The sequence below is a fragment of the Pseudomonas sp. WS 5411 genome (assembly GCF_012985595.1).
Lineage (GTDB): Bacteria > Pseudomonadota > Gammaproteobacteria > Pseudomonadales > Pseudomonadaceae > Aquipseudomonas > Aquipseudomonas shahriarae.
On record NZ_JAARMC010000003.1, the window covers coordinates 56,513 to 112,632 of the forward strand.

The window sequence follows — 56,120 nt, forward strand, 5'->3', positions numbered from 1 at the left end:
AGGGCTTCGGTGAGGTCACGGGCCAGGCGCGCCGGCTCGACGTTGAACTGGCGGATGATGCGATGCAGGTCCGAGTCCTGCAGTTGCAGCAACTGGTGAAACCAGTGGGCCAGCTCCACGTAGGGGTTACCGCGCAATTTGCAGAACACCGTGGCGGCTTCGATGGCCTTGTAGGCCACGCTGTTGAGTTTGCCGAACAGTGCGGCGCGACTGATTTCACCCATGCTCTGAATTCCTTGAGGTGGTGGCCTGATCGGCGTAATGCCGGGCCAGGATTAGGTCGTTGGCGTCGTGCCCGGGTTGGCCGAGCCACGTGTTGAAGCCCAGGCGGAACTGGCCGTTGAGTTGCAGTGCCGGGACTTCGGGTTGTTGCAGAACCAGGTTCAAGTCCCAGTCCAGTTCATGGCCCAGGTACTCGGCAACCCAGGCCACAAGTTCGTTGAACGGCTGGCTGCCGGGCAACATGCCCATGTAGTCGTCCAGCATGAGCGGGCCCAGGCGGATGCGAAATTTATGCTGGCGGTCCCACACATGGCTGCCCAGGCAGAAGTCCACGCCCAACTGATTGGCGCTGACGCTGACCCGGCTGCGCTCGGGCAGCTCCAGCCATTGGCCGACGTACTCTTCAATCTCCACCGGCAGGCCGAAATACTCGCCGAGAATCGCCTTCAGGCCGTCCGGGTAGCGGGTTTGTGCCGAGAGGTGGCCGCTGTAATGCAGCTTTGCGGTGTCGGGGATCAGGCCCTGGTCGAGCAGGCTGGGCATGCCCCGGCCACTCAGGGCGGCGAGGCGTGCGGACCAGTAATCATCGTCGGGCCGATCATGGCTGACGGTCGGCCGCGCTTCGGCCCAGGCGCGGTAGAACAGGGTCAGCAGGCGGTGGTGGAACACATCCAGGAAGCGCTTGCTGGTGCTGTCGGCGTTGTTGCGCTGGCGTTCGCGCACGTATTCGGTGATGTGCAGCGGCAGCGGACCATTGGGGCCGCCGAGGCCAAAAAAGAACTGCTCCAGGCGCGCAGGCGTGCCGTCGGCGCCGGGCGCCACCGACGCCAGGGTGGCCGGGGCGAAGGTGCAATCGGCCTGTTGTCCGAGGCGCAACGGGTCATCGGCCAGGCGCAGGGAATGGCCCAGGCGCGGCAAGTCTGGCGATTCGCACTCGATACGGCGCAGCGCCTGGAAGAAGTCATATTCCCAGGGCTCCTGGTGCATCGCCTCCAGGGTACTCACAGGGTCGGACGACGTCCGGGCTTGGCTTTCCATCGCATGATCTCGCCGCGTTCGGTGGTACGGATCACCGTCTCGGTAAAACTGTTGATCGACACATAACGCGCCAGGAACCGTTCCAGTACCGCACCGAGCAGGAACACGCCGGTGCCGCGAAACGCGTTTTCATCAAATTCCAGGGTGATCTCCAGGCCACGACCAAACACGATCGGGCCGGGCATCGGCAGGCGGCGGGTCACCGCTTTGCTGCTGACCTCGCGCAGGCCTTCGATCTGCAGTTGCAGGGCGGCGTCGTTGCTGTCGCCATACAGGCGCAGCAGTTCACGCAACGCGGCGGCGCCCTGGCCCTCGCTGAGGGACAGGTAGTTGAGCGACAACTGGCTGATCAGCCGCCAGGCCTTGGCATCATGGGCGTGGCTGGCGCGCGGACGGCTGGGTCCGGCGACGCAGCGCACGGCCAGCACCGGGGCGCTGTCGGACAGGGTGAAGTCAGTCTTGCCGTTGCCCACGCTCATGAACAGCGGCAGGTCGCGGTTGGTGCACAGCGCGGTCACGCCCAGTTGGCGCAGGTCGTGGCGGTAGGGCGCCTGCTGACTGTCGACCAGGCTGACAAAGGTCTCGCTGCCCACATACGTGGAGCGCGGGCCATTGCGCCGCTGGTCGCTGGATAGCACGCGCGGCTCGCGGCGCACGCTGTAATAACTCTGGTCGCGGCCGTAGCGCGACGGATCGCGCACGGCGTAGAACGGCAAAAAGGCTTGTTCCGGTCCGGTGCCATGGCCGGTGATGCCGCTCAGGGAGTGAATCTCGAAGTCCATGGGCCGAGTGCGGTCGGCAATCACATGGTGCTCGTTGACCCGTTCGGACAGGTGAATCCGGTCCACGCGCTTGGGGAACAGGTTGATCGCCGGGGTGCAGAACGGCACGAATTGCGCGGCGCCCACACTGCCTTCCAGGCTCGGGTCGTGGCGGTCGAACAGCACGATCAACTCCAACTCCTGGCCATCGCAGCGTCGTACCGCGCGGCTCAGTTCAGCGAACTCGACGAACAGGTAGCGATGGGGCAGGGCGAAGTATTCCTGCAACAGGCGATAACCCTGGAACGCCCGCGATACCACTGGCATCGCCGCCTCGGCGTCGTCGAACCCGCGCGGACGCAGTGCGTCCTGTGGCAGACGCTCCACCCAGTCACCGCCGGGCTGGCGCGCAAACACCGCGCAAACATTGCCGAGCAACTGCTCGTAGAGGCGGAACGGTTGCTCATCGGCGCCGCTCAGGTACAGCGGCAGGCTGTCCAGGGCCAGGCTGTTGAAGGGCAGCTCGGCGCCGGTACGCAAGGTCAGGCGCAAACCGGCCTTGGCCTTGGGTTCGCTGGCGGCCAGGCGCCCGAGCACGGCGGACGGGTTGCCGAAGTAATCGGCCTGGCTGACCTGCAACGGCCACAGCATCACCGGGTGCGCGGTGCGGTACTCGCAGCAGGTCTGGGTTTCGCGGCCCAGGGCGGCACGCAATACGGTGTCGCGAGGCAGTGGAAAGCCGCTGGCCAGGGAGCCCTCATCGGGATCGGCCTGCAGCTGCACCACGGTCATCGACGGGGTCGGCGCCAGGTAGTGCGGGTAGGCGATTTCCAGCAGATTGTGGGTGAAGGTCGGGTACTCGGCATCGAGCTTGAGCTGCACCCGGGCGGTGAGATAAGCGAAGCCTTCGAGCAAACGCTCGACGTACGGGTCGGCGCAGTCCATGCCGGACAGGGTCAGCCGGCTGGCGATCTTCGGGTATTCCTTGGCGAACTCCGCAGCGCTCTCGCGCACATGGTGCAGTTCCTGGTTGTACAGCTCCAGCAGGCGCGGGTTCATGGGCGTCTCCGCTGGTCGGCATTGACCACGCGTACATGGCCGGACTCCAGGTCCAGGTCGGTCTGCAGCAGCAGGCGCAAGGGCACCGGCTGCGCCCACAGGTCGCCTTCGATCTCGAAACTCAGGGCGTTGTGATTCATCTCGCCATGGGCCACGCGCGCCTTGACCCGTAGGGTGTGGCGCAGGATGCGCGGCTCGAAGGTGGCAATCGCCTGGTAGATCAGGGCTTCCAGAGCACTGATATCGACACTCGATGCACTGTTGCCCGCCAGCGCCGGCAGGCCGTAATTAATCACCGACGTCCCCGCCGGGGTGTGCAACGTGGCATCGGCGCTGAGCAGCGACGTGGTATTGAGCAGCCACGCCAGGTCCCGCAGCACCGAGGCTTTGAGTTGGGTCAGGGACAGCACGCGCTTGTCCGCGCTTTCCTTGGGATTGCTCGGCTCGTCGTCGGTCAACCGGTCCAACAGGGACGGTTGCAGGCGGTCGCGGGTGGCGATTTCGGTTACCACGTAAAGGGCGCTACATACATTTTTTGGTCACCACCCGAGCCGCAGGCCGCAAAGGTGCTAACTGCCCCTGCCTCAAAAGTCCCCTGAAACTGGCGAACAGCTTGCATCTTGCTCAGGCAGTCATGGCTGGGCGCAGGCATTTTTTCGCTACGCCAGACCGCAAAAATCGGAGTGTTGTTGAACGTCTCTACCCGCAGCTTCTGCTGTGCATCCAGGCTGAAGCTGCAAGGCCATTCCATGTCTAACTGCATGCGAGTCTGGTCGGGCTTGACCAGTGTGCAGCGACCTTGGTCGTCCATCAGGCTCAGGGGCTGGCCGACAAACATCGCTTGTGTGGAAGCGGTTGGCGTAGGTGCGTCTTCTGCCGCGCATGCGCTCAGGCTCACTAGGTTCGCGGCCAGGACTGCAACAATAAAAGGCCTGCGCATTACAAAAGCTCCCAGAACCAGATTTCCTTGGCGCTTGAGGACAGATCACCACTCTTGGTCAGGCCACGGTTCCACAGGTCGATATGGTCGCCAGTGGGCCGGCCAGCCCGATCTGTATTGGTCTGGTAGCAGTCCTTGAAGAAAATGATGCCGGTCTTGCCCCGCAATATGGCGCGGTCGGCCACGCTAGTGGTATAGGTCTTTGGTGGGCTGAGCTGGCGTTTTTTCGACAGCCAGTGCGCCAGCGATTCTGCGCCTCGGGCGTGTCCGTGCACACAGAGCGGGCCGAGGTTATAGGTCGACGAGTTGACCGGTAGCGTGCGTTCGCCGCACAGCGCGATGCTCACGCGAATGGCGCACTGGTTTGCCCAGCCATCGTTGCACGCGGGGTCGGCATAGGTGTAGCGCGGATAGCTGTTCCACAAATTAATAAACGAAGGTTTGGCCATGACTCAGATACCGAAAAGAGGAAGGTCGAAATTCGAGCAAGCACCAAAATCCCCCGGCGTGTGGCGCCGGGGGGCTTCGTATCAACGCTTGGTGTTGGAACGGATATTCCAGCCGAACTTGATCGGGCCGCCGTCCTTGGTGCCGTCGGCTTTCTGCGGCTGGTAGTCGACCATCACCTGGGCAAAGTTCAGGGTGACGTTTTCGGTCAGGCGATCATCGCTGCCCGAACCGCCGGTGCTCAGGGAGGTGATCAGTACTTCTTCGAGGTTGATGATCATGTACTCGACCTGGCTTTCGCCGCCGGCCTTGCGCACGGTCAGCTTGACCTTGTCGATGTGCTTGCCGCTGGCGCAATGCATCATCAGGTTAGGCGAAGCCTTGTCCACGTACTTGGTCAGCGACAGGTCCTGGATATTCACCTTACCCGCACCGCCGCCACTGCCAACGTGCATGTTGCCGGACTGGGCCATGCCCCAGCTCCAGTTCAGCACGTCGATTTCGTCCTTGTGGGCCTTGTCCATGGACTCGCCCTTGATGTCGCCGATCTTGATGAAAATATCAACAGCCATGTTTTCTCCCTGTGTGGCACGGGCCACTTGATTTGGTGATCGTTCCCACGCTCTGCGTGGTAACGCATCCTGTGACGCTCTGCGTCACCGGGACGCCGAGCATCCCGGGCGGCATTCCCACGCGGAGCGTGGGAACAAGCGAATGACTTACGCGCTTTTTGCCGAAGGCAGTTTCGATACCAGGCGCAGCGACACGGTCAGCCCTTCGAGCTGGTAGTGCGGACGCAGGTAGAACTTGGAGTTGTAGTACCCCGGGTTGCCTTCGACGTCTTCCACGATCACTTCCGCCGCAGCCAATGGGTGCTGGGCCTTGGTGGTTTCGGTGGAGTGCGCCGGGTCGCCGTCGACGTAGTTGAGGATCCAGTCCTGCAACCAGCGCTGCATCTCGTCCTTCTCTTTGAAGGAACCGATCTTGTCGCGCACGATGCACTTCAGGTAGTGGGCGAAACGGCAGGTGGCGAACAGGTACGGCAGGCGCGCGGCCAGGTTGGCGTTGGCGGTGGCGTCCGGGTCGTCGTATTCGGCCGGTTTCTGCAACGACTGGGCGCCGATGAACGCGGCGAAGTCGGTGTTTTTCTTGTGCAGCAGTGGCATGAAACCGTTCTTCGCCAGCTCCGCTTCACGGCGGTCGCTGATGGCGATTTCGGTCGGGCACTTCATGTCCACACCACCGTCATCGGTGGGGAAGGTGTGGGCCGGCAGGTTTTCCACTTCGCCGCCAGATTCCACGCCACGGATGCGCGAGCACCAGCCGTAGTGCTTGAACGAACGGTTGATGTTCACCGCCATCGCGTACGCGGCGTTGGCCCAGGTGTACTTCGAGCTGTCGGCGCCGTCGGTGTTTTCTTCGAAGGCGAAGGCTTCCACCGGGTCAGTCTTGGCGCCATACGGCAGGCGTGCCAGGAAACGCGGCATGGTCAGGCCGATGTAGCGCGAGTCTTCCGATTCGCGCAGCGAGCGCCAGCCAGCGTATTCCGGGGTGGTGAAGATCTTGGTCAGGTCACGCGGGTTCGACAGTTCCTGCCACGAGCCCATGCCCATCACGGTCGGCGATGCAGCTGCGATGAACGGTGAGTGCATTGCGGCGCAGACTTTCGACAGCTCGCCCAACAGTTCCACGTCAGGTGGCGACTGGTCGAAGTAGTAATCGCCCACCAGGCAACCGTAAGGTTCGCCGCCGAACTGGCCGTATTCTTCTTCGTACATCTTCTTGAAGATCGGGCTCTGGTCCCACGCGGTGCCCTTGAATTTCTTCAGGGTCTTGTGCAGGTCAGTCTTGGAGATATTGAGCACGCGAATCTTCAGCTGCTCGTCGCTCTCGGTGTTGTTGACCAGGTAGTGCAGGCCACGCCAGGCGCTTTCCAGCTGCTGGAAATCCGGGTGATGAATCACCTGGTTGACCTGGGCGGTGAGCTTGGCGTCGATGGCGGCGATGATCGACTCGATCGACTTGATCGCGTCGTTGGAGACCAGGTCGGTTTGCGCCAGGGCCTGCTCGGCCAGGGTGCGCACGGCCGTCTCGACGGCTTCGCGGGCACGCTCGGTCTTGGGCTTGAATTCTTGCAGCAACAGCGAGGCGAACTCACTGGTTTCTTCGGTGGCGCCCAGGTTCTGTGCGCCTTCGCGGGCGGTATTCTCGCTCATGATTACTGGTCCCCAGCAGGTTTTGGCGCGCTCGCAAGGGCCTGCAGCAGTGCCGGGTCCTTGATCGCCTTCATGATGATTTCTTCAGCGCCAGTCTTGCCGTCCATGTAGGTCAGCAGGTTGGCCAGCTGGGTACGCGCTTCGAGCAGCTTGTTCAGCGAGTCGACCTTGCGCGCCACGGCAGCCGGGCTGAAGTCGTCCATGCTTTCAAAGGTGATGTCCAGGCTCAGGTTGCCTTCGCCGGTCAGCTCGTTGGGTACGTGGAAGGCTACGCGCGGCTGCATGGCCTTGAGGCGTGAGTCGAAGTTGTCGACGTCCACTTCAAGGAACTTGCGATCAGCGACCGGCGCCAGAGGCTCGGCGGGCTTGCCGGCGAGGTCGGCCATCACACCCATCACGAAGGGCAGTTGGACCTTTTTCTCGGCGCCGTAAAGCTCGACGTCGTACTCGATCTGCACTCGAGGCGCGCGGTTGCGCGCGATGAATTTCTGAGAACTTTGCTTCGCCACGTTGCTGCTCCTGGTCGCTTGAGCGACGGTGTTGTTACTGCTCAGTCGGGCGGCTTACTCGCCGTCCGGGCCGCGCAGGTTTTCAAATTGGGACATGCCGTCGGGAATCAGATTGCGCACGATGGTCGCGAAATCGGCGTGCACCAGATTTTTCGCCCGGTTCAACAGCACCGGCAACGGGCTGGAAGGCTCGTGCCGGGTGTAGTACGCAAGGATTCGGTCCAGGTCGCGCAGCACCTCATCGCGGCTGGCGATCTCGCCAGTATTGCGGGGGGCGGCAGGGGCGGCGGCGTGTTCGACCGAGGCGTGGCTGTCGTCACTGACAACCTCGGGTTCACGGCTGTTGCCGCTCTGCGCAGCGAACTGGCTGAAAATCTGCAGGGCCTGCTTGAGCAGGTATTTCAGCGCGCCGAGGTCTACGCCCTGGGCGGAACCGACTTGCTCGCTGACGTGTTTTTCAATGGTTTCACAGGCCGCACGGGCCTCGACGAGGGCTGCGTGGGTGGCTTGCAGCTGCTCTGGATCACTGTCGAGGAAGGCCCCGGCCAGTTGCTCGGTACCAAGGGTTTCGCCGGGGAAACTTTGCAGGCCGCTGGCGTTCAGGGCGCCACGCAGGCTCACGGGGCCAAACGCCCGCGAGCGCGTGAGGACACTTTCGCGCAGCAGGCGGATGTTCGTGTCGCAGGTCATTCCCGCGAGGGCGTTGATGCGTACGGTGGGGTCGTTGTGGTCATCGGCATCCAGGCGTGGATGCAGATCGGCCCAGTACTGCTGGAGCAGTTCACTGATCAGGGTCAGGACGCTGGCCAGCCCGCCAACACCTTGCAGGGCGAGGGAGCTTTGCAGCAAAAAATGAGTGATGCGCAGGTCTTTGCTGCGCTGCAGCAAGTCCAGGCACTGTTGCTGGATACTGCGCCAGTCTGGCGGCTCGGCGGGCAAAATGGCGTCGCCCATGCTGCGCTCGGGTTGACCCTGGGCAGCACGTTCCAAGTGCAGGAAATCCGCGTCATATTCCAAGTCTTCGCCACACGGCGAAGTCGCAGAAACAGCGGTGAGCAGCAACGGCACATCCACCAAATTCGATCTCCATATCGGCCCTTTAGTCTTGGGCAATTCATGCGTTAGTTGCGCGGCTAGTTGCGCAATTTATCGGCATGTTTTCCTGGTCAGGTCAGCGCATTGATTTCAATGTGCCACTACTCATCTTCAAGAAGTTGTGCATTTTTGGTGTAGTAGTTATGCGTTGTCAAGGTAAGCTATTCGTCCTGTGTGACAGATGTGCGGTGTTTAACAACCTGTACGACCTATGAGTCAAAATAGGAATTCCCTGACGCTTTTTGTCACATTGACTGGTTAAAATCGGCGATCATGCTGATAAGTCAGCCTTTTTGGCGTGGTTTAAAGGATTTGCCAGGGCGCGCTTGGGAAGGTATTTCCCTTGGGCCGCCCGCGCGTGAGGTACAGCAAGGAGGCAAGATGTCACTGTGTTTGACTATTACTAGTTATCACAAGATCACCCCAGGTCAATGTCCGGAAAAGTCCATGGATAATGGGGTGATGGCAATTGGCCGCTCCAGTGAAAACGACTGGATATTGCCTGATCCAGAACGTTTGGTCTCCGCGCAACATTGCGTTATTCAATACAAAGATGGTCGTTACTATCTAACCGATAACAGTACTAATGGTGTGGAATTGGTTAACGCCGGCATTCGTTTGCGCCGGGGAAACAGTGAGCCATTACAAGATGGTGAATTGATCCGCATCGGCGATTACGAGATCCAGGCACGGATTGATTCCGGGGTGAAGGTGACCGACAGCCAGCCTTTCGGCACTGACGGCTCCAATAGTTTCGAAGCCCTCATGGGGCGCCAGGGTGCCGGTGTGGCCACGCCGCTGCCGACCCCGGTGATCGCCCCACAGTTCCAGGGTGCGTCGTCAATGGACACGCTACCGGACCTGTTTGATTTCCTCACGCCGACGGCCGTGCCGCCGCCCACCCAGCCTGACCATGTGCCGGCTGAGCAGCATGATTTCCGCCCGCCCGTGGCGGTTACCGTGCCCGCCCCCGAGCAGCCGCTGAACTCGGGCTCGGTGATTCCAGAAGACTGGGATCTGTTTGGCGAAACACCTACGCCGTCGATCAGCCCGCCACCACCTGTCATCGCGCCGCCTGAGCCGCCCCTCGCGCCCCCTGTGCTCGAGCCCGCACGCCCTGTGGCAGACGCCAACCAACCCGATTTGCTGCAAGCCTTCCTGCGTGGTGCCGGTCTCGATCAACTGCGCCTGGACAAGGCCCAGGCCGAGGCGCAGATGGAAAGCATCGGCCGCAGCTACCGGCTGATGGTCGAAGGCTTGATCGACGTACTGCGCGCACGCAGCAGCCTCAAGGGCGAGTTCCGCATGCAGCAGACGACGATCCAGCCGGTGGAAAACAATCCGTTGAAATTCGCCCCGAATGCCGACGAAGCGTTACTGCTGCTGCTACGCCACGGCAACCAAGCGTTTATGGCGCCGGACCTGGCCGTGCGCGATAGTTTCGACGACCTGCGCGCGCACCAACTGGCGGTGATGGCCGGTGTCGAAGCGGCCATCAAGCATCTGTTGACGCGCTTCGAGCCGGCCCAATTGGAAGAGCGCATGGGCAAGCCCGGCGGGCTGTCGAGCCTGTTCAACGGCTCGCGCCAGGCCCAGTACTGGCAACAGTTCACTGAGCTCTACAACAGTATTTCCCGTGAGGCCCAGGAGGATTTCCAGGACCTGTTCGGCCGTGAATTCAGCCGGGCCTATGAAGCACACAGCGCACGACAGCGGCGCTGAAACCGGAACAACGGACAGCCACATACGTCATTGAGGACGCAGGATGATTTTCAGGTTTTTACTCGCAGCCGCCAGCGTGTTGCTGCTGACGGCCTGTGCCAAGGATGCCGCGCCGCCCCAGGCGCCAGAGGCACAAATCGACACCACCCGTGTCGAGTTGCACTTCCATGCCATCGCTGGGCTTAACCCCGGCACCATGGGCCAGCCAGCCCCGGTGCGGGTGCGGATTTTCGAGCTGAAAAACGCCGCTGCCTTCAGCCGTGCCGACTATTTCGCCCTGGCAGATCGCGCCCAGCCGACCCTCGGTTTGGACCTGCTGGACCAGGATGAAGTGGTGATCCAACCCGGCCAGCAATTGAGCATCCAGCGCGACCTCGATCCGGCCACCCGGCAGATCGGCCTGCTGGTGGGCTATCGCGAACTGGACCGCGCGCAGTGGCGCACGGTGTTCAGCGTGCTGCCCCGCCAGGCCAGTGAATACCAGATCAGCCTTGATGTGCGCGCCGTACGTGCGCACCTCAGCGTTTCCCCATCCAGCCCTGCCCAATAAGAAGCAATCGGAGCCCCCATGTCCTGGAACAATCGCGTGGTCTGGTCGGAAGGCATGTTCATCGGAACGCAGCACTTCCAGCAGCATGACCGTTACCTGGAAAACCTGATTGATGCCCGCAGCCGCCCGCTGTCGGCCGGCGCCTGGGGGTTTTCCGAACTGCTGATCGACCAGGGCCTGCTGGCCCAGGGCAAGCTGGCCATTGTCTCGGCCCGTGGTCTGTTGCCCGATGGCACACCGTTCAATATCCCCCAGGATGACCTGGCGCCGAGCCCGCTGAACATCGACGACAACCTGCGTGACGGCCTGGTGTACCTGGCCTTGCCCCTCAAGCGTGCCGGTGCCCGCGATACGGTCGACGAAGGCGAGCCCCTGGGCGCTGCGCGTTACCTGAGCCAGGTGCGCGAGGTGCGGGATGACAACGCACCCTTCGAGAACCGCGCGCCGGTGGCCGTCGGCTCCCGTGCCCTGCGCTTGCTGACCGCCGCCGATGGCATCAGCGACTACGCCGCCATCGGCCTGGTGCGCATCAAGGAAAAACGCGCCGACCGCGCCCTGGTGCTGGATGACAGCTACATCCCGCCGGTGCTCGATGTGGCCGCGAGCAAGCCGCTGACGGCGTTTCGCAGCGAACTGCTGGGCCTGCTGCACCAGCGCGGCGAAGCCCTGGCCGGGCGGGTGGTGGCCTCGGGTGCCGGTGGCGCCTCGGAGATTGCCGACTTCATGCTGCTGCAACTGGTCAACCGCGCCCAGCCGCTGATCCAGCACCTGAGCCAGTTGAGCCCGCTGCACCCGGAGCGTTTGTTCAGTGAACTGGTAAGCCTGGCCGGCGAGTTCTCGACCTTCTCCACCTCGGGGCGGCGCCCCGAGGAATACCCGCGCTACCAGCATGACGACCTGGCCCTCAGCTTCGCCCCGGTGATGCAGGCCCTGCGCGAGGCGCTGTCGATGCTGATCGACAGCAAGGCCACGCCTATCCCGATTGTCGAAAAAGCCTATGGCGTGCATGTGGCGATGCTGGCGGACAAAACCCTGATCGACAGCGCCAGCTTCATCCTTGTGGTGCGTGCCGATGTCCCGGGCGAAACCCTGCGTGCGCGCTTCGGCCAGCAGAGCAAGGTCGGCTCGGTGGAGCACATCCGCGACCTGGTCAACCTGCAACTGCCGGGCATCGGCCTGCTGCCGTTGCCGGTGGCGCCACGGCAGATCCCTTACCACGCGGGCTCCACCTACTACGAGCTGGATCGCGGCAGTGAGCATTGGCAGCAACTGATTCACTCCGGCGGCTTCGCCTTCCATATCGCCGGGCAGTTCCCGGGCTTGAACCTGGCCTTCTGGGCGATCCGAGGATAATCCGCGATGCATCCCAATGATGACGACCGCACCCAGTTCATGCCGCGTCCGGGTGGCCGAGCGCCGGAGCCTGCCCGCGCAGAACCAGCGCCTTTGTCGATGCCGGCGGCGCCGATCCTCACCGGCAAAAGCCAGGGCCTCAACCCGCTGGAAAGCGCCGCCGGCCCCTTGCTGGCACTGCTGACGCGCCTGCGCAATACCATCGCCCATCCCGCACCCTCAAGCCTGCGCGCGCAGTTGCTGGCCTACCTGCGCCAGTTCGAAGAACGCGCCGAGGCGGCCGGCGTGGCCCGCAACGAAGTGCTGTTGGCCCGCTACGCGCTGTGCACCGCCCTCGATGAAGCGGTGCTGAGCACGCCCTGGGGCAGCGCCAGTGACTGGGGCAAGCAGAGCCTGCTGATCACCGTGCACAACGAAGCCTGGGGCGGCGAAAAGGTCTTCCAACTGCTGGACCACTGCCTGCAAAGCCCGCGCGAACGCCTGTATCTGCTGGAGCTGTTGTACCTGTGCATGTGCCTGGGTTTCGAAGGCCGCTACCGGGTAATGAACGACGGCCGCAGCCAGCTCGAAGCCCTGCGCGAACGCACGGCGGCGGCGATTCGCAGTGCCCGTGGCGAGCATGAACGCGAGCTGTCGCCCCATTGGCGCGGCGTGACCGTGGCCCGCGATCGCCTGGCGCAATTCATGCCGCCGTGGATCGCCGTGGCCATCGGCCTGGCTTTGCTGCTGGCCCTACTGTTTGGCTTGCGCCTGAAACTGGCGTCGGATGCCGAGCCGGTGTTCAAGAACATCCATGCATTGGGGGAAATCCCGGTGCAGGCCATCGACCGCCCGGTGGCGCAGCCGAAAATCATCGAGCGCCCACGCCTGGCGGGCTTTCTGGTGGAGGACATCAAGGCGGGCCGGGTCGCGGTGGAAGATGCCGTCGACCGCTCCGTGGTGACGATCCGTGGCGATGAACTGTTCGCCTCGGCCAGCTCCAGCATTGTCGATGACTACCAACCCCTGATGCTGCGCATCGCCGATGCCATCCGCAAGGTCAAGGGCCAGGTGCGGGTGACCGGGCACAGCGACAATCGGCCGATTGCCACCCTGCGCTTCCCGTCCAACTGGGCCTTGTCCGAGGCGCGGGCCAAGTCGGTGCTGGAAATCCTCGCGGCCAAGACCGGCCAGGGCGAGCGCTTCAGCGCCGAGGGTCGCAGCGACACCGAGCCGGTGGCGACCAACGCCACAGCCGAAGGCCGTGCCCGCAATCGTCGGGTTGAAATCACCGTATTGGCGGAGGGCGTCGAGTGAAGGCGTTTTTCAGTTTTATGATTCGCTGGGTGATCCCCGTGCTGGGCCTGATTGCCCTGGGCCTGATCATCTGGTTTGTCGGGCCGTTGCTCGACGTGCTGGTGCCGGAAGGCCGGCGCTGGGCCTTGATCATCCTGGTCTTCGCGGTGTGGATTGCCTACCGCGTGTTTCGCATCATCCAGGCGCGCCGTCAGGCCGCCGAAGTGATGCGCAGCCTGGCCGCCGAAACCCCGGCCGACCCCAACAGTGTCGCCACTGCCGAAGAGTTGGCCACCCTGCGCCAACGCATGGACGAAGCCCTCGCGCTGTTGAAAAAGGCCAAGTTGGGCGGTGACGAACGGCGCAACCTCTATGAGTTGCCGTGGTACGTGATCATCGGCCCGCCGGGCTCTGGCAAGACCACCGCGCTGGTCAACTCCGGGTTGCACTTCCCCCTGGCTGCCCAGTTGGGTGCCGGTGCGGTGCGCGGCGTGGGCGGTACACGTAACTGTGATTGGTGGTTTACCGATCAAGCGGTGCTGCTGGACACCGCCGGGCGCTACACCACCCAGGACAGCAACTCCACGGTGGATAAAGCCGCCTGGCTGGGCTTCCTCGACCTGCTGAAAAAGCAGCGCGCCCGCCGCCCGATCGATGGCGCTTTTATCGCCATCAGCCTGTCGGACCTGCTGCTGGGCACTGACGCCGAGCGCGCCGCCCACGCTGCCGCAATCCGCCTGCGCATCCAGGAGTTGTACACCCAGTTGGGCGTGCGTTTCCCGATTTACCTGATGCTCACCAAGCTCGATCTGGTGCCGGGTTTCATGGAGTTTTTCGACAACCTGAGCAAGGAAGATCGCGCCCAGGTGTGGGGCATGACCTTTGCCCTGGACGACGGCAAGCACAGCGACAGCCCCCTGGCCCATCTGCAAAGCGAATTCGCCGGCCTGGAGCAGCGCCTCAACGAGCGCCTGGTGGAACGCCTGCAACAGGAGCGCGACCCGGCGCGGCGCGACCTGATCTATGGCTTCCCGCAGCAATTCGGTGCGCTGAAGGATTGCCTGCAAAGCTTCCTCGAGGGCGTGTTCAAGCCCAATGCCTTTGAAGAGCGCGTGCTGCTGCGCGGCGTCTATTTCACCAGCGGTACCCAGGAAGGCAGCCCGATTGACCGACTGATCGGCGCCATGGCCCAGAGCATGAACCTCGACCGCCAGCATCTGGCGCGCCAGAGCGGTACTGGGCGCAGCTACTTCATCGAGAAACTGTTCAGCGCCGTGGCCTTTGCCGAGCGTGGCCTGGTGGGGGTCAACCCGAAGGTCGAGCGCCGCCGCAAATGGGTCGCCCGTGGCGTGCTCGCCGCGACGGTTGCGCTGGTGCTGGTGGTCAGCAGCCTGTGGTGGCTGAGTTATCGCGCCAACCAGGCGTATATCGCCCAGGTTGACCACAAGGTCGCGCCACTGGGCCAGGCCGTGCAGAGCCTGAGCCCGGCACAGCGTGATGTGCTGGCGGTGTTGCCGCTGCTCAACGCGGTTAAGAACCTGGCGGGCGATTCGCCAAGCTGGTCCGAGGGCCTGGGCCTGTATCAGGGCGACATGCTCGAAGCCGAATCTGCCAGTGTCTACCGCAAGCTGCTGATCGCGGTGTTCGCCCCGCGCCTGGTGACGCGCATCGAAGAGCAACTGCACGGTGGTGGCAGTTCCGATTTCCTCTACGAAGGCTTGAAGGCCTACCTGATGCTGGCGGACAGCGAGCATTACGACCCGGACTTTATCAAGGCCTGGATCGCCCTGGACTGGGACCGCAACCTGCCGCGCGACCTGCCCGTCGACCAGCGCCAGGCCCTCAGCGCTCACCTGCAGGCGCTGTTCGACCGCCATCCGCCGAATGCGCGCCTCGACCCACGGCTGATCGACGACTTGCGCCGGCAACTGCAACAACTGCCGGTGGCCCAGCGTGTGTACGACCGGGTCAAGCGCCAGAAACTGCCCGACGGCGTGACCGACTTCCGCATCAACGAAGCCGCTGGGCGGGATGCTGCGCTGGTGTTCAGCCGCAAAAGTGGCAAGCCGCTGGGCGAGCCGTTGAGTGGCTTGTTTACCGCCAAGGGCTATCGCCAGGGCTTTTTGCTGACCAGCCTGAATCAGGCCGGGACCCTGGCCGAAGAGCAATGGGTGTTGGGCCAGGCGCCGGCAGATCAACAGAATGTGGCGAGCCTTGCCGCCGACGTGCGACGCCTGTACTTCCAGGACTATCAGCGCCAATGGGACGCCTTGCTGGCGGATATCGACTTTGTACCCATCACCAGCGTGGCCCAGGCGGCGGACGTGTTGCGGGTGATCTCCGGCCCGACCTCGCCGCTGAAAAAGCTGCTGGTGGCGGTGGCCAAGGAAACCGACCTGCAAGCTGAAGAACGCCAATTGGCGGCCAAGGGCGTGCCGGTGGAAGGTGGCGTCGACAAGCTCAAGGAGCGCCTCGGCAGCCTGCTCGGCGAGGCCCAGCCGACGGCCAGTGCACCGGCCCTCACGGAAGACCCGGTGACCGCGCACTTTGCCGAACTCAACAGCATCGTCGCCAAGAACGAAGGCGAGCCGGCGGCCATCGACGGCCTGCTGGCGGATATGAATGCGCTGTATGTGCAGGTCAGCGCCATGGTCGGCGCCAGTGGCGATGCCTTGCTCGGCGAAGCCAAGAACCAGGCCGCAGCGGCCGCCACCCGGGTCAGCCTGAATGCCGAACGCCAGCCGCCGCTGGTACAGGGCATGGTCAAGTCGGTGGTCAACTCCACCACCAACAGCATGATGGGCGGGGTGCGCAATCAACTGAACGCGGCCTGGGTCAGTGAAGTGGTGAATGTGTATCGCCAGTCCCTGGCCGGGCGCTACCCGATGTCCCCCGGCAGTGCTCGGGACGCCACCCTGGACGACTTCGGCCAGTTCTTTGGGGTGGGCGGGGTGATGGACAACTACTTCCGCAAATACCTGCAACCCTACGTCGATACCTCCGCGCAGACCTGGCGCTGGCAGCCGGGGGCGGCGCAGAAGCTCGGTATCGCGCCGGGCGTGCTGCAAACCTTCCAGCGCGCGGCGACTATTCGGGATGCGTTCTTTCGCGCGGGGGGCACGCAGCCCATCGTGCGTTTCGAGCTCAAGCCGGTGGCGATGGACGCGACCATCACCCAGTTCCTGCTTGACCTGGACGGCCAGCAACTGAGCTACGACCACGGCCCGAGCCGGCCGGTGGCGATGCAATGGCCGAATCCCGGCAGCAGTGGCGGGGTGCGCATCTCGATCATGCCGCCATCGGCCAGCGGTCGCTCCGGCGTCACCCTGGATGGCCCATGGGCGTGGTTCCGCCTGTTAGAACAATCGGAGCTTTCTGCCGGCAATTCGCCGGACCGCTTCAACCTGCGTCTGCGGGTCGACGGCGCGAGCATCGCCTATGAATTGCGTGCCAACAGCGCTTTCAACCCGTTCAAGAGCCGCGTGCTCAGTGGCTTCAGCCTGCCGGAGCGGCTATGACCACCCTGGGGTTCTACGGCAAGTTGGCCAGTCGCGGGGACTTTGTCAGCCGTGCCTTGCCCCAGAGCTTTATCGGCCCCTGGGACAGTTGGCTGGCTGCTGGTTTGCTCGCCAGCCAGCACAGCCTGGGCGACAACTGGCTCAACGCTTACCTGGTCAGCCCGCTGTGGCGTTTCGTACTGGCGCCGGGGGTGTGCGGGCCGGATGCGGCGGCGGGTGTCGTGATGCCGAGCATTGATCGGGTCGGGCGGTATTTCCCGCTGGCGGTGGTCGCCTTGTTGGATCACGACACCAATCCGGCGTCCCTGGTGGGTGGCCCGGATGCCTGGTTCGAACAGATCGAGGAGCTGCTGCTCAGCACCTTGCAGCCCGGCGCCACGTTCGAAGGGTTTAACCACGGCGTTGACCGCCTGGGCTTGCCGGCCAGTGAACCGCGTGCCCTGGACAGTCGCTTCGCCAGCCTGCAACGGGTCGCCGCCACCGTGCCCCATGGGCGCATGACCGCCCTTGCCGAACAGGCCTGCGAAGGCGCCAGCCTGTGGTGGGGGCGTGGTTCGCAACGTATTTCCCCCGGTTTATTACGGTGCCAGGGTTTGCCTGCTGCCGGCGATTTTGCGCAATTTCTGCTCGGACAAGAAGGTGTGGTGTAGATGGGGTCGACGTACAAATCCGCGAGCAAAAGCCATGTGGGCATGGTGCGCCAGGTCAATGAAGACGCGTGCCTGGACCTCCCGGAAAACCGCCTGTGGGTGGTGGCCGACGGCATGGGCGGGCACGCGGCCGGCGACTATGTCAGCAGCCTGATCGTCGACAGCCTGCGCGGCCTGCCCGTGGGTCGGTCCCTGGACGAATATACGGCGGCGCTGCGCACCGAGCTGACCCGGGTCAACACGGCCGTACGTGAAGAAACCGCCAACCGTGGCGTGACCATGATGGGCAGCACCGTGGTGGTGTTGGCCGCACGCGGCCTGCGCGGTGTGTGCCTGTGGGCCGGCGACAGCCGCTTGTATCGCCTGCGCGATGGCGAGTTGGAACGCATCTCCCGCGACCACAGCTACGTGCAGGACCTGCAGGACAGCGGCCTGCTCAGCGAAGCCGATGCGCGGGTGCATCCGCGGGCCAATATCGTCACCCGCGCCATTGGTGTGGAGGCGCAATTGGAGCTGTCGGTGGTCGACCTGTTGATCGCCCCCGGTGACAGCTACCTGCTGTGCAGCGATGGCCTGAACAAGACCGTCGAAGACCACGAAATCCGTGACGTGCTGAGCCATGCCGAGCCTGACGAAATCGCCCGCAGCCTGGTGCACCTGGGGCTCAATCGCGGTGCGCCCGACAACATCACCACCCTCGTCGTGAAGGTGTCGCCATGACCCTGATCATCCCCGGCTACGACATCGACGGCGAAATCGGCGAAGGCGCCATGGCCAGCGTGTACCTGGCGACCCAGCGGTCGCTGGAGCGCAAGGTGGCGTTGAAAGTCATGGCCGCTGCGCTGGCTGCCGACCCGAGTTTCTGCGAGCGTTTCCTGCGCGAGGGCAAGACCCTGGCGCGGCTGTCGCACCCGCACACCGTGACCATCCACGACATCGGCAATGTCGGCGAGCTGTATTACATGGCCATGGAATACCTGCCCAATGGCACGCTCAAGGAGCGCATCGCCGCCGGCCTGACGCCGGAGCAGGGGCTGGTGTATATCCGCCAGATCGCCTCGGCCCTGGGTTACGCCCACGCCCAGGGTTTGGTGCACCGCGACGTCAAGCCGGCGAACATCCTGTTTCGCGCCGATGGCACGGCGGTGCTGTCGGACTTCGGGATCGCCAAGTCCCTGGATGACCGCACCCAGTTCACCCAGGCCGGGTTTGCCGTGGGCACCCCCAGCTACATGAGCCCGGAGCAGGCGCGGGGCCAGGAAATCGACGGCCGCGCCGACCTGTACGCCCTCGGGGTGGTGCTCTACGAAATCCTCGTCGGCAAGCTGCCTTACAACGGCACCGATGCACTCTCCACCGCCCTGGCGCACCTGACCGAGCCCTTGCCGGAACTGCCGCTGCACCATGGCCGTTATCAAGAGGTGCTGAAAAAACTCCTGGCCAAGGATCCGGCGCAGCGTTTCCCGGATGCCGCCGCGCTGCTGCTGGCTCTGGATCGGTTGCCCCTGGAGGCGCCGAAAGAAGCCTTGGAGGCGACCTTGATTCGCCCCGCCGTGATGTCGGCCGGTCAGGATCTGGCCGGGTTGACCCCGGTGTCCATCGAAATTCCCAATGCTGCGCCGCAACCGCAACCGCAACCGCAACCGCAACCGCAGTCGCAAGCAGTGCGCCAGCCGGTGGTGAGCCCCACGCAGCATCGCGCGGAGTCCGAGCAGCGGCGTGGCCCTGTCCTGGCATTGGCCGCCGTGGCCGTGGCGGTCGCGCTGGCCATCGGTGGCGCCAGTTACTGGTGGCTGAGTGACGACGCCCCTGCGCCGCCGCCTGCTGCGGTCGTGCCCGCTACGCCGACTGCGGTTAAACCGCTGGCCGCTGATAGCGACGGCGGCCAGCGCCCCTTGCTGATGGCCGGCAAGAAAACCCTGTTCCAGCGCGTCCTGAGCAAGCCCGGCGCCAAGCTCTCCAGCGAGGCGGGCGGCGCACCGGGTAAGGCCTTGCCCGCGTTCTCGGTGCTTTATGTGTACCAGCGCAAAGATGTCGACGGCAGCCCATGGCTGCGCATTGGCGCCGCCACCGACGGGCGCAGTGACGGTTGGTTGCCGGCCGCGCAAGTCAGCGACTGGAAGCAGAGCCTGGTGCTCAAGTTCACTGAGCGTTCGGGGCGGGCACCGGTGATGTTCCTGCGCCAGCCTGGCGAGGTGGAAAAACTCCTGGCTGACCCGGCCGCCGCGAAAAACCTGCTGCTCAAAGCGCAGAAAAACCCTGAGGACAATCAACAGGTCCTGGCCCTGGAGCCCACAGCCAGTGCCGTGCCGCAGAACCAGTTCTACCTGTTGCCGATCTTCGATGCCAAAGAGAGCTTCGACGAGAATGGCCAGCCGGTGCAGTTGCTCAATGTGGCGTCCATCGACCCCGGCACTGCCGCCGCCAAGCCGGCCACCCCGCTGATCAATGCGAATGCCGATGCGTTCCGCACCGCCGTGGTGCTGGTGGTGGATACCACGGTGTCGATGCAGCCGTATATCGACCAGGTGCGCGATGTGGTCCATGAACTGCAAACCCGCATTGCCGAGCGCGGCGAGTTGGACAGCGTCAGCTTTGGCATGGTCGGCTTTCGCAGCAGCGTGAAGAAAACCCCGGGCCTGGAGTACGTGGCCAAGACCCTGATCACCCTCGACCAGGGCCGCGACCCCCAGCGGTTTCTGGATATGGCGCGGCAGGTCAAAGCCTCCACCGTCTCCAGCCACTCGTTCAATGAAGATGCGTTTGCCGGGGTGATGCAGGCGGTGGAAGGCATGGATTGGTCCGGCTATGGCGGGCGCCTGATCCTGCTGGTGACCGATGCCGGGGCCCTGCGCAAGAACGACCCGTTTGCCGCGACCCAGATGAACGAAGCCGAAGTGCGCCAGGCGGCGCTGGGCAAGCAGATCAAGATCTATGCCCTGCACCTGCGCACCGACGCCGGCAAGAAAACCCATGGCGGCGCCGAATCCCAGTACCGCATCCTGACTGCCGACGCCAACCCACGGATCGGCGATCTGTACACGGCAGTGCCGGGCGGTGATGTGCGCAAGCTGGGCGAGCGGGTCGATGAGATCGGCACGGTGTTCGCCAACCTGGTGCATCAAGTGCGCAGCAATACCCCGCAGCCGGTGCCGTTGCTCAGCAGCGCGCCGAGCCTGGCGGACAAATCCGCCGCCGTCGGCTATGCCATGCACATGGACTTCCTCGGCCACAAAGGCGCGAGCCAGGCGCCGCAACTGGTCAGCGCCTGGACTGCCGACCGCGACCTGACCAACCCGGCACTGCCGGCGTTCCAGGTCTGCGTGATGCTGACCAAACTGCAGCTCAACGATTTGCAGCAATCGCTGAAATTGATCGTCGATGCGGCACGCAAGACCCAGACTTCGCCCAGGGATTTCTTCCAGGAAATCGCCAGCGCCTCGGCCTACATGAGCCGCGACCCGCAGGCCCTGCGCAAGGGTGGCAACCTCGCCGACGGCGGCATTCTGGGTGAATACCTGGAAGGCCTGCCGTACCGCAGCAAGTCCCTGAACATGACCCAGGACCTGTGGCTGTCATTGAGCGTGGCCGAACAGGAAGACTTTATCGACGAGCTGGATTCGAAGATCCGCCTCTATGAAACCTTCCATAACGACGTGGCCAACTGGGTCCGTTTCGGTGATGCCGAACCGGGCGATGCGTTGTACCGCGTGCCACTGTCGACGCTGCCTTGATGCTGAACCTGAGCGCGGTGCACAAGAACCGGGGCCTCGGTAGCCAGCGCTATAGCCTGGTGATTCCGGCACTGCACCTGGGTGCAGGTGAACAGCTGGCGATTGTCGGGCCGAGCGGTTGCGGCAAAAGCACCTTGCTCGATCTGCTGGCGTTGGTCCTGGCACCTGATCAGGTGGGCCGTTTTGAATTCAACCAGTTGGATATCGGCGGGCTGTGGCGGGCCAATCAGCAATCCACGTTGGCCGGGTTGCGCAGCCGGCATCTCGGTTATGTGCTGCAGACCGGTGGCCTGCTGGGCTTTCTCGATGTGCGCAGCAATATCGCCCTGTCCCGGCAGCTGTTGGGCCTGAAGGACGATGGCAGCGTGGCGCGGCTGGCTGCGCAGTTGCAAATCAGCGACCAGTTGGCCAAGAAGCCTGGCGCGTTGTCGGTGGGTCAGCGCCAGCGCGTCAGTTGCGCCCGCGCCCTGGCCCATGCCCCGCAATTGGTGCTGGCCGATGAGCCGACCGCGTCCCTGGATCCGCTCAATGCCGAGCGCGTGATGCAGGCGCTGCTGACCCAGGCCCGTGAGCACCGCGCCGCGTGCGTGATCGCCACCCATGACGAGCCCCTGGCCCGCGCCAGTGGCTTGCAGGTGCGGCGCATCAGTTGCCAGCGCGACAGCGACGGTGGCGTCACGGCGACTCTCGGGGAGGCATGTTGATGCGTATCCCTCTGTTGGCTTCCCTCGCTTGGCAGGATTACCGCAACGATGGCTGGCTGTCGGCCTGTTCGGTGTTGGCGTTGGTGGCGGTGATCGCGCCGTTGCTGGTGTTGTTCGGCCTGAAATTCGGACTGGTCAGCAGCTTGACCGAGCGCTTGGAGAATGACCCGGCGACCCGCGAAATCATCCCGTTGGGCGGCGGGCGGTTCAGTCGCGCCTTTGTCGAGCAACTTGGTCAGCGCAGCGATGTGGCGTTTGCCATCCCGCGCACGCGGCAGATTGCGGCCACGGCCCAGGTGGGCACGTTGACCCTGGAGATGCTGCCCACCGCGCCGGGTGATCCGTTGCTGGGCGGTTTGCCTATCCCGGCGGGCCTGGAGCAGATCGTGCTGAGCCACACCGCCGCCGAGAAGCTGGCGGCGCGGCCGGGAGATTGGCTGCAAACCCGCTTTGCGCGGCAAGTGGCCGGGCGCGTCGAGGCCCGGGATGCACGGTTGCAGGTGGTGGCAGTGCTGCCCCTGGAGGCGTTTGCGCGGGACGGTTTGTTTGCCGACTTGAGCCTGCTGGAAGCGGCGGAAGACTACCGCGATGGCCGTGCGGTGCCGGCGTTGGGCTGGGAGGGTGACGTGGTGGGCGTGAGCGAGCAGCGGGTGTATCCGGCGTTTCGTTTATATGCACGCAGCCTTACCGATGTTGAGCCGCTACGGCTGTATTTCGCCGCGCAGAACCTGTTGGTCTCGACCCAGGCGCTGAGTATCGCCCAGGTGCAGTCGCTGAGTCGCAACTTGGCGATTGTGTTCTGGATCATCGCCGGCCTGGCCTTGGCGGGGGCATTTGCGGCGATTTTCGCCGGGGCGTTGGCCGCTGTCGCGCGCAAGCGCCGGGAGTTATCGGTGTTGCGCCTGTTGGGGGTTTCCACTGGCGCGCTGTTGTTGTTCGTGACGCTGCAGGCGCTCTACAGCGCGGGGTTGGCCGCTGTACTCAGCGCCGGGCTGTATGGCCTGGCCGAGGCGGGTTTGAATCAATTATTCGTGCAGGTGCCGGGCGAATACGCCAGCCACCTGTTGGCGCGGCATTACGCCCTGGCCCTGGTCGCGGTGCTCGGCGTCAGCGCCGTGGCGGCCGTATGTGGGGGGTGGCGGGTGGCGCGTATCCAGGCTTCTGAGGGCATCAGAGATGTATAAGTTATTGGGCGCCGCCGTGGCGCTGAGCCTGGCCACTGTGGCCTGGGCCGACGAGGCAAGCGATAAGCTCGACAACCCCAAACCGTTGGCCGATGACGTCAGCCTGCCGCTGCCGTGTGAGGGCAACATGGTGTTCCGCTACGCCTATGTCCTGGCCCAGGGCACCCTGGACGACCGAGAGGTCAGCCTCGGCTACCCGTTCAGCGAAGGCGAGGCGGGCTACAAGCAGTCGTTTATCTCGGGTTACCGCCGCGACTTTATCAACGGCCAATTCACCCTCAAGGATTTGCCCAAGGGCTGGAACAAGGTCATTGCGCCGCTGATGCCCAAGACCGACGCCAAGACCCCGCTCAAGCCGATGCTCTACTTTATCGGCAAGTACGAAGTCACCGCGCGCCAGTACGCCCAGGTCATGTCCCAGGCCCAGTCCCTGGCCAGTGGTGAGCCGGCGCCAGCGTGCGAGGTGCCTGAGGGCATGGCCGGGCGCTTGCCCAAGGTCAAGCTGTCGCGCTTTGAAGCCGAGCGTTTCTCGGCGGTCTACAGCGCCTGGTTGATGAAATATCACCGCGACTTGCTGCCGGTCAGTGGCCGCGGTGCTTCGGCGCAAGATGGCGGCCTGGGGTTTGTGCGGCTGCCTACCGAAGTGGAATGGGAGTTCGCCGCGCGCGGCGGCCAGGCAGTGAGCCGCCAGGATCTGGAAGGCCGCTTGTTCCCCCGGCGTATCGAGGGCAGCGACAGCGACGGCCCGCTGGGCGATTGGGCGGTGTTCAACCAGGTCGCCGGCGGCACCGGCCAGGCGGCGCGGCTGATGCCTATCGGTACCAAGTTACCGAACCCCATCGGCATGTTCGATGTGATCGGCAACGCCGCGGAGATGGTCCAGGAGTCGTTCCAGCTGGTTCACGCCGGGCGCCGCCAGGGCACCTACGGCGGCTTTATCGTCAAGGGCGGCAACTACCTTGAAGGCGAGGGCACGCTGTTCAGCGGCATGCGCCGCGAATACCCGCTGTTCGGCGCCGATGGCACGGAGCAAAGCAACGAGACCACGGGCTTCAGGGTGGCGATTGGCGCGCTGTCGGCACCGCGCTCACGCTACAACGAACTGTTCGCGCAGTGGCAGAAAGAGGGGCGCCTGGCCGCGCTGACCGACGCTATCGACGACGCCCAGGACCCGACCAAGCGCCTGGACAGCATCATTGCCGCCAGCGTCGACCCACGGCTGCAGGCCGAGCTGGGGCTGGTCAACGAAGAGCTCAAGCGCAACGTGTCGCTGATCGCCCAGCAGCGTGAGGAGGCGGCTGGCAACCTGATCCAGTCTGCCGCCCTGGTGGCCGAGACCATCAATAACTACAACATCCGCCTGATCAATCTGCAGAAGAGTCGCCAGCAGTCCCTGGACGCCAAGGACGAGGCCAGTGCGCAGTTGTTCGCCACGGCCATCGCCAATGGCCGCAGCGCGCTCGACGGCGCAGTGGCGATTTATATCGACAACCTGGCCACCGGCACGCGCTACACCGATGCGGTGATCCAGGCGCAGTTTCAACGGATCCAGCAAGAGTTGGAGCGCAAGCCGGTACTGGGCAAGAGCCTGGTGACACGCGCGACGTTATTCGTTCGCCATGTCGGCAACTATCGCAAACAACAGCGAGCCGACCCGGCAACGATTTTGAAGGAGTTGCTCGCAGCGAGCGGTCAGCGGTCTTGACCGTTGGTTGTATAGCGAGCTTGGAAGGGACTCAGGCGGCATGGGCCGTGCTGGGCAAGACAAACTTAAAAGAGAACACACCTATGCTTTTTTCCCGTAAGGCGGTTTCCAAGCGTTACTTGCTGCTGATCGCGGCTGGCTTCAGCACCGTGCTGACCGGTTGCGCCACGTCGCCGGCTTCCAAGGTCGCGTCGAGCACCAAGGTCGAGTACTACCCCAACTGCTACGAGCCGGTGCAGCACCTGCGCGCTACTGATTCGGACATGACCAAGTCGGTCGTCACCGGCGCCGCCCTCGGCGCGGCCGGTGGTGCGCTGTTGGGTGCCCTGACCGGCGATTCGGACAAGCGTGGCCGCAATGCCGCCATTGGCGCGGCGGGCGGAGCCCTGGCGGGCGGCGCGGCGGGTTACTACACCGAGCGCCAGAAGCAGATCAGCGATGACAACCAGCGCATCGCGTCCTACGCCACGGACTTCAACAAAAGCGCTTCCGATATCGACCGTAGCACCGCGTACGCCAAGGCGTCCCAACAGTGCTACCAGAGCGCGTTCACCAAGTTGGTGGCTGACCGCAAGGCCAAGACCGTCAATGACACCGAAGGCCGCAAGCGCCTGGCAGAAATCGTCGCCGGCCTGAAGGAATCCAACGACCTGATCGTCGCGGTCAACGGCAAGGCCAGCGAAGACCTGAACAACTACACCCAGGCCTACGAGAAAGATCTGCAGCAGGTGGGTGTGCAGCGCAATGACGTGGTGACCGTGGCCACGGCCGATACTGCCCCGGCGGCGGTGCCGGCGAAAAAAGGCAAGTCGACTGGCAAGGTCGTGACCAAGCGTCCGCCACTGCCCAAGGTGCCGACCGAAGCGGTGAGCACCGAGCGAAGCATCCAGACCGCCAAGGTCAAGCAGACTGAAAGCAAGCAAGTGGCCAGCGCCGGTAAAGCACAGATCGAAGGCACCTGCCGCGATCCGAACCTGGCCGACTGGGCACCGGTGCCTTGCCCTAACGTCTAAGCCAAGTTGTTGCTATAAGCGGTAAACGCCAGCCGATCTCCTGCTAACGCGGGAGATCGGTAGCGTTCCGCGCACAAATCGTTAAACTGCTGCGGCCACCCAATAATTACACTGAGGCCGTGTGCATGAAATTTCGTTTTCTTCTGTGGGTGCTGGGCCTGATGATGGCCAAAGCCAGCCGCAACAACCCTGCGTTCCAGCAGCAGTTGGGTGACAAGGATCTGGCATTCCAGCTGCAGACCCTTGACGGCAAGGTTGCCCGTCACTTCATCGTCAAAGACCAGCGCATCACCAGCCGCTCGGGTGTCCACCCGGAGCCGGCATTTGCTATCGCTTTTAAAGACGCCGCCTACGGCTTCGCCACGATGCAGGCGAAGAACAAGCAACTGGCGTTCATGACGGGGATTCAGGACAAGTCGATCCAGATCAAGGGCAACCCGGCCCTGGTGATGTGGTTCCAGGGCTTGACCAAGTATCTGAAGCCGAAGAAAAAGAAGGCCTGAGAGACCGGGTTGGATTCATCGCAGGCAAGCCAGCTCCCCACATATTGAGTGCATTCCAACGTTGGAACCCGGTCAACTGTGGGAGCTGGCTTGCCTGCGATAGCGGTACAGCAGGCGCCGGCTTCAGCCCTGGCTGAACTGCGACGCCAGTTCGCGCAATAACACCTCGGCATCCAGCACCTTGCTCACCACCTCCTCGGCCTTGTCGCGGCTCAGGCCCAGGCGCTCCAGCAGTTCGTCCGGAATCTCGGCCTCAGGCCCGGAGCCAATCCCACGCCCGCGCAGCAAGCGCACGGCCAGGCATACCAGGTTCGGGTACTCGGCGTATTGGCCGTCGTAGCTCGGGTCATGCTGGAAGCGCAGGGCCGTGGACAGCTCTTGCGGCATATCCCAGTAACGCATCAGCCAGGCGCCGATCTGCTCGCGGCTGATGCCCAGCAAGTGCTGCTCGACATAGCTGTGGCACAGGTGCGGGTTGACCTCCAGGTGCCGGCAGATCAGCGAGAAGTGCGGCGGGAAGACGTGGGCCAGCAACAGGTAGCCAAAGTTGTGCAGCAGGCCCGCCAGGTAGGTCAGGCCGGCTTCCGGGCGCTGGGCGCGGGGCATGGCGCGGGTCAGGCCCTCGATCACCGCGGCGGTGTAGATCGACTGGTGCCAGTAGGGCGTGGCCTGTTGCGGATGGTCCTTGGGCAGGCTCAAGGTCTTGCCCAGCGCCAGGCCCAGGGCCAGGTTGATCACCAGGTCGAAGCCCAGCACACGCACAATTGCGTCTTCTACCGAACGGATCTTGCCCGGTGAGGCGTAGTACGGCGAGGCCGCCCAGCTCACTACTTGCGCGGCCAGGGCCGGGTCGGTCTCGACCACGCCGGTGATGTCGTCGATGGTTGCGTTGGGATCGACCCGCAGCTTGATGATCTTCTGCGCGGTATCGGCTAGCGGTGGAATTTCAATGGTGGCTTCCAGGCGTTGCTGGATGCGGCGCGCGGTAAACGCCTGCATCGCCTGGGTAATTTCGTCGCGGTCGTCGTTGGGACGGTCGAAGTTGGGCAGGATGCGGCTCAGGGGTTCGCCGAAGTTGGCGGCACTGGCTTTGTTCAGCAGGCGCTTGAAGTCGTCGCTGGCGATTTCCAGCAGCACGGTGGCTTCGCCCGAGTGCACCAGCAAGGTCGGCTCGCGCAGCAGGCTTTCTTCGTACAGGCAAGGCGAGCTGGTCAGCGGCGGCAGGCCGGGCAGCAGGCTCAGGCTGTGTTTGCCGAGCATGCGATCCAGGCGCTCCGGCGCGACAGCGGTCAGGTTTCGGCCGGTCAGTTCGGTGAGGCGATTGAGATCCAGCAACTGGCTCTGGGGAAACAGCACCATCAGGGCGCCCACCGCGTCATCGAGCAGCACCGCTTGAACCTTTCGGGCCGGGTTCAGGCCGGGGTGGTCGGTGACTTCCGTGTAGTTGACGGCGAGTTTTGCGAGCAAGTCCCGAATGACCGGGGGTGCGGTCGGCGGGGCTGTGGCGTGGGCAACTTCTGACATGGCCGGATCCAATTTTCTACATTTGCTTGGAGTATAACCAGCTTGGTCCGGCCGGGGGTGTCTAACTGCGGTTTGTGATGGTGTCGGCTATTGGCGGTCTGTCAGACCTGGCCGTATTGCTGGCCGTGGCGCAGCCAGCGATCCAGCAGCGGGCTGACGTGGTGCGGCCAGCGCTCCAGCAGGGCCTGGGCTGCATCGCGCACGGCAGGTAGCAGGTCGGCATCGCGCATCAGGTCGGCCACCTTGAATTGCAGCAGGCCGGTCTGGCGGGTGCCGAGCATTTCGCCGGGGCCACGCAGTTCCAGGTCTTTTTCGGCGATCACGAAGCCATCGTTGGTCTCGCGCATGATCCCCAGGCGCTGGCGACCAATCTGCGACAGCGGCGGATGGTAGAGCAGCACGCAGTGGCTGGCGGCACTGCCCCGGCCGACCCGGCCGCGCAGCTGGTGTAACTGTGCCAGGCCCAGGCGTTCGGGGTTTTCGATGATCATCAGGCTGGCGTTGGGCACGTCCACGCCGACTTCGATCACCGTGGTGGCCACCAGCAGTTGCAGGTTGCCGGCCTTGAACTCGGCCATCACCGCGGCTTTTTCCGCAGGCTTCATGCGCCCGTGAATCAGCCCGACCTTGAGCTCGCCCAAGGCGCTGGTGAGGTCTTCATAGGTGGTTTCAGCGGCCTGGCAGGTCAGCTCTTCGGACTCTTCGATCAGCGTGCATACCCAATACGCCTGGCGCCCTTCGGCACAGGCGCCGCGCACCCGTTCGATCACTTCGACCCGTCGGGTGTCGGTGACCAGGACCGTGTTGACCGGCGTTCGGCCCGGCGGCAACTCGTCGAGGATCGAGGTGTCGAGATCGGCGTAGGCACTCATGGCCAGCGTGCGCGGGATCGGCGTGGCGGTCATGATCAACTGGTGCGGGTTCATCCGCCCGCCCACGCCCTTTTCGCGCAGGGCCAGGCGTTGTTGCACGCCGAAACGGTGCTGTTCGTCGATGATCACCAGGGCCAGGTTCTTGAATTTAACTTCGTCCTGGAACAGCGCGTGGGTACCCACCACCATCGGTGCGCCGGCGGCGATCTGTTCCAGGGCGGCCGTGCGGTTCTTGCCCTTGAGCTTGCCCGCCAGCCACGCCACTTCCAGGCCCAGGGGTTCGAGCCAGCGCTTGAAGGTGATGAAGTGCTGCTCGGCGAGGATCTCGGTCGGTGCCATCAGGGCCACCTGATAACCGGCCTCCAGGGCCTGCAGCGCGGCCAGGGCGGCGACCACGGTCTTGCCGGCGCCAACATCGCCCTGGATCAGGCGCAGCATTGGTTCTTTCTGGCTCAGGTCGTAGGCGATTTCATTGCCTACGCGTTGCTGCGCGCCAGTCGGTGCAAAGCCCAGGTTGGCCAGGTACTGCGCGGGCAGGCGCGTGGCCTTGGGCATCGCCGGCGCCCGCAGGGAGCGCATGCTTTCGCGCAGGCGCTGCTGGGACAGTTGGTGCGTCAGCAACTCTTCAAAGGCCAGGCGATGCTGGGCCCAGTGATGACCCAGTGCCAATTCATCGACATCGGCATCGGCCGGCGGGTGATGCAGGTAGCGGATCGCGTCGGCCAGGGGCGCCAACTGGTAGTCGCGGGCCAGCTCTTGCGGCAGCCAGTCGGGCAGGCTTTGGGGGCCGAGCAGGGTCAGGGTCTGCATGCACAGCTGGCGCAGGCGCTGTTGCGTCAGGCCTTCGGTGAGCGGGTAGATGGGTGTGAGGGTGGTGTCTACCGGCGGGGGTTCGTCGCCGGTAATGGCGCGGTATTCCGGGTGGTAGATTTCCAGGCCCGACGCGCCCGGCCGCGCTTCACCGTAGCAGCGCACACGGGTGCCGCGCTTGAGGCCTTCCTTTTGCGCGTTGCTGAAATGGTAGAAGCGCAGGCTCAGGCCGCCGGTACCGTCCTGCAGGCGCACCACCAGGCTGCGGCGCTTGCCCATCACCACATCGGCACCGCTGACGGTGCCTTCGACCACGGCATCCTGCCCAGGGCGCAGATGGCCGATGGGCACTACGCGGGTGCGGTCCTGGTAACGCAGGGGCAGGTGAAACAACACGTCCTGGAGGTTCTCCAGGCCGACCTTGGCCAGTTTCTCGGCCATGGCTTCACCGACACCCTTGAGTGCCGTCACCGACACCTGCGACAGCTCAGTCATACACGTACTTAGTTCGCGGCAGGCGGCTTGGCCACCGAGCACAGGCGGATCGAGTCGGCGAGGATATCAATCGCTTTCGGGCGCGGGAAACTGGCGCGCCAGGCAATCGCCACGGTACGGAACGGCACGGGCGGGGTGAGCGGACGCACTTCAATCACGCCGGCCGCGTAGTGGTGGCTGTCGACGGCCGACAGCGGCAGGATCGAGATGCCCAGGCCGGACGCCACCATATGGCGAATGGTCTCCAGGGAGCTGGACTCCACGGTGGTGTGCTTGGCGCCGTCGTTGCCCTTGGTCAGGGTCGGGCAGGCTTCCAGCACCTGGTCGCGGAAGCAATGGCCTTCACCGAGCAGCAGCAGGCTCTTGTCGTTGAGCAGGCTGGCGTCAATCGTGTCTTTTTGCGTCCACGGGTGCGAGGCCGGCATCAATACATAGAACGGCTCGTCGTAGAGCGGCAATGTCAGCACGTCGGCTTCGTTGAAAGGCAGGGCGATGATGATCGCGTCCAACTCACCGTTGCGCAGTTTGTCGCGCAGTACGTGGGTGAAGTTTTCTTCGATATACAGCGGCATCTGCGGCGCGACGCGGTGCAGTTGCGGGATCAGGTGCGGGAACAGGTACGGGCCGACGGTATAGATCGCGCCGACTTTCAGCGGGGCGGTCAGTTGGTTCTTGCCGGCCTGGGCCAGCTCACGAATGCTCTGGGCCTGCTCCAGCACCTTCTGCGCCTGGGCAACAATGCCTTCGCCAACCGGGGTGAGGCGCACGGCGCTTTTGCTGCGCTCGAAAATCAGCACACCGAGTTCGTCTTCAAGCTTTTTCACGCCCACCGACAGCGTCGGTTGGCTGACATGGCAACGTTCGGCTGCATGGCCGAAGTGTTGCTCTTGGGCGAGGGTCACGATGTAGCGTAATTCTGTAAGAGTCATAGCGGGCGTCCATGAGGTTGCGGGCCAAGCATACCGGCTGCAAACGATAGACGCACGTTATCAGAGCTTGATTGGGGATTGAGCGGTTTGTGCGGGGGATTTTGCTTAATGGCGTTGGCCGTTTTGTGTGGGGGTGGGCTTGTTCGCGATGGCGGTGTGTCAGTCACTGTGGATGTTGACTGTTACACCGTCATCGCGGGCAAGCCCGCTCCCACACAAACCCGCTCCCCCAGGGGTTAGCGGCGGCGCTTCTCGATGTTGTAGACAAACGGCGCAACGATTTCGATGCTGCCGTTGGTCAACATCTCGGCCGGAGGCTTGGGCAGCGGTTGGGCGCGACGGATCATCTCCAGGGTAGCGCGGTCCAGGTCGGCGTTGCCGGAGCGGCCCACCAGCTCATAGGACAGCACCTTGCCTTCGGCATCCACCACGAACCGCAAGCGGTTCAAGCCTTCCTTGCCACGGGCCTGGGCGCCTGGCGGGTACTTCTTGTACTTCGCCAGGTGACCGAGCAGCGTGCTTTGCCAGGTGGCCTTGGCCGCGATCTGTGCCGGCGAAGGGCCGGGTTGCGGCTGCGCGGATTTCTCCGAAGGCGCGTTGTTCTGAGGGGTTTCGCTCGGCGGATCCTCGGAGGGTTTCTCCTTGGGCTGCTCGACCTTTTTCTCAGGCTTGGGTGGCTGCGGCTTAGGCTTTGGCTTGACCGGCTTGGGCACGGAAATCGTGGGCTTGGGTGCCTCGGCCAGTTTCGGCAAGGGCAACTCTTCCACCGGTGCCGGCGGTTGCGGTGGCGTCACCACCTTCGGCGGGGCCGGAGGGGGTGGGGCTGGCATCGGCGCCAGGTCGATGACCATGGCAGCCGGTGGCAACTGCACCATCTGTGGCGCCGACCACTGGAGCGCGAGGATGATCGCGACGGCGTGGACGCCCAGCACGACGGCGAGGCTGGTGCCATAACGCGTCAGTTTGTGGCGCGTCGTGATCATTTCTTGGCTGCCGTCTCAAGTCCGACCAGACCGACCTTGAGGTAGCCGGCTGCCCGCAGGGCATCCATCACGCTCATCAGGTCGCCGTAGTCCACGCCCTTGTCGGCCTGGAAGAAGATCGTCGTGTCTTTCTTGCCCTGGGTCCGGGCGTCGAGCACCGCACCGAGGGTTTCGGGTTTGACTTCGTCTTCGCCCAGGAACAGACGCTGGTCAGCCTTGACGCTGAGGAACACCGGTTTCTCCGGCCGGGGCGCGGGTTTCGCGCTGGAGGCGGGGAGGTCGACCTTGATATCCACCGTGGCCAAAGGGGCTGCCACCATGAAGATGATCAGCAGCACCAGCATCACGTCGATAAACGGCGTGACGTTGATTTCGTGGTTCTCGACGAGCTCGTCGTCGCCTTGATTCAAATGCAGGCCCATGGCCGATTACCCCACTTTCACCATGTGCGGTTGCGAGCTGCGCTCGGTAGGCAGGTGATCGAGGTCGCGGCTGACCAGCAACAGGACTTCTGCCGAAGCGTCCGACACCTGGGCCTTGTAGCCGGCGATCGAACGGGCGAACACGTTGTAGATCACCACCGCCGGAATTGCGGCGACCAGGCCCAGGGCAGTTGCCAGCAGGGCTTCGGCGATGCCGGGGGCAACGACGGCGAGGTTGGTGGTCTGGGTCTTGGCGATGCCGATGAAGCTGTTCATGATGCCCCACACGGTACCGAACAGACCGACGAACGGCGCGGTGGAACCGATGGTCGCCAGCACGCCGGTGCCGTTGCTCATGTTGCGACCGCAGGCTGCCACCAGGCGCTCCAGGCGGAAGCTCACGCGTTCCTTGATGCCTTCCTTTTCGCGGGTGTTGGCCGACAGACGCATTTCTTCCAGTGCGTCATGTACCAGCAGGTGCGCCAGGGTGCCCTTGATGGCCGCGCTTTCGCTGGCTTCTTTAAGGGTGGTGGCTTTTTTCAGGTTGGCGATTTCCGTGCGCAGGCGGCGTTTGGCGCCCAGCAGCTCGAAGCCTTTGGCAATCCAGATGGTCCAGGTGATGATCGAGGCGATGGCCAGGCCGATCATCACGATCTTCACGATGATGTCAGCGTTCTGATACATGCCCCAAGGCGACAGGTCGTGAGCCATGCCCAGGGTGTTGTCTTCTTCCAGAACCACGCCGGTTTCATCTTGCGGGGCTACGCCTTCGGCGGCAGCCGGGTCGGTGGCCGCAGGAGCGACAGTTGGAGCACCGGGTGCTGCGGCATTTTGCTCTGGTGCGGGGGCCGCGGCCGGGGCTGGCGCAGTAGCGGCAGGCGGAGTGGCCGGTGCCGTGGCATCGGCGAGCGCGGCGGTCGGTGCCAGCAGGACGCTGAACAGCAACGCAGTTATCGCGCGCCAGACGCGGGACGGGCTGTGAGGCTTGGTTGGCGAAGCGGGGAGGTTATTGCGTGTCATGCTGGCCGGACCTGATAGAAAAAATAAGGGCTTGCCCTGCCAGACCGCATAAAGGGTCGAGGACAAATGGGCGGTTATTATTGCAAGTAATTCTTGTTAACAGAAGTAATACAGTATCTTTATTTGTGCTTTTTCTGGCCGCTGGTCACCTGCGAGGGCTAATCTAGACCTTTGAGAACGGAGTTTTGTGATGTCTGCGCCTTCTGTGGTGATTGCCGGTTGTGGTGATGTAGGTAGTCGGCTGGCTAGTCAATTGCTGGCTGCCGGATGGGAGGTGCATGGCCTGCGGCGTAATGTCTCGCGCCTGCCCGAAGGGGTGATCGGGATTGCCGGCGACCTGTTCAAAAAGGATTGTCCCGACACCTGGCCGATCGGCGGTGTGGACTACCTGGTGTACTGCGCAGCCGCCACCGACCATGACGAAGCGGGCTATCGCAAGGCCTATGTCGAAGGCTTGCAGCATGTGCTGGAATGGCTCGACGACTATGGCCAGCAGCCCAAGCAGCTTGTGTTCGTGTCCAGCAGCAGTGTCTATGGGCAGCAAAATGGCGAATGGGTCGATGAGACGTCGCCTACCCAGGCCCTTGGCTATTCCGGGCAAGTGATGCTGGAAGCCGAGCAAGTGGCATTCGACAGCGGCATCCCGGCCACGACTGTGCGCTTGACCGGTATCTACGGGCCGGGGCGTGAATGGTTGTTGAGCCAGGTGCGCCAGGGCTATCGCGTGGCGGTGGAGCCGCCTTTGTACGGCAACCGGATACATGTTGATGATGCGGCAGGGTTGTTGGCGTTTCTGCTGCAACATGTAGAGCAGGGCGGTTCGTTGGACAAGGTCTATATCGGCGTCGACGACGCGCCGGCGCCGCTGGCTGAGGTTGTGGGCTGGCTGCGTGAGTACCTTGGGGTGACCGAGTGGGCCGAAGACGCCAGTGTGCGGCGCGCGGGCAGCAAGCAGTGCAGCAATGCGCGGGCCAAGGCGCTGGGTTGGACGCCAACCTATCCGAGTTATCGCGAAGGCTACGCCGCTATCCTCAAAGGCTGACCTTTCCTGCTAGGCACCGGCTTGTGTGGGAGCTAGCTTGTCGGATCGCTGCGACAGCATCACCTCGGTGTCACTGACGCACCGAGGTGCCTGCATCGCGGGCAAGCCCGGCTCCCACGCAAGCCCGCTCCCACATTGAAATTACTGTTTTTCCAGCAACCACTGGCGTGGCCCGGGGGTAAACGAAGGGACTTCGTCGGCCTGGGAGGTATTGATCGCCTGGAAAATCTCCAACTGCTTGTCATTGCGACTGAAGATCCACGGGTTGCCCTGGCCGCCTTGTTGCAGCCAGATGCTGTCGTAGCCGCCGCTCATGGAGGCGCAATCGCCCGCCAGGCACAGTGAGTACTGCTCGGCGCCCGGCAGCCCGCTTACTTGGCCGTTGGCCTGGAACTGCACGGTAGCGCCCAGGCCGCTGCCGCTGGTGATTTTCCAGCTGCCGCCCATATAGGCCGAGTACAGCGCCCGTTCGAAGTTGGCACCCAGGGGTGCGCCTTCGGGGGCAGGGTCCTTGGGGCGGTCAAACAGCTGTTCGGGCTCGTTGTCGTTGGCCACTTGCAGCAGCTGTTTGCCCTTGCGCTTGAGTTCGGTGGTCGAGCTACCGTAGAAATCAACGTTCCAGGTGCCGGACTTTTCCCCGGCCAGGGTGCCTTCGGGGCGTTCAAAGCCATTGAAGTAGCGTGCCTGGTTGGCCTTGGTGTTGACCTCCCATTCGAGGTTCGGACCGTAGGCTTGCAGGGCTTCGCGCAAAGGGCCGCCCTTGGACGCCGCATCAATGGCGACCTGGTTGATCCAGGTGCCGCTCACATCCCGGGTGGCAGGATTGCTGGCACAGCCGCCAAGGAACAGGGCGAGCAGCGTGGAGGCAACGAGCGCTTTGCGCATTATGAAATCCTTTTAAAACGAAGTCGGCGCAACCCTGTGGGTTGCGCCGAATGTATTACTCGATGACCAGAATCGCGTCCATCTCAACCTGGGAGCCCTTAGGAAGGGCGGCAACGCCAATGGCGGCGCGGGCTGGGTAGGGTTGTTCGAAGTACTTGCCCATGATCTCGTTGACCTTGGCGAAGTGGCTCAGGTCGGTGAGGAAGATGTTCAGCTTGACGATGTCCTTGAACGAACCGCCTGCGGCTTCGGCTACCGACTTGAGGTTTTCGAAGACTTGTACGGTCTGGGCTTCGAAGCCTTCAACCAGCTCCATGGTCTTTGGGTCCAGAGGGATCTGGCCGGACATGTAGACGGTGTTGCCCGCCTTGATCGCCTGGGAATAAGTACCGATGGCAGCAGGTGCCTTGTCGCTGGTGATAACAGTCTTGGTCATAAATGACTCCTTGTAATGTCCGGGCTATAGGGGGGAGGCGTTATGCGCGCATGCGAGTGATGCGGATAACCCCAGTCAGGGCACGCAGTTTCTTGATCACGCGGGCCAGGTGTACACGGTCGTGCACGCTGACCACCAGTTGGACCACGCTGATGCGACCATCACGTTCGTCCATGCTGATTTTTTCGATATTGCCGTCGGCGGCGTTGACGCTGCTGGCCAGCAAGGCGATCAGGCCGCGCTGATGCTCCAGCTCGACCCGCAACTCGACGTTGAATTCGCCGGTCACATCCTTGGCCCAGGACAGCTGGATGCATTTTTCCGGGTTGTGGCGTATTTCGCTGATATTGCGGCAGTTGTCCAGGTGCACGACCATGCCTTTGCCGGCGGACAGGTGGCCCACAATCGGGTCGCCCGGGATCGGTGTGCAGCATTTGGCGTAGCTCAGCACCAGGCCTTCGGTGCCGCGAATGGCCAGCGGGCCTTCGGGGCTCGGCAGTTGCTCGCCCTCGCCGAGCAGGCGGCGGGCGACCACGTAGGCCATGCGATTGCCCAGGCCGATGTCTTCGAGCAAGTCCTCGATGGCTTCCTGACGGTACTCGTGGAGGATCGCCTGCACGCGCTCGGCGGGGATCTTCTCCAAGGAACTGTCGAAACCGTTGAGCACCTTGTTCAGCAGGCGTTCGCCCAGGCTGATGGACTCGGAGCGACGTTGCAGCTTCAGGGCGTGGCGGATATGGGTGCGGGCCTTGCCGGTGACTACGAAGTTGAGCCAGGCCGGGTTCGGCCGGGCCCCCGGCGCGCTGACGATCTCCACGGTGGAGCCGCTTTGCAGCGGTTCCGACAGCGGGGCCAGGCGGCGGTTGATCCGGCAGGCGATGCAACTGTTGCCGACGTCGGTGTGCACTGCGTAGGCAAAGTCGACCGCCGTGGAGCCCTTGGGCAGCTCCATGATCCGGCCTTTTGGCGTGAACACGTAGACCTCGTCCGGGAACAGGTCGATTTTCACGCTTTCGATGAATTCCAGGGAGTTGCCGGCACGTTGCTGCATTTCCAGCACGCCCTTGACCCACTGGCGGGCGCGGGCATGGGTGCCTTTGGGCTGCTCGTCGCCGCTGGATTTGTACAGCCAATGGGCGGCGATGCCGTTGTTGGCCATCTCTTCCATTTCCCGGGTGCGGATCTGGATCTCGATCGGCACCCCATGCATACCGAACAGCGTGGTATGCAGCGACTGATAGCCGTTGGCTTTGGGGATGGCGATGTAGTCCTTGAAGCGGCCTGGCAGGGGTTTGTACAAATTATGTACAGCGCCCAGCACGCGGTAGCAGGTATCGACCTTGTCGACGATGATCCGGAACGCATACACGTCCATGATCTCGTTGAAGGCCCGGCGCTTGCCGCGCATCTTCTTGTAGATGCCGTAGATATGCTTCTGCCGCCCGCTGACTTCGCCTTCAATCTCGTCGATTGCCAGGCAGTGGCTCAGGGACTCTTCGATCTTGTTGACGATTTCCTTGCGATTGCCCCGGGCGCGCTTGACCGCCTGGTAGATGCGCGCCGAGCGCATCGGGTGCATCGCCTTGAAACCCAGGTCTTCGAATTCGATACGAATGGCATGCATGCCCAGCCGGTTGGCGATGGGCGCGTAGATTTCCAGGGTTTCCTTGGCAATGCGCCGGCGTTTCTCACCGGACAGCACTTCCAGCGTGCGCATGTTGTGCAGCCGGTCGGCCAGCTTGACCAGGATCACCCGGATGTCCCGGGCCATGGCCATGGCCATCTTCTGGAAGTTTTCCGCCTGGGCCTCGGCCTTGGTCTCGAAGTTCATCTGGGTCAGCTTGCTGACCCCGTCGACCAGGTCGGCCACGGTTTCGCCAAATTGCGCACTGAGCGCTTCCTTGGCAATGCCGGTGTCTTCGATCACGTCATGCAGCATCGCGGCCATCAGGCTCTGATGGTCCATGTGCATGTCGGCAAGAATATTGGCCACCGCAAGAGGATGGGTGACATACGCCTCGCCGCTGCGGCGGCGTTGGCCGTCGTGGGCTTGTTCGGCGTAGAAATACGCTCGGCGGACCAGGTTGACCTGGTCGGTGCCGAGGTAGGTCGATAAGCGATCGGCGAGGGCGTCTATGCTCGGCAAAGTGTTAACTCCTGCCGAAGGCTGTGACCCTGCGCCGTGCTACGTCGACCAGGCATAGGCTTAGACGGCCTCGTTGGACTCGTCCTCGAACGCTGCAAACAGCGGTTCGTCTTCAACGATTTCAGCGCTGGCAATGTATTCATAGCTCATCACGCCGGCAGCGATTTCGCGCAGGGCCATCACGGTAGGCTTGTCATTTTCCCAATTGAGCAGTGGCTCTTTGCCGCCAGTGGCCAATTGACGGGCACGCTTGGTAGAGAGCATGACCAGCTCAAAGCGGTTATCCACGTGTTCTAGGCAGTCTTCAACGGTTACGCGGGCCATGGTATTCCTCGGAGCGAATGCAAGATGCGCGCTGCCCGGTTGGGCGAGCGGACTCAACAGTTTAAAAAATCACCAGCGTTTAGGGAAGCGCTGATTTTCTGCAGGCCCCGGCAAACACGCTACAAGTGCCAATGTAAGGCCCTTGCAGCGGTTTTGGGAAGAGCCATTCAACCGAGCAGTTCGGCCAACAATTTGCCAAAACGCTGCTGTTGGCGTTTTTGCTGGAGCTGATTGGCGCGGAAAATCGCCTTCAAGTCGTCCAGGGCGTGGGAAAAATCGTCGTTGATGATCAGGTAGTCGTAGTCCACATAGTGGCTCATTTCACTGACGGCTTCGCGCATGCGGCCGTCGATGACCTGGTCGCTGTCCTGGCCGCGATTGGTCAGGCGCTGGTGCAAGGCCTCCAGGGACGGCGGCAGGATAAAGATCGAGCGCGCCTTGGGCATCAATTGGCGCACCTGTTCGGCGCCCTGCCAGTCGATTTCCAGGATCAGGTCGTGGCCTTCGTCCAGGGTCTGCTGCAAGTGGCTCTGGGACGTGCCATAGAGGTTGCCGAACACCTCGGCGCGCTCCAGGAAGTCCCCGTGTTCGATCATCTTCACGAATTCGCTGCGTTCGACGAAGTGATAGTTCACGCCGTTCACCTCACCCGGGCGCATGGCGCGAGTGGTGTGGGAGACCGATACGCGGATCTCCGGGTTGGTGTCGGTCAGGGCCTTGACCAGGCTGCTTTTGCCCGCGCCCGAGGGGGCGGAAATGATGTACAGGGTGCCGGTGCTGTGGGTCATGGGAGTTGCCTTACTCAATATTCTGTACTTGTTCGCGCATTTGCTCGATCAACACTTTGAGGTTGACCGCAGCCGTGGTGCTGCGCGGATCGAAGGCTTTGGAGCCCAGTGTATTGGCTTCGCGGTTGAGTTCCTGCATCAGGAAGTCCAGGCGCCGACCGGCGGCACCGGCCGACTTGAGCACGCGGCGCACTTCCAGGATATGGGTGCTCAGGCGGTCGAGTTCTTCGGCGACGTCGCTTTTTTGTGCGAGCAGGACCATTTCCTGCTCCAGGCGCACCGGGTCGAGGTCGGCCTTCATGTCGGTGAAGCGGTCGAGGACTTTCTGACGCTGGGTGGCCAGCATCTGCGGCACCAGTTCGCGCAGGGTCACGACGTCGGCCTCAATGGCCGTCAGGCGTTCGTTGATCAGGCGGGCCAGCTCGGCGCCTTCACGCTCTCGGCCGGCTTTAAGCTCCTTGAGGCCCTGGTTGAACAGGGCCAGGGCTTCGGCGTTCAGCGCTTGCGGGTCAGTGGCGTCGGCCACCAGCACCCCAGGCCAGGCCAACACTTCCAGGGGGTTCAGGGCCGCTGGCTGTTTGATCAGGCTGGCGATGGTCTCGGCGGCGGCCACCAGTTGCGCGGCGCGTTCGCGGTCAACCTGCAGCGGCTTGCCGGTGGTTTCCTCGGTAAAGCGCAGGGTGCATTCCAGCTTGCCGCGGGAGATGCCGGCACGCAGGGCTTCGCGCACTGCGCCTTCAAGGTCGCGGAAGGATTCGGGCAGGCGCAGGTGCGGCTCCAGGTAGCGGCTGTTGACCGAGCGCAATTCCCAGCTCAGGGTGCCCTGGACGCCGGCTTTTTCGACGCGGGCAAAGGCAGTCATGCTGTGCACCATGGAGGTACCTCGCGATGCAGTCCCGCAAACGGGCGGGCTGGTGGGTAGATTGAAGCCGACTGGCTGCGAAGGCGCAGGATTGTAGCGCAACGGGGCGGGCGCCCCCAAATGCGGGCTGTGACAAAGGGTGCCAGGGGGTGTCCATTCGTTACCGAATTTATTAGCAGTGCCGAGAAGCGGCCTGCGGCTCTATAATGCTCGGCAGTTTTTCGTCCTCTGTACAGGTATCCCCTATGAAACGTCCAAGTGGTCGCGCTGCCGATCAGCTCCGCTCGATCCGCATCACCCGCAACTACACCAAACACGCCGAGGGATCTGTACTGGTCGAGTTTGGCGATACCAAGGTCATCTGCACCGTCAGCGTCGAGAATGGCGTGCCGCGTTTCCTCAAGGGTCAGGGCCAGGGTTGGTTGACTGCAGAGTACGGCATGTTGCCGCGCGCCACCGGCGAGCGTAACCAGCGTGAAGCCAGCCGTGGCAAGCAGGGCGGTCGTACCCTGGAAATCCAGCGTCTGATCGGCCGTTCCCTGCGCGCTGCGCTGGACATGACTAAACTGGGCGATGTAACCCTGTACGTCGACTGCGACGTGATCCAGGCCGACGGCGGCACCCGCACCGCGTCCATCACTGGCGCCATGGTGGCCCTGGTCGATGCGCTGAAAGTGATCAAGAAGCGCGGCGGCCTGAAAGGCGGCGACCCGCTCAAGCAGATGATTGCCGCCGTATCGGTGGGCATGTACCAGGGCGAGCCAGTGCTGGACCTGGACTACCTGGAAGACTCGGCTGCCGAGACCGACCTGAACGTGGTCATGACCAGCACCGGTGGGTTCATCGAAGTGCAGGGCACCGCCGAAGGCGCGCCATTCCAGCCGGCAGACCTGAACGCCATGCTGGCCCTGGCCCAGAAAGGTATGAGCGAAATCTTCGAACTGCAGAACGCCGCACTGGCTGACTGAAACCGGCCTCAAGGAGCAACGCGATGAGTGACAACCAGCTTCCCGTGTCAGCCCAGAACAAGGAAGTGCGCCAATGGGCGATGCTCTGTCACTTCGCGGCGTTCCTGGGCCTGGTGTTCCCCTTTGGTAGCGTGTTGGGGCCATTGATCCTGTGGCAGGTGAAGAAGGACATGGACCCGCTGATCGACGACCAGGGCAAGGAAGCGCTGAACTTCCAGCTGACCGTGGCCATCGCCTGGCTGGTCTGCTTTGTCCTGGGGTTCGTGGTGATCGGTTTCCTGTTAATGGTGGTGCTGGTAATTGCCGCACTGATCTTGACCATCATTGGCGGGATCAAGGCCAACAAAGGCATTGCCTACCGTTACCCGCTCACCTGGCGATTGATCAAATAATGATCGCCCACAAAAAAACCGACAGCGATGTCGGTTTTTTTGTACCTGGATATTGACCTCAGATGGTCAAGGTCCAGTCGTAGTCCACGATCAACGGCGCATGTTGCGAGAAGCGCGGTTGACGCGGCAGACGTGCGCTGCGGACAAACCGGCGCAGGCCGGGGGTCAGCAACTGGTAGTCAAAACGCCAGCCAAGATTAAGCATCTCGGCCTGTTCGTTGTCCGGCCACCAGCTGTACTGGTCGCCTTCGCGGCTGACTTCACGCAGGGCATCTACATACCCCATGTTGCCGACAATCTCGTCCATCCAGGCCCGTTCCGGCGCCAGGAAGCCCGGGGATTGCTGGCTGTCGCGCCAGTTCTTGATATCCAGCTTCTGTTGCGCCACGTACAGCGAGCCACAATAAATGTACTCGCGGCGTTTGCGTCGCTGTTTATCCAGATAACGGGCGAAATCGTCCATTAGCTTGAACTTCTGGTTCAAGTCTTCATCGCCGTTCATCCCCGAAGGGAGCAGCAAGGTAGCAATACTGACTTTGTCGAAATCGGCTTGCAGGTAGCGCCCGTAGCGATCGGCTGTCTCGAAGCCGAGGCCGCTGATGACCGCCTTGGGTTGCAACCGTGAGTACAGAGCCACGCCACCTTGGGCAGGGACTTCGGCATCACAGGCATAAAGGAAGTAGCCATCCAGTTGGAAGGCTGGGTCGTCCAGTTCAAAGGCGGAGGCGCGGGTGTCCTGCAGGCAGATGACGTCGGCATTCTGGGCTTGCAGCCAACTGAGCAAACCACGCTCGACTGCAGCCTGAATACCATTAACGTTCACACTGATGATCCGCATAAATGGCCCCAAAAATCGCGTGCGTGTATGATACACGCCGTCTACCTATTTAGCTAAATCCGTGGTATCTGAGGCTTTTTTCATGCAGGCGTATCAACGCGATTTCATTCGTTTTGCCATCGATCGCGGGGTTTTGCGCTTCGGTGAGTTCACCCTCAAGTCCGGGCGCACCAGCCCATACTTCTTCAATGCCGGCCTGTTCAACTCGGGTTCTGCCCTGGCGCAACTGGGGCGTTTCTACGCCGCCGCCATCGTTGAAAGCGGTATTGCCTTCGACGTGCTGTTTGGCCCGGCCTACAAAGGCATTCCGTTGGCCGCCGCGACCGCAGTGGCCCTGGCTGAACATCACGACCGCGATCTGCCGTGGTGTTTCAACCGCAAGGAAGCCAAGGCCCACGGTGAGGGCGGTAGCCTGGTCGGCGCGCCGCTGACCGGCGATGTGCTGATCATCGACGACGTGATCACTGCCGGTACCGCGATTCGTGAAGTGATGCAGATCATTGCGTCCCAGGACGGCGCCAAGGCTGCGGGCGTGCTGATCGCGTTGAACCGCCAGGAACGCGGCAACGGTGAGTTGTCGGCGATCCAGGAAGTGGAACGTGACTTCGGGATTCCCGTGGTGAGCATCGTGTCGCTGAACCAGGTATTGCAGTTCCTGGAAGACGACCCGCAGCTCAAGCAGCACCTGCCGGCAGTGCGTGCGTACCGCGAGCAGTTTGGCGTCTGACACAGGGGATATCCACCCTGTTGCAGATTGGCCACAAAAAAGCCCCCGTTCAATCCAGTTGAACGGGGGCTTTTTGTTTCAGCGCTTACGGACGCTTGCGATTGCTGATCAGCGTACCCATGCCCGTATCAGTGAAGATCTCCAGCAGCACCGCATTGGGCACCCGGCCGTCGATGATCAGCGAGCTGCCTACGCCACCTTGCACCGCTTCCAGTGCGCAGCGGATCTTCGGCAGCATGCCGCCGTAGATGGTGCCGTCGGCGATCAGATCGTCGACTTGCTGGGTAGTCAGACCGGTCAGAACCTTGCCTTCCTTGTCCATCAGGCCGGCGATATTGGTCAGCAGCATCAGCTTCTCGGCCTTGAGTGCCTCGGCCACCTTGCCCGCCACCAGATCGGCGTTGATGTTGTAGGACTCGCCATTGGCCCCCACACCAATCGGCGCGATCACCGGGATGAAGTCGCCCTTGACCAGCAGGTTGAGCAAATCGGTGTTGATGCCGATCACTTCGCCCACCTGGCCGATGTCGATGATTTCCGGCTGGGTCATCTCCGGAGTCTTGCGGGTCACGGTAAGTTTCTTCGCACGGATCAGCTCGGCGTCCTTGCCGGTCAGGCCGATGGCGCTGCCGCCGTGACGGTTGATCAGGTTGACGATGTCTTTGTTCACCTGGCCGCCCAGGACCATCTCCACCACGTCCATGGTCTGCGCATCGGTAACACGCATGCCGTCGATGAAATGACTCTCGATGGACAGGCGCTTGAGCAGGTCACCGATTTGCGGGCCGCCGCCGTGCACCACCACCGGGTTGATCCCGACGGCTTTCATCAGCACGATGTCACGGGCAAAGCCGGTTTTCAGCTCGTCGCTTTCCATGGCATTGCCGCCGTACTTGATCACCAGCGTCTTGCCGACGTAGCGTCGAATGTAAGGCAACGCTTCGGAAAGGACCTTGGCGGTGTTGGCGGCGGCTTCGCGTTCGAGGGTCATTCAGGGCTCCGGGGCAAATAATCAGAACGGTAGTTGGAGATCAGGGGCAACACGTTTCAACTGGGCGTGGAACACGTCCTTGATGCGCTGCAACTCGGCCTCGGTATCCGCCTCGAAACGCAGGACCAGCACCGGAGTGGTGTTGGACGCGCGAACCAGGCCCCAGCCTTCGGCATAATCGACTCGCACACCATCAATGGTGGTCAGGTTGGCGCCTGCACCCCATTGCGCATCGTGCAATGCGTCAATGATGCTGAATTTGCTCTCTTCGGTCACATGGATATTGATTTCCGGCGTAGAAATATCGTTCGGGAAGGTCTCGAACAGGTCTTCAGCGCTGGATTTTTCCTTGCTGAGGATCTCCAGCAGGCGGGCGGCGCTATAGATGCCGTCGTCAAAACCGAACCAGCGCTCCTTGAAGAACACATGGCCGCTCATTTCGCCGGCCAGCAGGGCGCCGGTTTCTTTCATTTTCTTTTTGATCAACGAGTGACCGGTCTTCCACATCAGTGGGCGGCCGCCGTATTCCTTGATCAACGGCGTCAGGCGCCGGGTGCATTTGACGTCGAAGATGATCTCGGCACCGGGGTTGCGCGCCACTACGTCGCGGGCGAACAGCATCAGCAGGCGGTCGGGGAACACGATGCTGCCGGTGTTGGTCACCACGCCTACGCGGTCTCCGTCGCCATCGAAGGCCAGGCCGACATCGGCGCCCACTTCTGCGACCTTGGCGATCAGGTCCACCAGATTTTCAGGCTTGCCCGGGTCCGGGTGATGGTTGGGGAAATTGCCGTCGACTTCGCAGAACAGCGGGATCACTTCGCAGTTCAAGGCTTCGAGCAGTTGCGGGGCGATCACGCCGGCCGCGCCGTTGCCGCAGTCCACCACGACTTTCAGGCGCCGCTCGAGCTTGACGTCACGGGTGATTTCGTCCGAGTAGCGCTGGAGGATATCGACCTTGGTGATGCTGCCCTTACCGCTGGTCAGGTCATTGGTCTTGAGGCGAGTGTGCAGGGCCTGGATCTGTTCGTTGGCCAGGGTATCGCCGGCAATCACGATCTTGAAGCCGTTGTAGTCCGATGGGTTGTGGCTGCCAGTGAGCATCACGCCGGATTTGCCGGCCAGCACGTTGGCGGCGTAGTACAGCGCCGGGGTCGGCACCAGGCCAACGTCGCTGACATGGCAGCCGCTGTCGGCCAGGCCCTGGATCAGGCGCTCCACCAGCTCGGGGCCGGACAGGCGACCGTCACGTCCCACAGAGACGTTGGGCTCGCCCTGGGCCAGGCTTTGCGAGCCGATGGCGCGGCCGATCCAGTAGGCGGTTTCGGCGGTCAGGGTTTTCGGGACGACACCACGGATGTCGTAGGCGCGGAAAATGCTGTCGGGAAACGTCGGTGCGACTGGGGCTGCGTTGCTCATCACTGGGGAAACTCCATCGATACGGGGCGGACATGCCGGAGTGTGGCGACCGGCAGGCTCAAACTGAAGGGTAAGACGGCGTTTTTGCCCTAGAGTTCGTGGTGCGAAAATGCCACTGGGGCATGTCGGACACAGAGTCCGGCATGCCTGAGCGTAGTCAGTGGCTACCGGAATGCCCGAAGCCGCCCGCGCCACGCTGGGTTTCGTCGAACTCGGTGACCAGTTCGAAATGTGCCTGCACCACCGGCACCAGGACCAGTTGAGCAATGCGCTCGCCGACGGCGATGTTGAAGGCGGTCTGGCCACGGTTCCAGCACGAGACCATCAATTCGCCCTGGTAGTCCGAGTCGATCAAGCCCACCAGGTTGCCCAGCACGATCCCGTGTTTGTGACCCAGGCCGGAGCGCGGCAGGATCAAGGCGGCCAGACCGGGGTCGCCGACGTAGATCGACAGGCCGGTGGGGATCAGCAGGGTCTGGCCCGGCTCAAGGACGGTGTCTTGCTTGAGCATGGCGCGCAGGTCCAGGCCGGCGGAGCCCGGTGTGGCGTAGGCCGGCAGTGGGAAGTCGGTACCGAGGCGGGGGTCGAGGATCTTGGCTTGCAAAGCGTGCATGGACATTAAACCTGGTTCAGCCGTTGGGCGATAAAAGAGATCAGTTGGCGGGCAATCTTGCCCTTGCTGGTCTGGGCGAAAAGGGTGGCGTGCAGCTCGCGATCAATCACGCTGCAGGCGTTTTCCTCGCTGTTGAAGCCGATGCTCGGGTTGGCGACATCATTGGCAACGATCAGGTCGAGGTTTTTGTCTTTCAGTTTGCGTGCGGCGTAGTCCAGCAGGTTTTCGGTTTCGGCAGCGAAACCGACGCTGAACGGACGATCCGCGCGGGTGGCGATGGTGGCCAAAATGTCCGGGTTGCGCACCATTTGCAGGAGCAGGCCGTCGCCGCTTGTAGGGTCTTTCTTGAGTTTTTGTGGGGCAACCACTTCCGGGCGGTAGTCTGCGACCGCTGCCGACGCGATAAACACATCGCAGGGAATCGCCGCCTCACAGGCCGCGAGCATGTCGCGGGCGCTGACTACGTCGATGCGGGTGACCCGATCCGGGGTCGGCAGATGCACCGGGCCGGTGATCAGGGTCACGCGTGCGCCTGCCTCAACCGCCGCTTCTGCCAGGGCAAAGCCCATTTTCCCTGAGCTATGGTTGGTGATGTAGCGCACCGGGTCGATGTTTTCCTGGGTCGGGCCGGCGGTAATCAGTACGTGCTTACCGGTCAGGGCCAGATGCTGGAAGCACTCGGCGGCACACAGCGCCAGGTCCGTGGCTTCGAGCATGCGCCCCAGGCCGACGTCGCCACAGGCCTGGCTGCCGGAGGCCGGGCCGAAGACCTTGAGGCCACGGCTTTGCAGGAGTTGGGTGTTGGCCTGGGTGGCGGGGTCGCGCCACATGGCCTGGTTCATTGCCGGGGCAATGGCGACGGTGGCGTCGGTGGCCAGCACCAGCGTGGTCAGCAGGTCGTCGGCAATGCCTTGGGCGAGGCGCGCGATGAGGTCAGCGGTGGCGGGTGCGATCAGCACCAGGTCGGCCCATTTGGCCAGTTCGATATGGCCCATGGCGGCTTCGGCTGCCGGGTCCAGCAGGTCCAGGTGCACCGGGTGGCCGGACAGGGCCTGCATGGTCAGCGGGGTAATGAACTCACTGCCGCCACGGGTCATGACCACGCGCACTTCGGCGCCCTGGTCCAGGAGCCTGCGAACCAACTCTGCGCTCTTGTAGGCGGCAATACCGCCGCCGACGCCGAGAACGATGCGTTTCCGATACAGACGCTGCATTGGTTTGCCTTTCCAGTTCAGTGATGGCGTTGCGATCCCCCCTCCCCAGGTGAAATCGCGCGCAAAAAAGAGCGGCTAAGATAACACAGCGTCCGCCATGCAACAGCGGCGCACATGCACACGGAGGTGCCATGAGTATTCGCAATTGGCCTGCGGCGGAGCGCCCGCGGGAGAAGCTTTTGGAGTTGGGGGCGGCAAGTCTCTCGGATGCCGAGTTGCTGGCGATTTTCCTGCGTACCGGCGTCTCGGGTAAAAGTGCGGTGGACTTGGCGCGCCATCTGCTGGGGCAATTTGGCAGCCTGCGTTCGTTGCTGGAGGCCCGCCAAACCGTCTTCATCCAGCATCTGGGCCTGGGGCCGGCTAAGTTCGCCCAGTTGCAGGCGGTGCTGGAAATGGGCCGGCGCCATCTGGCCGAGCATGTGCGCAATGAGTCGGTGCTGGAAAGCCCGGTTGCCGTGCGTGACTACCTCAAGGCGCTGCTGCGCCATGAGCCCCACGAAATATTCGGCTGCCTGTTTCTTGATTCAAGGCACCGGGTGCTGGGCTTCGAAGCGCTGTTCCAGGGCACCATAGACAATGCCATGGTGTACCCGCGACAGGTGGTCAAGCGCGCCCTGGACTACAACGCAGCGGCGTTGATCCTGTGCCACAACCACCCCTCCGGGAATGCCGAGCCCAGCATTGCTGATCGAAAACTGACCAAGCATCTGCAAAAGGCCCTCGATCTGGTGGATGTGCGGGTACTGGATCACATCATTATCGGCGACGGTGACCCGCTGTCGATGGCCGAATACGGTTGGCTGTAACGCAGTTGCTTGTAGGGGCCGGCTTGCCGGCTCCTACAACGGCCGGGTCAGGGCTTTACGCTGACCTTGGAGAAATCCTGGCGCCCAAACGGGCTGACCTGATACCCCTCGACATTTTTACGGGTCAGGGCAAAGGCCGTCGGATGAGCCAGTGGCAACCACAGCGCCTGCTGCTGGATCTGCGCCTGTGCCTGTTGATACAGCTTGCTGCGCACGCCTTGCTCATTGGTGGTCTTGCCGGCACTGATCAGCTTGTCCAGTGCCGGGTCGCAGTAACGGGCAAAGTTGGTGCCGGATTTTACCGCCGCGCAGGAAAACTGCGGGGTCAGGAAGTTATCCGGGTCGCCGTTGTCGCCGGCCCAGCCCATAAACAGCAGGTCGTGCTCGCCAGCCTTGGCGCGGCGGATCAGTTCGCCCCATTCGATCACGCGGATCTCGGCCTGGATGCCGACCTTGGCCAGGTCCGCCTGCAGCAGTTGTGCGCCCAGGCTTGGGTTGGGGTTGAGCAGGCTGCCCGAGGGCCGGGTCCAAAGGGTGGTCTTGAAGCCGTCACTCAGCCCGGCGCGGGCCAGCAGGGCCTTGGCCTTGGCGATGTCCTGTGGATAACCCGGCAATTCCTTGGCAAAACCCCAGGTATTGGGCGGGTAGGGGCCGGTGGCGGCTTCGGCGGTGCCTTCAAACACGGCCTTGAGGTAGCTGGCCTTGTCGAAGGCCAGGTTGATCGCCTGGCGCACTTCTGGCTTGTCCAACGGTGGGTGCTGACTGTTGATGGCCACAAACGCGGTCATGAAGGCTGCGGTCTTTTCCACCTTGAGGGCCGCATCCTTTTGCGCCTCGCCGATATCCAGGGGCTTGGGTGACAAGGCGATCTGGCACTCATCCCGGCGCAGTTTCTGCAGGCGCACGTTGGCGTCCGGGGTGATGGCGAAGATCAAGTTATCCACAGCAGGCTTGCCGGCGAAGTAATCCGGGTTGGCTTTGTAGCGAATCGCTGCATCTTTCTGGAAACGCCCGAAAACAAAGGGGCCGGTGCCGATGGGCTGGCTGTTGAGCTTTTCCGGGGTGCCGGCCTTGAGCAGCTTGTCGGCGTATTCGGCCGGGTAGATCGAGGCAAAGCCCATGCTCAGCGCGGCGAGGAACGTGGAGTCGGCGTGATCCAGGGTAAAACGCACGGTCAGCGGATCCAGGGCGTCGATCTTTTTGATCAGCGCCGGCAGTTGCAAGGACTGGGCGTGGGGGAAGCCGCTCTGGGCGATCTGGTGCCAGGGATTGGCCGGGTCGAGCATGCGTTCGAAGCTGAAACGTACATCTTCGGCGGTAAGGCTGCGGCTTGGGCTGAAATACGCGGTGCGGTGGAATTTGACGCCCGGGTGCAATTTAAAGGTGTAGGTCAGGCCGTCCGGCGAGACTTCCCAGCTGTCGGCCAGGCTCGGCACCAGCTTGCCGCTCGTGGCGTCGTAGTCCACCAGGCGGTTCATCAGCACATCCGCCGAGGCGTTGGTGGTGGTCAGCGAGTTGTACTGCACCACATCGAACCCTTCGGGGCTGGCCTCGGTGCAGACGCTCAACGTGGAGGCCGCCTGGGCCAGCGGGGCGAGGAAGAGCGGGGCGAGTAGAAGTGGCAGGGCAGCGAGGCGCATGGTCGGTTTCCTTTGCAGATCGGAGGCCCATCTGCGAGTGCAGTCTGGAAAAGGCCTACCGTAGTGGCCTGATTCACAAATGACTAGCCCATTTTTGCCTGTGCATTTAGGACAAATACTGTTTTGATGGCGCTTCAGGTCATTTTGCCCGGGGCCTTGGCCTACAAGCAGCGGCGATAAATCATTCGGTGCGACGAGCGGTCCGGCGGCACGGCGGCCCACCCTGGCAGCGCTTGAGAGCTGCTTGGGCGAGATTTACAGCGGGAAAAACACACCGGCTGTTGTTGCGCTTGGGTCTTTCTGGTATAAAGCAGCGCTCTTTTCTAGGGGCCCGGTTCCTTCACTGTAGGTGTAGCCGGTAAGACCCTTAAAGAAACGCGGCGCCTGGCGCCAAATGACTGAGAGATTAAGCGGCCAACCCATGCCGGGTTGGGCATGTGGTTTTAGAGGGCTGAGGCATGTCGAGAGTCTGTCAAGTTACCGGTAAGGGTCCGGTGACTGGGAATAACATTTCCCACGCAAACAACAAAACCCGTCGTCGTTTCCTGCCAAACCTGCAGCATCACCGCTTCTGGGTTGAAGAAGAGAAACGTTTTGTCCGTCTGCGCGTATCTGCCAAAGGCATGCGCATCATCGACAAGCGTGGCATCACTGTCGTGCTCGCTGAACTGCGCCGCGACGGCAAAATCTAAGGAGCTAAATCATGCGTGAATTGATTCGAATGATCTCTAGCGCCGGTACTGGTCACTTCTACACTACCGACAAGAACAAGCGTACTACCCCGGACAAGCTCGAAAAGAAAATGTTCGACCCGCGCGTTCGCAAGCACGTGATCTACAAAGAAGGCAAAATCAAGTAATTGGTTTTCTTTCTTGTGAAAAAAACCCGCATCTCACGATGCGGGTTTTTTTTGCCTTTTGAAAAGTCGCGGTCGACCGATCAGGCTTTTTCTTCGAACACCACGTAGATCTTGCGGCACGGCTCCAGCACTTCCCAGGTGCCATTGAAGCCGGCCGGGATCACGAAGCGGTCACCGGCGCGCAAGGTCTTGGCGTTGCCTTCGGCATCGCGTAGCACCGAAACCCCCTGCACGATCTCGCAGTACTCGTGTTCGGTGTAGTTCACCGTCCATTGCCCGACTTCACCTTCCCATACCCCGGCGTTCATCTGGCCGCACGGGCTGTTGTAGTGGTTGAAGAGCGTCTGCTCGGGGTCGCCCTTGAGGATTTTTTCTGTGGCGGGGCGGTAGCGTTCGGCGGCGGTGTTCGCCTGGCTGAAATCGACGACATCCTGAATGTTCATGCACGTATCCCGTCTAGGCCTGGGGTTGGAGAGCCAAAGTCTATGTTTATTAAAATGAACATCGCAAGGGCGTTTGCGGCCGTTATGTCAAATATATTGAAACATCCCTTGCGGCTGGTTTAGGGTGGCGGGTGCCTCGGACCGAATAGCTGGCTGGCCGGGCAAGCATTTGGAAGGGAACGGTTATAACGCCGGTCCCTTATATTTAATAAGAGGAGGACACTCGCATGACCACCCTGACCCGTGCCGACTGGGAACAACGCGCCAAGGATCTGAAGATCGAAGGCCGCGCCTATATCAATGGCGAGTACACCGCCGCAGTTTCCGGCGACACGTTCGAATGCCTCAGCCCAGTCGATGGCCGCCTGCTGACCAAGGTTGCCAGCTGTGACGTCGCCGACGCCCAGCGCGCCGTGGAAAACGCCCGCGCCACTTTCAACTCCGGCGCCTGGTCTCGCCTGGCCCCGGCCAAGCGCAAAGCCACCATGATCCGTTTCGCCGCGCTGCTCAAGGCCAACGCCGAAGAGCTGGCCCTGCTCGAAACCCTGGACATGGGCAAGCCCATCGGCGATTCCCTGGGCATCGACATCCCTGGCGCGGCGCAAGCCCTGAGCTGGAGTGGCGAGGCCATCGACAAGATTTACGACGAAGTCGCCGCCACCCCCCATGACCAACTGGGCCTGGTGACCCGCGAGCCCGTCGGCGTAGTGGCGGCCATCGTGCCGTGGAACTTCCCGCTGATGATGGCCTGCTGGAAGCTGGGGCCGGCGCTGTCCACCGGTAACTCGGTCGTGCTCAAGCCTTCGGAAAAATCGCCGCTGACCGCCATCCGCATCGCTGCCCTGGCCGTTGAAGCGGGTATCCCCAAGGGTGTGCTCAACGTGCTGCCGGGTTATGGCCACACTGTCGGCAAGGCCCTGGCGCTGCATATGGACGTCGATACCCTGGTGTTCACCGGTTCGACCAAGATCGCCAAGCAACTGATGATCTACTCCGGCGAATCGAACATGAAACGTGTCTGGCTGGAAGCTGGCGGCAAGAGCCCGAACATCGTGTTTGCCGATGCCCCGGACCTGCAAGCCGCTGCCGAATCCGCGGCTGGCGCCATTGCTTTCAACCAGGGCGAAGTCTGCACTGCCGGTTCGCGCCTGCTGGTGGAGCGTTCGATCAAGGACAAATTCCTGCCAATGGTGATCGAGGCCCTCAAGGGCTGGAAGCCGGGCAACCCGCTGGACCCGGCTACCAACGTCGGCGCGCTGGTGGATACCCAGCAGATGAACACCGTGCTGTCGTACATCGAAGCCGGGCACGCCGATGGCGCCAAGCTGGTGGCCGGTGGCAAGCGCACCCTGCAGGAAACTGGCGGTACCTACGTCGAACCGACGATTTTCGACGGCGTGACCAACGCCATGAAGATTGCCCAGGAAGAGATCTTTGGCCCCGTGCTATCGGTGCTGACGTTCGACAGCGCTGAAGAAGCCGTGGCGATTGCCAACGACACGCCTTATGGCCTGGCCGCTGCGGTCTGGACTTCGGATATCTCCAAGGCGCACCTGACCGCCAAGGCCCTGCGCGCCGGTAGCGTGTGGGTCAACCAGTACGATGGCGGCGACATGACTGCGCCATTTGGCGGGTTCAAGCAGTCGGGCAACGGTCGCGACAAGTCGCTGCACGCGTTCGACAAGTACACCGAGCTGAAGGCGACCTGGATCAAGCTGTAAACCCGGACTCCGGGCACCAGCTGCAGTAGATCCACATGTGGGAGCGGGCTTGCCCGCGATAGCGGTATATCAGTCACTCATGAGTTGGCTGGTACTCCCTCATCGCGAGCAAGCCCGCTCCCACAGTATTTTGCGTGATCTGGAAATAACTCACAGGAGCGTGGCAATGCGTTGGGCGACTTACTTCGCCGTCCTGGCCTCGGTACTCAGCGTCGGCCTCGCCTTGGGCGTGAGCATGCCGCTGGTGTCCCTGCGCCTGGAAAGCTGGGGCTATGGCAACTTTGCCATCGGCATCATGGCGGCGATGCCGGCGTTCGGTGTGTTGTTGGGCGCCAAGGTCTCCAGCCGCCTGGCCTCCTGGTTGGGCACGGCGAACCTGATGCGTCTGTGCCTGTGGGCCGGGGCGATTTCCATCGGTTTGCTGGCGGTACTGCCCAGCTATCCGGTGTGGCTGGTGCTGCGGTTGATGATCGGGGTGATCCTGACCATCGTGTTTATCCTCGGCGAAAGCTGGATCAATCAACTGGTGGTGGAGCAGTGGCGTGGCCGGCTGGTGGCGCTGTATGGCTGTACCTACGCCTTGAGCCAGCTGTCGGGGCCGTTGTTGCTCGGCGTACTGGGGACCGATCATGACTATGGCTTCTGGGTCGGCGTCGGCCTGCTGATCGTTGCGCCGTTCCTGCTGCTGGGGCGCAGCGGGGCGCCGACGGCGGAGGCCTTCAGCGTGACCTTTGGCGACTTGTGGGTTTTTTGCCGGGGCCTGCCGGCGATTGCCTGGGCGGTGGCGTTGTTTGCCGCGTTCGAGGCGATGATTCTGACGCTGCTGCCGGTGTATTGCCTGCAGCAGGGTTTTACCGCTGAGGTGGCGCTGGCGATGGTCAGCACCGTGGTGGTCGGCGATGCCTTGCTGCAATTGCCGATTGGCGCGCTGGCCGATTACCTGCCCAGGCGTACCCTGTTTTTGGGGTGCGCGGTGCTGTTGCTGTTATCGAGCCTGGCCATTGCGCCGCTGCTCGATACCTGGCTGATCTGGCCGATCTGGGTGCTGTTCGGTGCCAGCGCCGGGGGCTTGTTCACCTTGTCGTTGATCCTGATCGGCGAGCGCTACCGTGACGATGCGTTGGTGCGGGCCAATGCCCATATTGCGCAGTTGTGGGGGATTGGTTGCCTGATCGGCCCACTGGTGGCGGGCGCGGGCAGCCAGTGGATCAGCGGGCATGCGTTGCCATTGTTAATGGCGGCGGGGGCCTTGGGGCTGGTGATTCTGTTGTTGCGCCAAGGGGCGTTTGGCGCCGAGCAGCCGGCCTGACCTGGAAGTGCTCCCAGATTGGATTTTGGTGGTGCTTAGAGCATGCGCTCCAGGCCCACAGTGGTGGCAAACCAGGCATTGAAGCGGCGCCACCAACTGCCCGGCTCGCGGGTCAGGGTGTGCAACTGGCCGTTGTCTTCTGTCACCCATACCACCTGGCCATCCTGCAGCTTCGCCTCATAGCTCAAGGCCGGCGCCATCCCTTGCAGGGCCAGGTTGCGTACGTGCTCGGCCAGTTCGGGGCTGTCCACCAGCACGCCAACCTCGGTGTTCCACAGCACCGAACGCGGGTCGAAATTGAATGAGCCGATAAACGACTTCTGCCGATCAAAGATCATCGCCTTGCTGTGCAGGCTGGAGTCCGAGCCATGCAGTGCGCGGCTGCCCAGCAGGTGCGGGCCACTGCCGCCGCCGTCGCCCGGTTGGCGGCGCAGTTCGTACAGTTTCACCCCGTGCTCCAACAGCGCCTTGCGATAGGGCGCATAGCCGCCATGCACTGCCGGTACGTCGGTGGCCTCCAGGGCGTTGGTCAGCAGACGCACGTCGACACCGGCGTCCGCGCGGCCGGTCAGGTACACCAGGCCCGGCTGACCGGGGACGAAGTAGGCCGAAATCATCATCAGTTCGCTGTGCACGCCTTCCAGCTCCGGCCCCAGTTGGGTGGTGAGCAACAGTTGCGGGTCGGGATCGGCCTTGGCCAGCACCTTGCTCGGCGCATCCCACAGCGCCTGGTTCCATGCCCAGATCAGCTCCCGCCGCCAGATGTCCATGCGGGGCTGGGTCTGGTAGGTGCGCAGGCGGTTGTACAGGGCATGGTTTTGCTGGCGCGACTCGGCCAGGGAGTTCTCCAGAAGCCCCCGCGCCGTGGCCAGGTCGCGGGAGGACGGGGCGCTGGAGATGAAGTCGGCAATGGGTTTGCTCAGCGCACTGTTCCAGTACTGGTCAAAGCTGTGGCCCAGTTGCTCGGCCACAGGCCCGACGCTGAGCATGTCGATATCGGTGAAGTTCAGGTTGGGCTCGGCATCGAAATACTCATCCCCCAGGTTGCGCCCGCCGACAATCGCCACGCTGTTGTCCGCCAGCCACAGCTTGTTGTGCATGCGCCGGTGCTGCAGCGACAGGTTGAACAGCCGGCCCATGGCCCGTGTCACGCCGGTGCTGCGCCCCAGGTGCAAGGGGTTGAACAGGCGAATCTGGATCTGCGGGTGCGCGGCCAGGGTGGCGATGATCTGGTCCAGGCCGTCGCTGGTGGTGTCATCCAGGAGGATGCGCACCCGCACGCCACGGTCGGCCGCCGTGAGTAGCTCGGCCACCAGCATGCGCGTGCTGATGCCGTCATGGACGATGTAGTACTGCAAGTCGAGGCTGGTCTGGGCATTGCGGATCAATTCGGCGCGAGCCATGAACGCTTCGCTGCTGTTGGGCAGCAGGCGGAACCCGGAGCGGCCCTGGTAGGGCGCGGCCTGGGCCTGGATCGAGCGGCCAAAGGCGGACTGCGTCGCCGGCAGCGCCTCGCTGGCCACCCTGGGCACATCCAGGGTGGCGCAACCGCCCAGGCCCAGGAACCCCAGCAAAAAAAACGCTAACAGCCGTTGGCTCATCAAGGCGACAGGTTCCGAATCAGGGCGTTGGTGGGCATATGACGGTGATTGCTGGCAAAAGGTCAGTCCACCCGCTGTTCGGCTTCGGCGAGCATTTTGATCGCCGTTGCCCCGACCTTGCGCACCGCCTCTTCAATCTGGGGGGTTGGCTTGGCAGCGTAGTTCATCCGCAGGCAGTTACGGTATTTGCCCGAGGCCGAGAAGATGCTGCCCACGGCAATCTGTACGCCTTGCTCGACCAGGGCCCGGTTGAGCTTGAGGGTGTCGAAACCTTCTGGCAGTTCCACCCACAACATAAAGCTGCCCTGGGGCCGGCTGGCGCGGGTCCCGGCGGGGAAATAGCGGCTGACCCAATCGAGCATCAGGTCGCGATTGCGCTGGTATTGGCTGCGCATCCGCCGCAAATGCGGCTCGAAGTGCCCGTTCTTGAGGAACTCGGCAATGGCGATCTGCGGCTGGGTGGCGGTGGAGCCGGTGCTGATGTATTTCATGTGCAGCACCCGCTCCAGATAGCGGCCCGGCGCTACCCAACCGATCCGCAGGCCGGGGGCCAGGGTTTTGGAGAAGGAACTGCAGAGTAGGACGCGGCCATCTTCGTCGAAGGATTTGATGGTGCGTGGTCGCGGGTAGCTGTAGGCCAGCTCGCCATACACATCGTCCTCGATAATCGCCACGTCAAAGCGCTGGGCCAGGGTCAGCAGCGCCCGTTTGCGTGCCTCGGGCATGATGTAGCCCAGGGGGTTGTTGCAGTTGGGGGTCAGTTGGATGACTTTGATCGGCCATTGCTCCAGGGCCAGTTCCAGGGCTTCCAGGCTGATGCCGGTGAGCGGGTCGGTGGGGATT

Annotated in this window: 52 protein-coding genes and 1 pseudogene (2 of these 53 running past the window's edge); 22 read left to right on the forward strand and 31 right to left on the reverse strand. The window is 62.9% G+C overall.

The window, feature by feature from the left end; genetic code table 11:
* The 10 genes from tssH to tssA form a co-directional block, all read right to left on the reverse strand.
* A protein-coding gene (gene tssH, locus HBR93_RS06845) for a type VI secretion system ATPase TssH (RefSeq protein ID WP_169960052.1) crosses the window boundary here: on the reverse strand, positions 1–224 show its 5' end (the start). Its footprint begins 2,440 nt before the window's first position; only the first 224 of its 2,664 coding nucleotides appear in the window; it begins with the start codon at positions 222–224; its stop codon lies beyond the left edge, outside the window.
* Positions 217–1,260, reverse strand: a complete 1,044-nt coding sequence (gene tssG, locus HBR93_RS06850) for a type VI secretion system baseplate subunit TssG (protein WP_057961026.1) — start codon at positions 1,258–1,260, stop codon at positions 217–219. Before tssG ends, tssH begins: the two co-directional genes overlap by 8 nt.
* On the reverse strand, positions 1,224–3,080 hold the full coding sequence (gene tssF / locus HBR93_RS06855) for a type VI secretion system baseplate subunit TssF (protein ID WP_057961025.1): 1,857 nt from the start codon (positions 3,078–3,080) through the stop codon (positions 1,224–1,226). Before tssF ends, tssG begins: the two co-directional genes overlap by 37 nt.
* Positions 3,077–3,592 (reverse strand): type VI secretion system baseplate subunit TssE, encoded by a 516-nt coding sequence (tssE, locus tag HBR93_RS06860; protein WP_169960053.1) that lies wholly within the window; start codon positions 3,590–3,592, stop codon positions 3,077–3,079. Before tssE ends, tssF begins: the two co-directional genes overlap by 4 nt.
* A complete protein-coding gene (locus HBR93_RS06865) occupies positions 3,586–4,020 on the reverse strand; it encodes a hypothetical protein (RefSeq protein ID WP_115129292.1) in 435 nt (144 codons plus the stop codon). The genes tssE and HBR93_RS06865 overlap by 7 nt, the downstream gene beginning before the upstream one ends.
* A complete protein-coding gene (locus HBR93_RS06870) occupies positions 4,020–4,469 on the reverse strand; it encodes a type VI secretion system amidase effector protein Tae4 (RefSeq protein ID WP_076963463.1) in 450 nt (149 codons plus the stop codon). The genes HBR93_RS06865 and HBR93_RS06870 overlap by 1 nt, the downstream gene beginning before the upstream one ends.
* Positions 4,470–4,550: 81 nt before the next feature.
* The gene (locus tag HBR93_RS06875) at positions 4,551–5,039 is read right to left on the reverse strand and encodes a type VI secretion system tube protein Hcp (RefSeq protein ID WP_029289879.1); all 489 of its coding nucleotides are present in this window, start codon (positions 5,037–5,039) and stop codon (positions 4,551–4,553) included.
* A 147-nt stretch (positions 5,040–5,186) separates the two neighbouring features.
* Complete coding sequence (gene tssC / locus HBR93_RS06880) at positions 5,187–6,683, reverse strand: type VI secretion system contractile sheath large subunit (protein WP_057440528.1); 1,497 nt, start codon at positions 6,681–6,683, stop codon at positions 5,187–5,189.
* A gap of 2 nt (positions 6,684–6,685) precedes the next feature.
* Positions 6,686–7,192, reverse strand: coding sequence for a type VI secretion system contractile sheath small subunit (gene tssB, locus HBR93_RS06885; protein ID WP_010168268.1), 507 nt, complete (start codon positions 7,190–7,192; stop codon positions 6,686–6,688).
* A gap of 54 nt (positions 7,193–7,246) precedes the next feature.
* On the reverse strand, positions 7,247–8,266 hold the full coding sequence (gene tssA, locus HBR93_RS06890) for a type VI secretion system protein TssA (RefSeq protein WP_169960054.1): 1,020 nt from the start codon (positions 8,264–8,266) through the stop codon (positions 7,247–7,249).
* 402 nt (positions 8,267–8,668) lie between these two features.
* Here tssA and tagH point away from each other — a divergent pair, with 402 nt between their 5' ends.
* The 13 genes from tagH to HBR93_RS06955 all read left to right on the forward strand — a co-directional run bounded on the left by tagH (position 8,669) and on the right by HBR93_RS06955 (position 26,198).
* The gene (gene tagH / locus HBR93_RS06895) at positions 8,669–10,009 is read left to right on the forward strand and encodes a type VI secretion system-associated FHA domain protein TagH (RefSeq protein WP_169960055.1); all 1,341 of its coding nucleotides are present in this window, start codon (positions 8,669–8,671) and stop codon (positions 10,007–10,009) included.
* Between the two features lie 43 nt (positions 10,010–10,052).
* Entirely contained in the window at positions 10,053–10,559 is a 507-nt protein-coding gene (gene tssJ, locus HBR93_RS06900) for a type VI secretion system lipoprotein TssJ (protein WP_169960056.1), read from the forward strand.
* Positions 10,560–10,577: 18 nt separating this feature from the next.
* On the forward strand, positions 10,578–11,912 hold the full coding sequence (gene tssK / locus HBR93_RS06905) for a type VI secretion system baseplate subunit TssK (protein WP_057444220.1): 1,335 nt from the start codon (positions 10,578–10,580) through the stop codon (positions 11,910–11,912).
* Between the two features lie 6 nt (positions 11,913–11,918).
* Positions 11,919–13,208 (forward strand): DotU family type VI secretion system protein, encoded by a 1,290-nt coding sequence (locus HBR93_RS06910; protein WP_032856783.1) that lies wholly within the window; start codon positions 11,919–11,921, stop codon positions 13,206–13,208.
* Entirely contained in the window at positions 13,205–16,705 is a 3,501-nt protein-coding gene (gene tssM / locus HBR93_RS06915; RefSeq protein ID WP_186351010.1) for a type VI secretion system membrane subunit TssM, read from the forward strand. Before HBR93_RS06910 ends, tssM begins: the two co-directional genes overlap by 4 nt.
* On the forward strand, positions 16,702–17,355 hold the full coding sequence (gene tagF / locus HBR93_RS06920) for a type VI secretion system-associated protein TagF (protein ID WP_057961017.1): 654 nt from the start codon (positions 16,702–16,704) through the stop codon (positions 17,353–17,355). Before tssM ends, tagF begins: the two co-directional genes overlap by 4 nt.
* The gene (locus tag HBR93_RS06925; RefSeq protein WP_169960057.1) at positions 17,356–18,075 is read left to right on the forward strand and encodes a protein phosphatase 2C domain-containing protein; all 720 of its coding nucleotides are present in this window, start codon (positions 17,356–17,358) and stop codon (positions 18,073–18,075) included.
* On the forward strand, positions 18,072–21,089 hold the full coding sequence (locus tag HBR93_RS06930) for a serine/threonine-protein kinase (RefSeq protein ID WP_169960058.1): 3,018 nt from the start codon (positions 18,072–18,074) through the stop codon (positions 21,087–21,089). The genes HBR93_RS06925 and HBR93_RS06930 overlap by 4 nt, the downstream gene beginning before the upstream one ends.
* Positions 21,089–21,793, forward strand: a complete 705-nt coding sequence (locus HBR93_RS06935; protein WP_057961015.1) for an ABC transporter ATP-binding protein — start codon at positions 21,089–21,091, stop codon at positions 21,791–21,793. The genes HBR93_RS06930 and HBR93_RS06935 overlap by 1 nt, the downstream gene beginning before the upstream one ends.
* Positions 21,793–22,977, forward strand: coding sequence for an ABC transporter permease (locus HBR93_RS06940; RefSeq protein ID WP_169960059.1), 1,185 nt, complete (start codon positions 21,793–21,795; stop codon positions 22,975–22,977). The genes HBR93_RS06935 and HBR93_RS06940 overlap by 1 nt, the downstream gene beginning before the upstream one ends.
* Positions 22,970–24,682 carry an SUMF1/EgtB/PvdO family nonheme iron enzyme gene (locus tag HBR93_RS06945; RefSeq protein ID WP_057961013.1) on the forward strand — a complete coding sequence of 571 codons (1,713 nt, stop codon included), beginning with the start codon at positions 22,970–22,972 and terminating at the stop codon, positions 24,680–24,682. The genes HBR93_RS06940 and HBR93_RS06945 overlap by 8 nt, the downstream gene beginning before the upstream one ends.
* Positions 24,683–24,765: 83 nt before the next feature.
* Positions 24,766–25,695 carry a type VI secretion system-associated lipoprotein TagQ gene (gene tagQ, locus HBR93_RS06950; protein ID WP_169960060.1) on the forward strand — a complete coding sequence of 310 codons (930 nt, stop codon included), beginning with the start codon at positions 24,766–24,768 and terminating at the stop codon, positions 25,693–25,695.
* Between the two features lie 125 nt (positions 25,696–25,820).
* Positions 25,821–26,198 (forward strand): hypothetical protein, encoded by a 378-nt coding sequence (locus tag HBR93_RS06955; protein WP_029289848.1) that lies wholly within the window; start codon positions 25,821–25,823, stop codon positions 26,196–26,198.
* Between the two features lie 123 nt (positions 26,199–26,321).
* On the opposite strand, the gene HBR93_RS06960 is transcribed toward HBR93_RS06955, so the two are convergent.
* The 6 genes from HBR93_RS06960 to exbB form a co-directional block, all read right to left on the reverse strand.
* Positions 26,322–27,722: an aminoacyl-tRNA deacylase and HDOD domain-containing protein gene (locus tag HBR93_RS06960; protein ID WP_057440518.1), complete on the reverse strand. Its 1,401-nt coding sequence runs from the start codon at positions 27,720–27,722 to the stop codon at positions 26,322–26,324.
* 101 nt (positions 27,723–27,823) lie between these two features.
* Positions 27,824–29,899: an ATP-dependent DNA helicase RecG gene (gene recG / locus HBR93_RS06965; protein ID WP_057961010.1), complete on the reverse strand. Its 2,076-nt coding sequence runs from the start codon at positions 29,897–29,899 to the stop codon at positions 27,824–27,826.
* Positions 29,900–29,907: 8 nt separating this feature from the next.
* Positions 29,908–30,828: a hydrogen peroxide-inducible genes activator gene (locus tag HBR93_RS06970; protein WP_057961009.1), complete on the reverse strand. Its 921-nt coding sequence runs from the start codon at positions 30,826–30,828 to the stop codon at positions 29,908–29,910.
* Positions 30,829–31,064: 236 nt separating this feature from the next.
* Positions 31,065–31,811 (reverse strand): energy transducer TonB, encoded by a 747-nt coding sequence (locus tag HBR93_RS06975; RefSeq protein ID WP_057440517.1) that lies wholly within the window; start codon positions 31,809–31,811, stop codon positions 31,065–31,067.
* Positions 31,808–32,233: a TonB system transport protein ExbD gene (gene exbD / locus HBR93_RS06980; protein WP_057961008.1), complete on the reverse strand. Its 426-nt coding sequence runs from the start codon at positions 32,231–32,233 to the stop codon at positions 31,808–31,810. Before exbD ends, HBR93_RS06975 begins: the two co-directional genes overlap by 4 nt.
* A 6-nt stretch (positions 32,234–32,239) precedes the next feature.
* Positions 32,240–33,253 carry a tonB-system energizer ExbB gene (gene exbB / locus HBR93_RS06985; protein WP_057440516.1) on the reverse strand — a complete coding sequence of 338 codons (1,014 nt, stop codon included), beginning with the start codon at positions 33,251–33,253 and terminating at the stop codon, positions 32,240–32,242.
* A 190-nt stretch (positions 33,254–33,443) separates the two neighbouring features.
* On the opposite strand from exbB, the gene HBR93_RS06990 reads away from it, so the two are divergent.
* Entirely contained in the window at positions 33,444–34,295 is an 852-nt protein-coding gene (locus tag HBR93_RS06990) for an SDR family oxidoreductase (RefSeq protein ID WP_057440515.1), read from the forward strand.
* A 141-nt stretch (positions 34,296–34,436) separates the two neighbouring features.
* Here the strand turns inward: HBR93_RS06990 and HBR93_RS06995 are convergent, their stop codons facing one another.
* The 6 genes from HBR93_RS06995 to HBR93_RS07020 all read right to left on the reverse strand — a co-directional run bounded on the left by HBR93_RS06995 (position 34,437) and on the right by HBR93_RS07020 (position 39,748).
* A complete protein-coding gene (locus HBR93_RS06995) occupies positions 34,437–35,180 on the reverse strand; it encodes a hypothetical protein (protein ID WP_057961005.1) in 744 nt (247 codons plus the stop codon).
* Positions 35,181–35,235: 55 nt separating this feature from the next.
* Positions 35,236–35,616: a RidA family protein gene (locus tag HBR93_RS07000; protein ID WP_025130815.1), complete on the reverse strand. Its 381-nt coding sequence runs from the start codon at positions 35,614–35,616 to the stop codon at positions 35,236–35,238.
* Positions 35,617–35,656: 40 nt separating this feature from the next.
* Positions 35,657–37,762, reverse strand: coding sequence for a bifunctional GTP diphosphokinase/guanosine-3',5'-bis pyrophosphate 3'-pyrophosphohydrolase (gene spoT / locus HBR93_RS07005; protein ID WP_057961004.1), 2,106 nt, complete (start codon positions 37,760–37,762; stop codon positions 35,657–35,659).
* 60 nt (positions 37,763–37,822) lie between these two features.
* A complete protein-coding gene (gene rpoZ, locus HBR93_RS07010) occupies positions 37,823–38,086 on the reverse strand; it encodes a DNA-directed RNA polymerase subunit omega (RefSeq protein WP_057440512.1) in 264 nt (87 codons plus the stop codon).
* A 167-nt stretch (positions 38,087–38,253) separates the two neighbouring features.
* Positions 38,254–38,874, reverse strand: a complete 621-nt coding sequence (gene gmk / locus HBR93_RS07015) for a guanylate kinase (RefSeq protein ID WP_057440511.1) — start codon at positions 38,872–38,874, stop codon at positions 38,254–38,256.
* A 10-nt stretch (positions 38,875–38,884) separates the two neighbouring features.
* Positions 38,885–39,748 carry a YicC/YloC family endoribonuclease gene (locus HBR93_RS07020; RefSeq protein WP_057440510.1) on the reverse strand — a complete coding sequence of 288 codons (864 nt, stop codon included), beginning with the start codon at positions 39,746–39,748 and terminating at the stop codon, positions 38,885–38,887.
* A gap of 233 nt (positions 39,749–39,981) precedes the next feature.
* Between HBR93_RS07020 and rph the strand changes: the two genes are divergently transcribed.
* Complete coding sequence (rph, locus tag HBR93_RS07025) at positions 39,982–40,704, forward strand: ribonuclease PH (RefSeq protein ID WP_057440509.1); 723 nt, start codon at positions 39,982–39,984, stop codon at positions 40,702–40,704.
* 23 nt (positions 40,705–40,727) lie between these two features.
* Complete coding sequence (locus HBR93_RS07030; RefSeq protein ID WP_120734336.1) at positions 40,728–41,096, forward strand: DUF4870 domain-containing protein; 369 nt, start codon at positions 40,728–40,730, stop codon at positions 41,094–41,096.
* Between the two features lie 58 nt (positions 41,097–41,154).
* On the opposite strand, the gene HBR93_RS07035 is transcribed toward HBR93_RS07030, so the two are convergent.
* Positions 41,155–41,934: an exodeoxyribonuclease III gene (locus HBR93_RS07035; RefSeq protein ID WP_029289816.1), complete on the reverse strand. Its 780-nt coding sequence runs from the start codon at positions 41,932–41,934 to the stop codon at positions 41,155–41,157.
* Between the two features lie 82 nt (positions 41,935–42,016).
* Between HBR93_RS07035 and pyrE the strand changes: the two genes are divergently transcribed.
* Positions 42,017–42,661, forward strand: a complete 645-nt coding sequence (gene pyrE / locus HBR93_RS07040) for an orotate phosphoribosyltransferase (protein ID WP_057444213.1) — start codon at positions 42,017–42,019, stop codon at positions 42,659–42,661.
* An 85-nt stretch (positions 42,662–42,746) separates the two neighbouring features.
* On the opposite strand, the gene argB is transcribed toward pyrE, so the two are convergent.
* From argB to coaBC, 4 genes and pseudogenes are all read right to left on the reverse strand, one after another.
* Positions 42,747–43,652 (reverse strand): acetylglutamate kinase, encoded by a 906-nt coding sequence (argB, locus tag HBR93_RS07045; protein WP_029289812.1) that lies wholly within the window; start codon positions 43,650–43,652, stop codon positions 42,747–42,749.
* A gap of 21 nt (positions 43,653–43,673) precedes the next feature.
* A pseudogene (locus tag HBR93_RS07050) lies at positions 43,674–45,086 on the reverse strand (phosphomannomutase/phosphoglucomutase); the annotation flags it as partial.
* 142 nt (positions 45,087–45,228) lie between these two features.
* Positions 45,229–45,684, reverse strand: coding sequence for a dUTP diphosphatase (gene dut / locus HBR93_RS07055; protein WP_057961001.1), 456 nt, complete (start codon positions 45,682–45,684; stop codon positions 45,229–45,231).
* A gap of 5 nt (positions 45,685–45,689) precedes the next feature.
* Positions 45,690–46,898, reverse strand: a complete 1,209-nt coding sequence (gene coaBC / locus HBR93_RS07060; RefSeq protein WP_029289805.1) for a bifunctional phosphopantothenoylcysteine decarboxylase/phosphopantothenate--cysteine ligase CoaBC — start codon at positions 46,896–46,898, stop codon at positions 45,690–45,692.
* A gap of 131 nt (positions 46,899–47,029) precedes the next feature.
* Between coaBC and radC the strand changes: the two genes are divergently transcribed.
* Positions 47,030–47,704 (forward strand): DNA repair protein RadC, encoded by a 675-nt coding sequence (gene radC, locus HBR93_RS07065; RefSeq protein WP_057960999.1) that lies wholly within the window; start codon positions 47,030–47,032, stop codon positions 47,702–47,704.
* A gap of 47 nt (positions 47,705–47,751) precedes the next feature.
* Here radC and HBR93_RS07070 read toward each other — a convergent pair whose 3' ends face one another.
* Positions 47,752–49,344, reverse strand: coding sequence for an ABC transporter substrate-binding protein (locus tag HBR93_RS07070; protein ID WP_057960998.1), 1,593 nt, complete (start codon positions 49,342–49,344; stop codon positions 47,752–47,754).
* A 458-nt stretch (positions 49,345–49,802) separates the two neighbouring features.
* Between HBR93_RS07070 and rpmB the strand changes: the two genes are divergently transcribed.
* Complete coding sequence (rpmB, locus tag HBR93_RS07075; protein WP_007920377.1) at positions 49,803–50,036, forward strand: 50S ribosomal protein L28; 234 nt, start codon at positions 49,803–49,805, stop codon at positions 50,034–50,036.
* Positions 50,037–50,047: 11 nt separating this feature from the next.
* On the forward strand, positions 50,048–50,203 hold the full coding sequence (gene rpmG / locus HBR93_RS07080; protein ID WP_003176906.1) for a 50S ribosomal protein L33: 156 nt from the start codon (positions 50,048–50,050) through the stop codon (positions 50,201–50,203).
* A gap of 80 nt (positions 50,204–50,283) precedes the next feature.
* Here rpmG and HBR93_RS07085 read toward each other — a convergent pair whose 3' ends face one another.
* Positions 50,284–50,646, reverse strand: a complete 363-nt coding sequence (locus tag HBR93_RS07085; RefSeq protein ID WP_115129280.1) for a cupin domain-containing protein — start codon at positions 50,644–50,646, stop codon at positions 50,284–50,286.
* A 227-nt stretch (positions 50,647–50,873) separates the two neighbouring features.
* On the opposite strand from HBR93_RS07085, the gene HBR93_RS07090 reads away from it, so the two are divergent.
* Entirely contained in the window at positions 50,874–52,367 is a 1,494-nt protein-coding gene (locus tag HBR93_RS07090; RefSeq protein WP_169960061.1) for an aldehyde dehydrogenase, read from the forward strand.
* Positions 52,368–52,533: 166 nt separating this feature from the next.
* Positions 52,534–53,676: an MFS transporter gene (locus HBR93_RS07095; RefSeq protein ID WP_169960062.1), complete on the forward strand. Its 1,143-nt coding sequence runs from the start codon at positions 52,534–52,536 to the stop codon at positions 53,674–53,676.
* Between the two features lie 35 nt (positions 53,677–53,711).
* Here the strand turns inward: HBR93_RS07095 and HBR93_RS07100 are convergent, their stop codons facing one another.
* Both HBR93_RS07100 and HBR93_RS07105 read right to left on the reverse strand, forming a co-directional pair.
* Positions 53,712–55,277, reverse strand: a complete 1,566-nt coding sequence (locus tag HBR93_RS07100; protein ID WP_169960063.1) for a phospholipase D family protein — start codon at positions 55,275–55,277, stop codon at positions 53,712–53,714.
* A 62-nt stretch (positions 55,278–55,339) separates the two neighbouring features.
* A protein-coding gene (locus tag HBR93_RS07105; RefSeq protein ID WP_169960064.1) for a PLP-dependent aminotransferase family protein crosses the window boundary here: on the reverse strand, positions 55,340–56,120 show its 3' portion. Its footprint extends 653 nt past the window's final position; the window shows 781 of its 1,434 coding nt (coding positions 654–1,434); its start codon lies beyond the right edge, outside the window; its stop codon occupies positions 55,340–55,342.

Excerpts from the sequence above, each read along its gene's own strand:
- radC (WP_057960999.1), top strand. The coding sequence starts at position 47,030 with ATGAGTATTCGCAATTGGCCTGCGGCGGAGCGCCCGCGGGAGAAGCTT.
- HBR93_RS07085 (WP_115129280.1), bottom strand. The coding sequence starts at position 50,646 with ATGAACATTCAGGATGTCGTCGATTTCAGCCAGGCGAACACCGCCGCC.
- HBR93_RS06910 (WP_032856783.1), top strand. The coding sequence starts at position 11,919 with ATGCATCCCAATGATGACGACCGCACCCAGTTCATGCCGCGTCCGGGT.
- rpmB (WP_007920377.1), top strand. The coding sequence starts at position 49,803 with ATGTCGAGAGTCTGTCAAGTTACCGGTAAGGGTCCGGTGACTGGGAAT.
- recG (WP_057961010.1), bottom strand. The coding sequence starts at position 29,899 with ATGACTGAGCTGTCGCAGGTGTCGGTGACGGCACTCAAGGGTGTCGGT.
- rph (WP_057440509.1), top strand. The coding sequence starts at position 39,982 with ATGAAACGTCCAAGTGGTCGCGCTGCCGATCAGCTCCGCTCGATCCGC.
- HBR93_RS07070 (WP_057960998.1), bottom strand. The coding sequence starts at position 49,344 with ATGCGCCTCGCTGCCCTGCCACTTCTACTCGCCCCGCTCTTCCTCGCC.
- HBR93_RS06975 (WP_057440517.1), bottom strand. The coding sequence starts at position 31,811 with ATGATCACGACGCGCCACAAACTGACGCGTTATGGCACCAGCCTCGCC.
- exbB (WP_057440516.1), bottom strand. The coding sequence starts at position 33,253 with ATGACACGCAATAACCTCCCCGCTTCGCCAACCAAGCCTCACAGCCCG.
- HBR93_RS06945 (WP_057961013.1), top strand. The coding sequence starts at position 22,970 with ATGTATAAGTTATTGGGCGCCGCCGTGGCGCTGAGCCTGGCCACTGTG.
- tssJ (WP_169960056.1), top strand. The coding sequence starts at position 10,053 with ATGATTTTCAGGTTTTTACTCGCAGCCGCCAGCGTGTTGCTGCTGACG.
- tssF (WP_057961025.1), bottom strand. The coding sequence starts at position 3,080 with ATGAACCCGCGCCTGCTGGAGCTGTACAACCAGGAACTGCACCATGTG.
- HBR93_RS07100 (WP_169960063.1), bottom strand. The coding sequence starts at position 55,277 with ATGAGCCAACGGCTGTTAGCGTTTTTTTTGCTGGGGTTCCTGGGCCTG.
- coaBC (WP_029289805.1), bottom strand. The coding sequence starts at position 46,898 with ATGCAGCGTCTGTATCGGAAACGCATCGTTCTCGGCGTCGGCGGCGGT.
- HBR93_RS07000 (WP_025130815.1), bottom strand. The coding sequence starts at position 35,616 with ATGACCAAGACTGTTATCACCAGCGACAAGGCACCTGCTGCCATCGGT.
- HBR93_RS07030 (WP_120734336.1), top strand. The coding sequence starts at position 40,728 with ATGAGTGACAACCAGCTTCCCGTGTCAGCCCAGAACAAGGAAGTGCGC.
- HBR93_RS06875 (WP_029289879.1), bottom strand. The coding sequence starts at position 5,039 with ATGGCTGTTGATATTTTCATCAAGATCGGCGACATCAAGGGCGAGTCC.
- tssG (WP_057961026.1), bottom strand. The coding sequence starts at position 1,260 with ATGGAAAGCCAAGCCCGGACGTCGTCCGACCCTGTGAGTACCCTGGAG.
- HBR93_RS06995 (WP_057961005.1), bottom strand. The coding sequence starts at position 35,180 with ATGCGCAAAGCGCTCGTTGCCTCCACGCTGCTCGCCCTGTTCCTTGGC.
- tssC (WP_057440528.1), bottom strand. The coding sequence starts at position 6,683 with ATGAGCGAGAATACCGCCCGCGAAGGCGCACAGAACCTGGGCGCCACC.
- HBR93_RS07035 (WP_029289816.1), bottom strand. The coding sequence starts at position 41,934 with ATGCGGATCATCAGTGTGAACGTTAATGGTATTCAGGCTGCAGTCGAG.
- HBR93_RS06865 (WP_115129292.1), bottom strand. The coding sequence starts at position 4,020 with ATGCGCAGGCCTTTTATTGTTGCAGTCCTGGCCGCGAACCTAGTGAGC.
- HBR93_RS06955 (WP_029289848.1), top strand. The coding sequence starts at position 25,821 with ATGAAATTTCGTTTTCTTCTGTGGGTGCTGGGCCTGATGATGGCCAAA.
- argB (WP_029289812.1), bottom strand. The coding sequence starts at position 43,652 with ATGACCCTCGAACGCGAAGCCGCCGCCAACACCGCCAAGGTCCTTTCC.
- HBR93_RS06870 (WP_076963463.1), bottom strand. The coding sequence starts at position 4,469 with ATGGCCAAACCTTCGTTTATTAATTTGTGGAACAGCTATCCGCGCTAC.
- HBR93_RS07090 (WP_169960061.1), top strand. The coding sequence starts at position 50,874 with ATGACCACCCTGACCCGTGCCGACTGGGAACAACGCGCCAAGGATCTG.
- HBR93_RS06935 (WP_057961015.1), top strand. The coding sequence starts at position 21,089 with ATGCTGAACCTGAGCGCGGTGCACAAGAACCGGGGCCTCGGTAGCCAG.
- dut (WP_057961001.1), bottom strand. The coding sequence starts at position 45,684 with ATGCACGCTTTGCAAGCCAAGATCCTCGACCCCCGCCTCGGTACCGAC.
- rpmG (WP_003176906.1), top strand. The coding sequence starts at position 50,048 with ATGCGTGAATTGATTCGAATGATCTCTAGCGCCGGTACTGGTCACTTC.
- HBR93_RS06990 (WP_057440515.1), top strand. The coding sequence starts at position 33,444 with ATGTCTGCGCCTTCTGTGGTGATTGCCGGTTGTGGTGATGTAGGTAGT.
- tssK (WP_057444220.1), top strand. The coding sequence starts at position 10,578 with ATGTCCTGGAACAATCGCGTGGTCTGGTCGGAAGGCATGTTCATCGGA.
- HBR93_RS07020 (WP_057440510.1), bottom strand. The coding sequence starts at position 39,748 with ATGGTGCACAGCATGACTGCCTTTGCCCGCGTCGAAAAAGCCGGCGTC.
- HBR93_RS06970 (WP_057961009.1), bottom strand. The coding sequence starts at position 30,828 with ATGACTCTTACAGAATTACGCTACATCGTGACCCTCGCCCAAGAGCAA.
- exbD (WP_057961008.1), bottom strand. The coding sequence starts at position 32,233 with ATGGGCCTGCATTTGAATCAAGGCGACGACGAGCTCGTCGAGAACCAC.
- HBR93_RS06925 (WP_169960057.1), top strand. The coding sequence starts at position 17,356 with ATGGGGTCGACGTACAAATCCGCGAGCAAAAGCCATGTGGGCATGGTG.
- HBR93_RS07095 (WP_169960062.1), top strand. The coding sequence starts at position 52,534 with ATGCGTTGGGCGACTTACTTCGCCGTCCTGGCCTCGGTACTCAGCGTC.
- tagH (WP_169960055.1), top strand. The coding sequence starts at position 8,669 with ATGTCACTGTGTTTGACTATTACTAGTTATCACAAGATCACCCCAGGT.
- tagF (WP_057961017.1), top strand. The coding sequence starts at position 16,702 with ATGACCACCCTGGGGTTCTACGGCAAGTTGGCCAGTCGCGGGGACTTT.
- rpoZ (WP_057440512.1), bottom strand. The coding sequence starts at position 38,086 with ATGGCCCGCGTAACCGTTGAAGACTGCCTAGAACACGTGGATAACCGC.
- gmk (WP_057440511.1), bottom strand. The coding sequence starts at position 38,874 with ATGACCCACAGCACCGGCACCCTGTACATCATTTCCGCCCCCTCGGGC.
- HBR93_RS06930 (WP_169960058.1), top strand. The coding sequence starts at position 18,072 with ATGACCCTGATCATCCCCGGCTACGACATCGACGGCGAAATCGGCGAA.
- HBR93_RS06960 (WP_057440518.1), bottom strand. The coding sequence starts at position 27,722 with ATGTCAGAAGTTGCCCACGCCACAGCCCCGCCGACCGCACCCCCGGTC.
- pyrE (WP_057444213.1), top strand. The coding sequence starts at position 42,017 with ATGCAGGCGTATCAACGCGATTTCATTCGTTTTGCCATCGATCGCGGG.
- tagQ (WP_169960060.1), top strand. The coding sequence starts at position 24,766 with ATGCTTTTTTCCCGTAAGGCGGTTTCCAAGCGTTACTTGCTGCTGATC.
- HBR93_RS06940 (WP_169960059.1), top strand. The coding sequence starts at position 21,793 with ATGCGTATCCCTCTGTTGGCTTCCCTCGCTTGGCAGGATTACCGCAAC.